General features: G+C 41.2%; 55 protein-coding genes (2 of these 55 only partly in view). 34 read left to right on the top strand and 21 right to left on the bottom strand.

Annotated elements, in window-relative coordinates; all coding sequences use genetic code 11:
- The 4 genes from ACS5PU_RS07145 to ACS5PU_RS07130 all read right to left on the bottom strand — a co-directional run.
- Window positions 1–1,792 carry the beginning of a chemotaxis protein CheB gene (locus tag ACS5PU_RS07145; RefSeq protein ID WP_439458594.1) on the bottom strand. It extends 3,041 nt beyond the left edge of the window, so only the first 1,792 of its 4,833 coding nucleotides appear in the window; the start codon lies at window positions 1,790–1,792; the stop codon falls past the left edge of the window.
- A 13-nt stretch (window positions 1,793–1,805) separates the two neighbouring features.
- Entirely contained in the window at window positions 1,806–3,332 is a 1,527-nt protein-coding gene (locus ACS5PU_RS07140) for a GAF domain-containing protein (protein WP_439458593.1), read from the bottom strand.
- 507 nt (window positions 3,333–3,839) lie between these two features.
- A complete protein-coding gene (locus ACS5PU_RS07135; RefSeq protein WP_439458592.1) occupies window positions 3,840–4,292 on the bottom strand; it encodes a hypothetical protein in 453 nt (150 codons plus the stop codon).
- 43 nt (window positions 4,293–4,335) lie between these two features.
- Window positions 4,336–4,575, bottom strand: a complete 240-nt coding sequence (locus ACS5PU_RS07130; RefSeq protein WP_439458591.1) for a hypothetical protein — start codon at window positions 4,573–4,575, stop codon at window positions 4,336–4,338.
- A gap of 174 nt (window positions 4,576–4,749) precedes the next feature.
- Here ACS5PU_RS07130 and ACS5PU_RS07125 point away from each other — a divergent pair, with 174 nt between their 5' ends.
- The 6 genes from ACS5PU_RS07125 to ACS5PU_RS07100 all read left to right on the top strand — a co-directional run bounded on the left by ACS5PU_RS07125 (window position 4,750) and on the right by ACS5PU_RS07100 (window position 8,448).
- Window positions 4,750–5,178, top strand: coding sequence for a LexA family protein (locus ACS5PU_RS07125; protein WP_439458590.1), 429 nt, complete (start codon window positions 4,750–4,752; stop codon window positions 5,176–5,178).
- Complete coding sequence (locus ACS5PU_RS07120; RefSeq protein WP_439458589.1) at window positions 5,162–6,406, top strand: Y-family DNA polymerase; 1,245 nt, start codon at window positions 5,162–5,164, stop codon at window positions 6,404–6,406. The genes ACS5PU_RS07125 and ACS5PU_RS07120 overlap by 17 nt, the downstream gene beginning before the upstream one ends.
- 22 nt (window positions 6,407–6,428) lie before the next feature.
- On the top strand, window positions 6,429–7,109 hold the full coding sequence (locus ACS5PU_RS07115; RefSeq protein ID WP_439458588.1) for an SOS response-associated peptidase: 681 nt from the start codon (window positions 6,429–6,431) through the stop codon (window positions 7,107–7,109).
- Between the two features lie 255 nt (window positions 7,110–7,364).
- Complete coding sequence (locus ACS5PU_RS07110) at window positions 7,365–7,580, top strand: hypothetical protein (protein ID WP_439458587.1); 216 nt, start codon at window positions 7,365–7,367, stop codon at window positions 7,578–7,580.
- A gap of 2 nt (window positions 7,581–7,582) precedes the next feature.
- Window positions 7,583–8,107 carry a DUF4385 domain-containing protein gene (locus ACS5PU_RS07105; RefSeq protein WP_439458586.1) on the top strand — a complete coding sequence of 175 codons (525 nt, stop codon included), beginning with the start codon at window positions 7,583–7,585 and terminating at the stop codon, window positions 8,105–8,107.
- A 50-nt stretch (window positions 8,108–8,157) separates the two neighbouring features.
- Window positions 8,158–8,448 (top strand): hypothetical protein, encoded by a 291-nt coding sequence (locus tag ACS5PU_RS07100; RefSeq protein ID WP_439458585.1) that lies wholly within the window; start codon window positions 8,158–8,160, stop codon window positions 8,446–8,448.
- 59 nt (window positions 8,449–8,507) lie between these two features.
- Here ACS5PU_RS07100 and ACS5PU_RS07095 read toward each other — a convergent pair whose 3' ends face one another.
- On the bottom strand, window positions 8,508–8,969 hold the full coding sequence (locus tag ACS5PU_RS07095) for a DUF1810 domain-containing protein (protein ID WP_439458584.1): 462 nt from the start codon (window positions 8,967–8,969) through the stop codon (window positions 8,508–8,510).
- A 293-nt stretch (window positions 8,970–9,262) separates the two neighbouring features.
- On the opposite strand from ACS5PU_RS07095, the gene ACS5PU_RS07090 reads away from it, so the two are divergent.
- The 7 genes from ACS5PU_RS07090 to ACS5PU_RS07060 all read left to right on the top strand — a co-directional run bounded on the left by ACS5PU_RS07090 (window position 9,263) and on the right by ACS5PU_RS07060 (window position 15,423).
- Window positions 9,263–10,132: an STAS domain-containing protein gene (locus ACS5PU_RS07090; protein WP_439458583.1), complete on the top strand. Its 870-nt coding sequence runs from the start codon at window positions 9,263–9,265 to the stop codon at window positions 10,130–10,132.
- A gap of 2 nt (window positions 10,133–10,134) precedes the next feature.
- On the top strand, window positions 10,135–10,545 hold the full coding sequence (locus ACS5PU_RS07085; RefSeq protein ID WP_439458582.1) for an STAS domain-containing protein: 411 nt from the start codon (window positions 10,135–10,137) through the stop codon (window positions 10,543–10,545).
- The gene (locus tag ACS5PU_RS07080; protein WP_439458581.1) at window positions 10,508–10,939 is read left to right on the top strand and encodes an anti-sigma regulatory factor; all 432 of its coding nucleotides are present in this window, start codon (window positions 10,508–10,510) and stop codon (window positions 10,937–10,939) included. Before ACS5PU_RS07085 ends, ACS5PU_RS07080 begins: the two co-directional genes overlap by 38 nt.
- Window positions 10,932–11,939: a serine/threonine protein kinase gene (locus tag ACS5PU_RS07075; protein WP_439458580.1), complete on the top strand. Its 1,008-nt coding sequence runs from the start codon at window positions 10,932–10,934 to the stop codon at window positions 11,937–11,939. Before ACS5PU_RS07080 ends, ACS5PU_RS07075 begins: the two co-directional genes overlap by 8 nt.
- Window position 11,940: 1 nt before the next feature.
- On the top strand, window positions 11,941–13,140 hold the full coding sequence (locus ACS5PU_RS07070) for an ATP-binding protein (protein WP_439458579.1): 1,200 nt from the start codon (window positions 11,941–11,943) through the stop codon (window positions 13,138–13,140).
- A 217-nt stretch (window positions 13,141–13,357) separates the two neighbouring features.
- Entirely contained in the window at window positions 13,358–14,887 is a 1,530-nt protein-coding gene (locus ACS5PU_RS07065; protein ID WP_439458578.1) for a DEAD/DEAH box helicase, read from the top strand.
- An 83-nt stretch (window positions 14,888–14,970) separates the two neighbouring features.
- On the top strand, window positions 14,971–15,423 hold the full coding sequence (locus ACS5PU_RS07060) for a GNAT family N-acetyltransferase (protein WP_439458577.1): 453 nt from the start codon (window positions 14,971–14,973) through the stop codon (window positions 15,421–15,423).
- A gap of 62 nt (window positions 15,424–15,485) precedes the next feature.
- Here ACS5PU_RS07060 and ACS5PU_RS07055 read toward each other — a convergent pair whose 3' ends face one another.
- The 4 genes from ACS5PU_RS07055 to ACS5PU_RS07040 form a co-directional block, all read right to left on the bottom strand.
- Complete coding sequence (locus tag ACS5PU_RS07055) at window positions 15,486–16,721, bottom strand: DUF2252 domain-containing protein (RefSeq protein WP_439458576.1); 1,236 nt, start codon at window positions 16,719–16,721, stop codon at window positions 15,486–15,488.
- A 25-nt stretch (window positions 16,722–16,746) separates the two neighbouring features.
- Window positions 16,747–17,211, bottom strand: a complete 465-nt coding sequence (locus ACS5PU_RS07050; protein WP_439458575.1) for a low affinity iron permease family protein — start codon at window positions 17,209–17,211, stop codon at window positions 16,747–16,749.
- A gap of 338 nt (window positions 17,212–17,549) precedes the next feature.
- On the bottom strand, window positions 17,550–19,076 hold the full coding sequence (locus tag ACS5PU_RS07045) for an FKBP-type peptidyl-prolyl cis-trans isomerase (RefSeq protein ID WP_439458574.1): 1,527 nt from the start codon (window positions 19,074–19,076) through the stop codon (window positions 17,550–17,552).
- A 107-nt stretch (window positions 19,077–19,183) separates the two neighbouring features.
- Window positions 19,184–19,324, bottom strand: a complete 141-nt coding sequence (locus tag ACS5PU_RS07040) for a hypothetical protein (RefSeq protein WP_439458573.1) — start codon at window positions 19,322–19,324, stop codon at window positions 19,184–19,186.
- Window positions 19,325–19,362: 38 nt separating this feature from the next.
- On the opposite strand from ACS5PU_RS07040, the gene ACS5PU_RS07035 reads away from it, so the two are divergent.
- Entirely contained in the window at window positions 19,363–19,644 is a 282-nt protein-coding gene (locus tag ACS5PU_RS07035) for a DUF6958 family protein (RefSeq protein ID WP_439458572.1), read from the top strand.
- A gap of 46 nt (window positions 19,645–19,690) precedes the next feature.
- On the opposite strand, the gene ACS5PU_RS07030 is transcribed toward ACS5PU_RS07035, so the two are convergent.
- The gene (locus tag ACS5PU_RS07030; protein ID WP_439458571.1) at window positions 19,691–20,389 is read right to left on the bottom strand and encodes a DUF1826 domain-containing protein; all 699 of its coding nucleotides are present in this window, start codon (window positions 20,387–20,389) and stop codon (window positions 19,691–19,693) included.
- Window positions 20,390–20,574: 185 nt separating this feature from the next.
- The gene (locus tag ACS5PU_RS07025; protein WP_439458570.1) at window positions 20,575–21,153 is read right to left on the bottom strand and encodes a hypothetical protein; all 579 of its coding nucleotides are present in this window, start codon (window positions 21,151–21,153) and stop codon (window positions 20,575–20,577) included.
- Between the two features lie 988 nt (window positions 21,154–22,141).
- Between ACS5PU_RS07025 and ACS5PU_RS07020 the strand changes: the two genes are divergently transcribed.
- The 6 genes from ACS5PU_RS07020 (at window position 22,142) to ACS5PU_RS06995 (ending at window position 30,686) form a co-directional block, all read left to right on the top strand.
- Window positions 22,142–25,000, top strand: a complete 2,859-nt coding sequence (locus tag ACS5PU_RS07020) for a hypothetical protein (RefSeq protein ID WP_439458569.1) — start codon at window positions 22,142–22,144, stop codon at window positions 24,998–25,000.
- Window positions 25,001–25,059: 59 nt separating this feature from the next.
- Window positions 25,060–26,550, top strand: a complete 1,491-nt coding sequence (locus ACS5PU_RS07015) for a hypothetical protein (RefSeq protein ID WP_439458568.1) — start codon at window positions 25,060–25,062, stop codon at window positions 26,548–26,550.
- Window positions 26,551–26,552: 2 nt separating this feature from the next.
- Complete coding sequence (locus ACS5PU_RS07010; protein WP_439458567.1) at window positions 26,553–27,584, top strand: caspase family protein; 1,032 nt, start codon at window positions 26,553–26,555, stop codon at window positions 27,582–27,584.
- Window positions 27,577–29,187, top strand: a complete 1,611-nt coding sequence (locus ACS5PU_RS07005; protein ID WP_439458566.1) for a hypothetical protein — start codon at window positions 27,577–27,579, stop codon at window positions 29,185–29,187. The genes ACS5PU_RS07010 and ACS5PU_RS07005 overlap by 8 nt, the downstream gene beginning before the upstream one ends.
- 97 nt (window positions 29,188–29,284) lie before the next feature.
- Window positions 29,285–30,031: a porin family protein gene (locus ACS5PU_RS07000; RefSeq protein ID WP_439458565.1), complete on the top strand. Its 747-nt coding sequence runs from the start codon at window positions 29,285–29,287 to the stop codon at window positions 30,029–30,031.
- 409 nt (window positions 30,032–30,440) lie between these two features.
- The gene (locus ACS5PU_RS06995) at window positions 30,441–30,686 is read left to right on the top strand and encodes a hypothetical protein (protein ID WP_439458564.1); all 246 of its coding nucleotides are present in this window, start codon (window positions 30,441–30,443) and stop codon (window positions 30,684–30,686) included.
- A 47-nt stretch (window positions 30,687–30,733) separates the two neighbouring features.
- On the opposite strand, the gene ACS5PU_RS06990 is transcribed toward ACS5PU_RS06995, so the two are convergent.
- Together ACS5PU_RS06990 and ACS5PU_RS06985 are read right to left on the bottom strand one after the other, a co-directional pair.
- The gene (locus tag ACS5PU_RS06990) at window positions 30,734–31,324 is read right to left on the bottom strand and encodes a GIN domain-containing protein (RefSeq protein ID WP_439458563.1); all 591 of its coding nucleotides are present in this window, start codon (window positions 31,322–31,324) and stop codon (window positions 30,734–30,736) included.
- A 310-nt stretch (window positions 31,325–31,634) separates the two neighbouring features.
- The gene (locus tag ACS5PU_RS06985; RefSeq protein ID WP_439458562.1) at window positions 31,635–32,264 is read right to left on the bottom strand and encodes a TetR/AcrR family transcriptional regulator; all 630 of its coding nucleotides are present in this window, start codon (window positions 32,262–32,264) and stop codon (window positions 31,635–31,637) included.
- Window positions 32,265–32,629: 365 nt separating this feature from the next.
- Between ACS5PU_RS06985 and ACS5PU_RS06980 the strand changes: the two genes are divergently transcribed.
- A complete protein-coding gene (locus ACS5PU_RS06980; RefSeq protein ID WP_439458561.1) occupies window positions 32,630–32,845 on the top strand; it encodes a hypothetical protein in 216 nt (71 codons plus the stop codon).
- Between the two features lie 18 nt (window positions 32,846–32,863).
- Here ACS5PU_RS06980 and ACS5PU_RS06975 read toward each other — a convergent pair whose 3' ends face one another.
- Entirely contained in the window at window positions 32,864–33,157 is a 294-nt protein-coding gene (locus ACS5PU_RS06975) for a hypothetical protein (protein ID WP_439458560.1), read from the bottom strand.
- A gap of 621 nt (window positions 33,158–33,778) precedes the next feature.
- Between ACS5PU_RS06975 and ACS5PU_RS06970 the strand changes: the two genes are divergently transcribed.
- From ACS5PU_RS06970 to ACS5PU_RS06950, 5 genes are all read left to right on the top strand, one after another.
- Entirely contained in the window at window positions 33,779–34,372 is a 594-nt protein-coding gene (locus ACS5PU_RS06970; RefSeq protein ID WP_439458559.1) for an RNA polymerase sigma factor, read from the top strand.
- A 99-nt stretch (window positions 34,373–34,471) separates the two neighbouring features.
- Entirely contained in the window at window positions 34,472–35,626 is a 1,155-nt protein-coding gene (locus ACS5PU_RS06965; protein WP_439458558.1) for a FecR domain-containing protein, read from the top strand.
- 288 nt (window positions 35,627–35,914) lie between these two features.
- Window positions 35,915–39,208, top strand: coding sequence for a SusC/RagA family TonB-linked outer membrane protein (locus tag ACS5PU_RS06960; protein ID WP_439458557.1), 3,294 nt, complete (start codon window positions 35,915–35,917; stop codon window positions 39,206–39,208).
- Between the two features lie 10 nt (window positions 39,209–39,218).
- A complete protein-coding gene (locus ACS5PU_RS06955; RefSeq protein WP_439458556.1) occupies window positions 39,219–40,607 on the top strand; it encodes a RagB/SusD family nutrient uptake outer membrane protein in 1,389 nt (462 codons plus the stop codon).
- A 76-nt stretch (window positions 40,608–40,683) separates the two neighbouring features.
- Window positions 40,684–42,174: a redoxin domain-containing protein gene (locus tag ACS5PU_RS06950; RefSeq protein ID WP_439458555.1), complete on the top strand. Its 1,491-nt coding sequence runs from the start codon at window positions 40,684–40,686 to the stop codon at window positions 42,172–42,174.
- 633 nt (window positions 42,175–42,807) lie between these two features.
- Here ACS5PU_RS06950 and ACS5PU_RS06945 read toward each other — a convergent pair.
- Window positions 42,808–43,791: an aldo/keto reductase gene (locus ACS5PU_RS06945; RefSeq protein ID WP_439458554.1), complete on the bottom strand. Its 984-nt coding sequence runs from the start codon at window positions 43,789–43,791 to the stop codon at window positions 42,808–42,810.
- Window positions 43,792–43,886: 95 nt separating this feature from the next.
- Here ACS5PU_RS06945 and ACS5PU_RS06940 point away from each other — a divergent pair, with 95 nt between their 5' ends.
- From ACS5PU_RS06940 to ACS5PU_RS06930, 3 genes are read left to right on the top strand one after another with little or no spacing between them, the layout of a single operon-like run.
- Complete coding sequence (locus tag ACS5PU_RS06940; RefSeq protein WP_439458553.1) at window positions 43,887–45,044, top strand: sensor histidine kinase; 1,158 nt, start codon at window positions 43,887–43,889, stop codon at window positions 45,042–45,044.
- Complete coding sequence (locus ACS5PU_RS06935; RefSeq protein WP_439458552.1) at window positions 45,041–45,739, top strand: LytR/AlgR family response regulator transcription factor; 699 nt, start codon at window positions 45,041–45,043, stop codon at window positions 45,737–45,739. Before ACS5PU_RS06940 ends, ACS5PU_RS06935 begins: the two co-directional genes overlap by 4 nt.
- A gap of 31 nt (window positions 45,740–45,770) precedes the next feature.
- Window positions 45,771–47,486 (top strand): CocE/NonD family hydrolase, encoded by a 1,716-nt coding sequence (locus tag ACS5PU_RS06930; RefSeq protein ID WP_439458551.1) that lies wholly within the window; start codon window positions 45,771–45,773, stop codon window positions 47,484–47,486.
- Window positions 47,487–47,613: 127 nt separating this feature from the next.
- Here ACS5PU_RS06930 and ACS5PU_RS06925 read toward each other — a convergent pair whose 3' ends face one another.
- A complete protein-coding gene (locus tag ACS5PU_RS06925) occupies window positions 47,614–48,084 on the bottom strand; it encodes a hypothetical protein (RefSeq protein ID WP_439458550.1) in 471 nt (156 codons plus the stop codon).
- Window positions 48,085–48,292: 208 nt separating this feature from the next.
- Here ACS5PU_RS06925 and ACS5PU_RS06920 point away from each other — a divergent pair, with 208 nt between their 5' ends.
- Both ACS5PU_RS06920 and ACS5PU_RS06915 read left to right on the top strand, forming a co-directional pair.
- Window positions 48,293–50,305 carry a sensor histidine kinase gene (locus tag ACS5PU_RS06920; RefSeq protein ID WP_439458549.1) on the top strand — a complete coding sequence of 671 codons (2,013 nt, stop codon included), beginning with the start codon at window positions 48,293–48,295 and terminating at the stop codon, window positions 50,303–50,305.
- Complete coding sequence (locus ACS5PU_RS06915) at window positions 50,298–50,939, top strand: response regulator (RefSeq protein ID WP_439458548.1); 642 nt, start codon at window positions 50,298–50,300, stop codon at window positions 50,937–50,939. Before ACS5PU_RS06920 ends, ACS5PU_RS06915 begins: the two co-directional genes overlap by 8 nt.
- A 430-nt stretch (window positions 50,940–51,369) precedes the next feature.
- On the opposite strand, the gene ACS5PU_RS06910 is transcribed toward ACS5PU_RS06915, so the two are convergent.
- Window positions 51,370–52,692, bottom strand: coding sequence for an amidohydrolase (locus tag ACS5PU_RS06910; RefSeq protein ID WP_439458547.1), 1,323 nt, complete (start codon window positions 52,690–52,692; stop codon window positions 51,370–51,372).
- Between the two features lie 144 nt (window positions 52,693–52,836).
- Window positions 52,837–53,682: an AraC family transcriptional regulator gene (locus ACS5PU_RS06905; protein ID WP_439458546.1), complete on the bottom strand. Its 846-nt coding sequence runs from the start codon at window positions 53,680–53,682 to the stop codon at window positions 52,837–52,839.
- Between the two features lie 165 nt (window positions 53,683–53,847).
- On the opposite strand from ACS5PU_RS06905, the gene ACS5PU_RS06900 reads away from it, so the two are divergent.
- Window positions 53,848–54,747: an NmrA family NAD(P)-binding protein gene (locus tag ACS5PU_RS06900; RefSeq protein ID WP_439458545.1), complete on the top strand. Its 900-nt coding sequence runs from the start codon at window positions 53,848–53,850 to the stop codon at window positions 54,745–54,747.
- Window positions 54,748–54,759: 12 nt separating this feature from the next.
- Window positions 54,760–55,680: a helix-turn-helix domain-containing protein gene (locus ACS5PU_RS06895; RefSeq protein WP_439458544.1), complete on the top strand. Its 921-nt coding sequence runs from the start codon at window positions 54,760–54,762 to the stop codon at window positions 55,678–55,680.
- A gap of 118 nt (window positions 55,681–55,798) precedes the next feature.
- On the opposite strand, the gene ACS5PU_RS06890 is transcribed toward ACS5PU_RS06895, so the two are convergent.
- A complete protein-coding gene (locus tag ACS5PU_RS06890; protein ID WP_439458543.1) occupies window positions 55,799–55,939 on the bottom strand; it encodes a hypothetical protein in 141 nt (46 codons plus the stop codon).
- 278 nt (window positions 55,940–56,217) lie between these two features.
- Complete coding sequence (locus ACS5PU_RS06885; protein ID WP_439458542.1) at window positions 56,218–57,357, bottom strand: histidine kinase; 1,140 nt, start codon at window positions 57,355–57,357, stop codon at window positions 56,218–56,220.
- Between the two features lie 77 nt (window positions 57,358–57,434).
- Between ACS5PU_RS06885 and ACS5PU_RS06880 the strand changes: the two genes are divergently transcribed.
- Window positions 57,435–57,581, top strand: a complete 147-nt coding sequence (locus tag ACS5PU_RS06880; RefSeq protein WP_439458541.1) for a hypothetical protein — start codon at window positions 57,435–57,437, stop codon at window positions 57,579–57,581.
- Between the two features lie 18 nt (window positions 57,582–57,599).
- On the opposite strand, the gene ACS5PU_RS06875 is transcribed toward ACS5PU_RS06880, so the two are convergent.
- A protein-coding gene (locus tag ACS5PU_RS06875) for a LytR/AlgR family response regulator transcription factor (RefSeq protein WP_439458540.1) crosses the window boundary here: on the bottom strand, window positions 57,600–57,671 show its 3' end. Its footprint extends 654 nt past the window's final position; the window shows 72 of its 726 coding nt (coding positions 655–726); its start codon lies beyond the right edge, outside the window; the stop codon is at window positions 57,600–57,602.

Genomic DNA, 57,671 nt, shown 5'->3' with positions numbered 1-57,671 from the left:
ATATATCCTGAGTGCCATGTTTTAGGTGGAGATGCTTGAGATGTGCTGCTTGATGCGATTTCCAGACTTTTCTCAGGGCACTGTTCAGTACCACTGAGACCTCACGGTTAACCATTTTCAAGACATTAAGTTCAATTTTCCCATCTGGTAGGGAGAGATAGCGCCTGTAGTCTCCAATTGCCTCCCTTAGGATATAAGATCGATCAATGTACACGGCTGCATAGCCCAGCTCACCAGCCATGAAATCAACAAAGTTCTTTTCAATCGGGGTTAATCCCTTATCAGCCTCATTCCCTCTTTTTTTCTCCCGGCCGGATGCAGGATCTGAGGTTGTGTTATAAGTATTGTAGCTGGCATAATTAATGGTGCCTGTTTTTTGATAGATTTTCCATTTTCCCGAAATTTCACTCAGACCGCTTTTTAGGGCCGAGGCGGTTTCGCTCGGGCCCAGAAAGAGAAATCCGCCCTGTACTAGTGAAAAATGGAAAACAGAAAGAATTTTCTCCTGTAATACACTGTTAACATAAATGAGCATGTTCCTACAGGTAACCGCATCGTTTTTGATGAAGGGTGGCGATTTTGTAACATCATGTTTCGCAAATACCACCTGCTTGCGTAAGCTGGGAATGAGTGAATAGAACTTACCGTCCTGATGGAAGTATTTTTTGAACAGTTTAGCCGGTACTTCCTGTTTTACTGAAATTGGATATTGGTTACGGGAGGCAATTTCGATGCTCTTTTCGTCGATATCGGTGGCAAAGATCTTTAGCTCGATATCTTTTCCCGAACGGAAAATACATTCATTCGCCAGTATAGCCACTGTATAGGCCTCCTGTCCGGTACTGCACGCACATACCCATATTTTCAGCGTATCTCCTGATTTTTTTTCTTCGATGATCAGGTCCAGTTGCGTCGAAAAAAGGCCGAATGCATCAATATCCCGGAAAAATCTGGTAACCCCAATCAGGAAATCCTGTCCAAGGATCCTCACTTCACCTTCATTTTGTTTTAAAAGCGTTACATATTCCTCCAGTGTCCTGATCTGGTTTTCATTCATTCTCCTCCCAATACGCCTGATGATGGTTGGTGTTTTATACAGGTGGAAATTGTTGCCGCTCTGTTCGTGTACCAGCTTGAAAATGCTGTCCAGTAAAGCCTCATTAATTTTTCCATTTTCCAGTACCTGTATGGGTGCTTCGTTAACGTAGTTAAAAAGTTCGGTACTCATTTTAGAAGGCTCCAGCACGTAATCGGCATTGCCTGATAATATGGCACTGTTTGGCATCCCATCAAATTTTGCGGAACCGGGTTCCTGGACAATCACCATACCGCCGCCCTCTTTAATTGCCTGTATACCCTTGGTGCCATCTGTGCCAGTGCCCGAAAGGATAATTGCAATAGCCTTTTCTTTTTTATCGCGGGCAAGCGTGTAAAGGAAATGATCTATTGCCGTGTTTGGTGCCTTGATCAATGATTTGTCGGCCAGTTTCAACCGTCCGCTGCTCACGGTCATCAATTTATTGTTGGGAATAATATAAACGCAATCCTGCTGGATGGCCATATCATGTGCCGCCTCAAAAACTTTCATGTGCGTATGCTTGGCAACCAGCTCTACCAGAAGGCTTTTATAATCTGATGAAAGATGTTGTATCACCACAAAAGAAAAGCTGGCACTGCCAGGCATGTGGTCAAAAAACTCATGTATAGCCTCAAGTCCCCCGGCAGATGCACCGATGGCTACAATATATTTGTCGTATCTTTTAGTTTTTTCTTCTTTTCTGTTTGCTGCCATTATAAACTGTTAACTATAGGGCAAAAGATGCACTGGATTCCATTAAAAAGTTTTTTAGGGATTCGGCCGCCTCAAGATCGGTCTCCGACCAAGCTTCTGACTGTCCGTAAACGGTTTGAAGCCAAAGCTTAAATGAAGTTCTTGGATGATACTTCGGGCTGTTTTTCTCGAAATTAACGGCCTGGTTGGGATTTCCGCCCCATTTAATGTCCTTAACCGCCTCTGGCCTAAAACATATCAGGTAATCTCCCTTTCTACTGTTAATAGGGATGCTGATTAAGCCACTTATGGTTTGTTGGTAAGATCGGGCTTCATCGTACGAACTGCTTAGCTCGCTGCTCGTGAATATTTTATTGAACCCCATGCCAGAGGCCCACAGCAACAGGTTATCCAGTTCTTCGGGTGGAGGGGTACTGCCTTTCGAATAGATTTTGCCGTTAAGGCTGATCATCATGCCCGTACATTTAAACAGCGAGCATAAACTTTCATAGCCATCTTCGGTAAGCCCAAGCACTATATCCGATCTGTGGTAAACGGCCCTGTGGATTTCGCCCTGCAGCAGTAATGTTTCACGCGAACGTCTGAGCTGCTGCTGTTTGAGTACTGAAGATATCCGATGCGATATTTCCATGCTGAGCCATTCAAAAATTGAGCGCAGTTCAAAGCTTGGATGCCTGGCGGTAACATGGTGACAGGAAATAAGCCCCCAAAGGTTTCCATCTACTATTACCCTGATGGACATTGAAGCGCTGACATTCATATTGGCCATATATTCGAGATGTACACCTGCCACACTGCGCAGGTTACAGTCTGATAGATCCGTAAAACCATTGGTTGCGGGATTGATTACCGGAAAAAGCCGCTGCGGTACATAGTTCCTATTGGAGATTAGTCTGAACGGATTTCTGATGTACAGAGCACGGGCCTGTTTTGGAACATCGGATGCAGGGAAAGTCTGTCCGAGGTAGCTTTCCAGGCCTCCCACAATGTCTTCTGCAATTACCTTTCCGTTCCATTGTTCATCAAAGCGGTACATTCTTGCCCCATCAAAGCCTGAAAGACGCCTGATTTCAGCGAGGCTGGTCTGACAGATTTCTTCGAGTTCTTCAATACCCTCTAGAGTAGAAATAAAAGATCTAACTTCTTGGAATACTTCTGAAAAAGTACGCGCTGGAGATGGGTCTGCCTCTTCCATTTCCATTATGATGATATCCCTATTAATGTGCAATATGATGTTGAGTGCTTTATCAAAACCATCACCGGTGATTACACAGTTGAAAGGTACCCGGTTACGTTCACCTCTGGCGGCCTCTTCTCCGAAACGTTTTTTATCATTAGTGCTCAAAAAATCAACAAAGGGTTTTCCAATAATTGCCCTGATATCTGAACCTGTCAGATCGGCGATATTCTCACTTCCCTGTATGATATTCAGGATTGAAGTTTCCAGCACAAGCAGATAGCCATAATCCTGTATAGAATTGGTCTGATGTATGGCAAGGTTGCCGCAGAATTCCCTGTCAAAATTGATATTTTCAGCCATTACGTGTTTGAGCTTGTTTAGGGGGTTGATGGTAAATCTATCTAATCCTGCAAAAATAATGATCCAAAGCACTTAATAAAGGATTGGAAAGGTAACTTTGTCGCATACAAATCACCTTCATTTCCTTTCCGGTGAGGCCAATAGGTCATCTTGGGTAATGATATCATGGGTTTTACAACTTGTAGTGATATTGTTTTTTTTTGGGTCATATGCAGGCTTAGGATTGATCTTCTGAACAAATGATCAGTGAAAAATGTTTGTAAACTGAGGTATAAAAATACCCTGTTCAGCACTAAACAGGTTTGCAGATTTCTGCTGAATGCGATCAATTTCCGTATTTCTACGGTAGGTAATCATTAACAGGTCTATAATCTATGGCTCTTCGCGAAAAGATGATGCCAGCCGGCTAAAAGAAAACGGGAACCCATCATTAAGATCGGTTCCCGTTTAATCTAAATTAACGCTCTCAATATATAAGCGTAATTTTATGGGCTTTATTGTACAGGTTTAAAAATATTTTCGCCTACCGGTTTTAAACAGTTTAAGGATCGCTGCAGTAGCTAGGGCACCAGTTAGATAATAGCCAATGGTTAACACTGTTGATTTCGCATTACGGGCTACCGGTGTCGCATCGAGGCCCATAGGTTTGGGGAGTGTTACCGCACCTATGCCTGCTGCTAACCCGAACATTACCGCCTTTGGCCAGATCAGACTGTTTTTGCCGCCAATCAGGCTGTAGTAAATGGCGTTTCCGGCAATATCGCCTGCAAGGGTAGATAGGTAAAGGGTATGCTCATCTTCAATGCTGGTGCCTAAGTAACCAATTGATTTCTGCAGGGCCTCTTCTCCCAAACGGTCAATGTGTGGCATATTGCTGCCTTTGTTCTTAAATGATTCATGCAGGATATTCAGCACCACCGAGCCTCCAAGGCCGGCAATCAGGTTTGTTATTTTTCCCATTGTTAATTTTTTAAACTGGTAATCACTTATATGCTGCCAAAGTTTAGCTATGCCCGGCTGCCGAAATGTATTCAGGGTCTACAGGAGAGATGCCATCATTCGGCGTATTTTCAAGATAGGAAATTTCAAGTTCATCAAGATAGCTTTTAAGGATGCCGATCTTTTTGATCACTTCTTCTTTTTGTGCAGGGGTATGTTCCGGAGCGCCGTCCATTGCATTTAATGTATCTACAGCGTAGTCCATAAAACGCTTGGCGTTTTCGGATAATGTTATGTTTTCCATAGCGGTGATCTGGCCCGCATTGTTGCAGGCACTGTGATAATACAAATTTCGCTGTGATTGGTTTTGTGTAGTCTCAAAATTGATTATTCCACCTGGTTGTGTTTTAACTCAACGTAAGATTTTAATTGCTAAAAATTTTAGTATAATTTTGTGAGGTATAAAGCAAAGGGGTTTATGATCAGGTCGTTTGAGAAAAGAGCAGAGCAACAGATTTCGGGATTCCAGTCCCCGGCGGCAGACTATCTGGAAGGTAGATTGGATATTTCGGAAAGGCTGGTTGTCGATCCCCATTCTACTTTTTATTTTCAGATGCAGGGCGGCGATATGGAATCTCATGGGCTACTGGAAGGAGATATCCTGGTAATCGACCGTTCCCTGAAACCTACGCACGGTACAATTGTTGTGGCTTTCTATGAAGGTGCATTCATTTGCAGGCTTTTCCTTTTGGAAAAAGGGGTGGTTTTGCTCAAGAGCGACTGCGGGCTGCTTGCGGAGACAGAAATGGGGCTATTGCAGATCTGGGGTGTAGTAACCTCGGTGTGTAGGAATATGCTGCCAAAAGCTTTAAGGATAGGGAGGTACAGCCATGTTTGCACTTTGTGATTGCAATAACTTTTATGCCTCTGCTGAAAGGCTTTTCCGGCCGGAACTGATTGGTAAACCTGTTGTTGTGCTGAGTAACAATGATGGCTGCGTGATTGCCAGGAGCGAGGAGGCCAAAGCCTGTGGCATCAAAATGGGAGACCCTGAATTTTTGGTGAGGGACCTGATCAAAAAGTTCGCAATCCAGGTTTTTTCCAGCAACTACGTGCTTTATGGCGATATGAGTGAAAGGGTAATGCATAACCTGGGCAGGTGGTTCCCAAGGCTTGATGTTTACAGTATAGATGAAGCTTTTGGCTGGCTTGGTGGGGTGAACGATCTGGAAAACTACGTGCCCAGGATCAGGGAATCGGTTGTGCGCAATACCGGTATACCTGTTTCAATCGGTGCTGCGCCAACCAAGACGTTGGCTAAACTGGCCAATAAGCTTTCCAAAAAAACTGGGGGTGCGCTTGTGCTGAACAGTGATGAAAAGATTACAAAGGCTGTTCAAGATTTTCCGGTACATGAGCTTTGGGGCGTAGGAAGGCAGCATTATAAAAAGTTTGAACAGCTGGGCATACGCACGGCGGCTGAGCTAAGGGATATGCCCGAAATGTGGTTTAAGAAGCATATGACCATTTTAGGGCAGCGCATGTGGAATGAACTTTGGGGAAGGCCTGCCATTCCACTAGATGCGGTAAGAGAAACCAAAAAGGGGATTACCGTTAGCCGATCTTTCAGGAACTATATTGAGCAGCCCGAGATCTTGGCCGAAGCACTGACGCTTTATGCCAGCCGACTGGCAGAGAAATTGCGCAGGGAAAAGCTCCGCTGTCTTTATCTGCAGGTTTTTCTGTATACCAATAAGAACAGGGAAGATCATCCCCAGCATTTTCCAAGCCATACCCATAAGCTGCTGATCGCAAGCAACAGTACCTCCGATCTGGTCAGTATTGCCGTAAAGGTATCGGCGAAACTTTTTAGGCCTGGCGTAAAATACCGCAAGGCCGGGGTAATTGCTACCGGTTTGGTGCCCGAAAGCGAACTGCAGCTCAATGCTTTTTTTGATCACGACGATGGTAAAAAAGATACGGTATCCGCTGTGCTCGATAAGCTTAACCTGGCTTATGGCCGGGGAACATTGCGGATGGCTACTGAAGGTTATGAGAAAAAGTGGCGGCTAAAACACGAATACCTCTCAAAAGGCTACACCACCAGGTGGAGTGACATTATAAAGGTTAAATAGAAATAGAACAAAGGAAAAAGATATGTGCGGAAGAACACTGATAGGCGAAAGCCTGGCAATGGCGGCAAAGGCCGGCCTGTTGCTTGGAGGAGATTCTAGGGAAAAAGATACCAACCGGCCACCGGGAACGGATATGCCAGTGATATTGGATGCAAGGCCCGGCAGATTGCATTACATAAAGTGGGGGCTTATCCCTTCAGGATCGACCGAAGTGCCCAAATTTTCAACCACCTATTGCAGGATTGAAACGATGTTCTCTCTACCCAGTTATAAAAACCTGATCGGGCGGAGGCACTGCGTATTTGTTGTGGAAGGGTTTTATGAGTGGGATAGGAGCGGAAGCAGTAAACAGCCTTATTATTTTGAGCGGGCAGATGGCGGTGTATTGCTGTTGGCTGGATACTGGGACAGCTGGAAAGACCCTAAGACCGGTATTGTCATCCCATCCTGTACCATGATCATGCAGCCGGCAAATAGCTATGTGGGCAAGATCCATGACCGGATGCCCTGCATATTATCGCAAAAGGAAAGCGCCATATGGCTTGGCCGTGAACTGCCCGTAGACGAAAGGCTTAAAGTTTTGCACCCGATAAACGATTCGCTGCTTAAGGGCTGGCAGGTAGACCCGAAGATCAACAACGCACGCAATAAGGATGAAAACAATAACAGGCCATCAGGGCCTAACCTTACGCTTTTTGATTAAGGATTTTGATGTAGCTTTTTTAACGCAACCAGGTTTATTGATTAGCGCTCCTTTGGTTTTTTTCTGGCCGCTCTGGTGTGTAATAAGCTTTTTGTTTCTTTTTGCTCGCTGAACCTTTTTATTCTGATAACCAGTTTGAAGGCTTAATGTTTGCAGGCCCTTTGTTTTCTAAACTTTTTCAGCTTTGCAGGTGTTCTGATTATAGTTCTGCTGTAAATAATATTAGGAAAGGTTCCTGTTGAATGTTAACCACAAATGGATAAAGAAATGAAAAAATGGTTTTTGATATGCTTTGCAGCTGGGGCGGTAAGCTTTACTGCATGTACAGGTAAAAGCGCCGACGGAAAAGATGGAACGAAAGATACCACTTATAAAATGAACGATACCACGGGGAAATCAGCTGCAGATTCGGTATCAGGTGATGTTACCCAGGATAGCACAACCAATGCGCCACGGATGCCGGGTGGATAGTAATGGCGAAAAGCAAAACAGACCGTGGAAGCCCTGAAGCTGAACATCCTGAACGTCCTTCTTATCTGGATTTTGATGCCAAAGAATATCCCTGGAAAAAAGAAATAGATTATAAACAGCATCCGGAACTTTACCGGGTAGGCAAAGGAGAACAGGGGGTGCTGATCTGCCAGCCCTATAAATCCATCATTGGTCCCTTATGGCGTTTTAAGGATCCCGGCATTGCCATGGAGAGTGCACAGGCAATTTACAAACTGTTCCTTGATTTTATCAGCATTGGAGATTTTGTAGGAGCAGACCTGGCCCGAAAATATCTACAGATGGGATACACCCGCGCAAGGCGTTATGCCAATTATAAAGGTGGTAAGAAATACGATAAACAGCACGATTATTTACCGCTGGAAAGAGGCACCGGTGAGGAACAGAAGGCCGAGGCAGCTAAAATTTTTTATACTTACTGGAAAAGGGCAGAAGATTATCCTGTTTATAAAAAAGCTAAGGCCGATTGGAAAAAATCATATGGTTGAGTATTAAGCTAAAATGTTCGGAATGTATATGATAACTAATTAGATAAGGTATGAACAATAATCAAAAACTCGGTAGCGTTAGCAGTGCCGATAGGGCAAAGTTTGAAGAAGGCGTAGTAGAAACATGTTATACGGAACAGGGTGAACCCTATTATGTGATCAGGAATGGACTTGATGTAAAAGCCTATGCGCTATTGGCAAAACAGGTGCTCGAAGCCGAAAAGGATATTGCCCATGATTTTAAGGGAAAGGTTATTAATGAATCTAGAGATAAAGAGGCCTTTTTTGAATATAAATCGGGATGGTTTCTCGAAGGTTTGGCCGATGGTGAGATAGAGTAGGCATAGGATATTTACACCAGGTTTAAAATGCCGTTTGGTTTTGGGTGCCTGTGCCAGTTTTACATCCCAAGTACGCGCAGGGTGGCTATATCTTTTTTCCCTTCAAAAAACTGATCAAGTACCTTTTGAAACACAGTAGGAGCATTGCGGAGAGAAGCAAATAAACTCATGCTCGAGCGCAGTTTAAGCTCATCCGTACTGCCGAAAATTTCATGGGCACCCAGGCTTTGGTGAATAAGCAGCCTATCGCTGATCTCTATCAGCCTACGGCCCAATACTGGGTGTTTAAGATAAGCAGAAGCCTGCTTTAAGTCGATTATGGCATAATGCTTCGCAGTGTCCGAAAAGCCAAGTCCCTGGATCTGAGGAAAAATATACCACATCCAGTGAGATAGCTTCTTTCCATTGCTGATTTCACTCAATGCAGTTGAATAGCTATGCTCCTGTGCAACTACAAACTTTTCGAGCTCTTCATCTCCATTGCTGGTTAATGAGTATTTATCATCATCTTTATTCTCCATAATGCTTAAAGTTTTAGAAACTGTAATAATAACCAAGGCTCAGTACAAATAGTTTGTAACATTGGTCAGGTTTGTATGGTACCATCATTAGGTTTTCGGGTGTTCAACTTTTAAGAGCGGTTTCGCAGAAAATAATAATATCGATATTGCCTTCAATTGATAAGCAGAAACGAACATTTTTTGGTTGTAGGCAGGCATAAAAATAATTTCCTATTATAAAAAGCATTGATTACCTTACCGAACTATAATCCCACATGGAGCGTCGAGCTTAAAACCTTAACATTCATTTTAAAATGTCATTTAATACACTGAAATTGCTACAGAAACAAAAAAAGAATATCCTTGAAACCTGGATGAAAAACCAGCTCTCGGACGATGGTCTTAGAGAAGACCTGATCAGTAATGAAGATCTAAGGGGCCAGTCAGAAGAATTGGTCTCTGCCTTGGTAGATAACCTATCGGGCAATGATCTTATGGATCTGGATGGCGACAACTGGAATTCGGTAATAGAGATATTAGGCGGAATAGCCATTACCCGGGCAAGACAGGGTTTTTCTCCAAGAGAAACCGGCCGTTTTGTGCACAGTTTAAAGGAAGCATTGCTCGAGGTTTTGCAAACGGAGATCAACGATCCTAAACAGCTTTTTGAAGAAAGCACCAAAATTAACAGGGTAATGGACAATCTGAGCATTGTAACCTTTGAAACCTTTATTAAAGGAAGAGAAGAGGTAATATTGCGCCAAACAGATGAAATTGCTGAGATTTCTACTCCGGTAATCCGTGTATGGGATGGAATCCTTGCACTTCCAATTATCGGTACACTTGACAGTTCGCGTACGCAAATTGTAATGGAAAACCTGTTACAGGAAATTGTGGAGACAGGTTCGAGTATTGCAATACTAGATATTTCTGGCGTTCCGGCAGTGGATTCGCTGGTTGCCCAGCATCTTATCAAAACCGTAAGTGCTACCCGTTTAATGGGCGCAGAGTGCATTATCAGTGGTATAAGGCCAGAAATAGCCCAAACCGTGGTGCATCTTGGTATAGATCTTTCTAATATCATTACAAAAGCCACGTTGGCCAGTGCATTATCTTATGCTTTTAAAGTATTAAGGCTTGAAGTACGCAAAAGCAGTTCAATAAGTAAAACTAATAACATATAGCAATGGATAAAATTCCTATTCTAAGGATGGGAAGCTTTCTGCTGGTTACCATTCAGGTTGACCTTTACGACAGGCTTGCGCTTGATCTTGAGGCCGATCTGGTTCAGATGGTAAACAAAACCAGCTCGAAAGGAGTACTAATAGATATTTCGGCCGTGTCGATAGTCGATTCATTTATGGGACGTATTATCGGTAATATAGCCAGTATGTCCAAAATCCTGGATGCCGAAACAGTTGTTGTGGGTATGCAGCCTGCAGTGGCCATCACACTCATTGAACTTGGACTTCCCCTAAAAGGTGTTCATACTGCACTGGATGTTGAAAAAGGCATGAACCTGCTCAAGTCTCTGATAGGGGTTGATTACGGGGATTTGGATGAAACCGATGACGACGATGATTCTTTCGTTGAGTAAGGATAACATACAGGTGCAGAAAGAACAGGACGTAGTCCTGCTGCGCAACCGCGTGCGTGAAGTGGCTGTAAAGATTAAGATGGGACTGGTTAACCAGACCAAACTGATCACCGCTGCAAGCGAACTGCTGAGAAATATGCTACGCTACGGCGGTGGAGGAAACTGCCTGATCGAGGTGGTTACCCGTGGCCGCGACAATGGTGTAAGGCTTACCTTTTCCGATAATGGACCTGGTATCCCCGACATTGCTGCAGCCATGCGCGACGGTTTTTCGACTGGCAAAAGCCTTGGGCTGGGACTTCCCGGTGCGAAGCGTTTATGCAATGAATTTGATTTAAAAAGTAAGCCCGGAGAGGGGACAATTGTGATGATACTAAAATGGGCAAATGGTTGATGCAACACATATAAGCTTACAGGCAAACGATAGAAGTTATTTTGCACTGCTCAAAAAAGAAATCCATCAGCGCCTAACCGATTCGGGAATGGAAGCGACAAGGATAGCAGAGGTTGATATTATTGTGGCAGAAATGACCAGCAACCTTTTCAAGTACGCCGATGGTGGAGAAATTCTTTTTGGCGCCTTTAAAGAGGATGGGATACCCTATGTAGAACTGATCAGCATAGATCATGGACCAGGCATGCAAAACCCGGCAAGGATGATGCAGGATGGGATGTCTACCAGTAATACACTTGGAGCAGGATTGGGAAGTATTAAAAGACTTTCTGATACTTTTGATATCTATTCTATTGCTGGCTGGGGCACCGTTCTGTTGAGCCGTGTATATATAGGGAAAAAACCCGCAGTAAAAAAAGGGCTTATAATTAGACCTTTGGTAATCAGTAAACCGGGCGAGCGCGTAAGCGGTGATGGTTTTATCTGTAGAACCAATGGGGAAAGCTTCAAACTGATGCTTGGCGATGGTCTTGGGCATGGTCCCGAAGCCAATCTGGCCGTAAATGAAGCGGCCAAGGTGTTTAAGGTTTTTCCCGACAATAGTCCTACCTCAACACTTAGGTTTATCCACTCCGCTATCCGCAAAACAAGGGGGATGGTTGGCAATGTAACGCATTACGACAGTGAAAAGGGAGAATGGTCTTCGGCAGGTATTGGTAATATTGCTGTAAAGTGGATAGGCCCAAACTCCTCTAAGAACCACATGTCTTACAATGGCATTATAGGGCACAATATACCTACCACCATGAATGATCAGTTATATAGCAGTGCCGAGTACAACCAATTGGTACTGTGTTCTGACGGCATTAAAACCCGATGGGAAGTTGCCAGATACCCTGGGATTTTAAAACATGACCCTTCGGTACTAGCCTCGGTAATTTATAAAGACCACGCAAGAAAAACAGATGATATGTCTGTTATCGTTATCAAAGTCCGTTAATATGAAAGAGATACTGGATATTTCACTTGAAAATGAAATGGACCTTGTGGTGGCCCACCGGCGGTCTATGCAGGTTGGTGAGCGCCTGGGACTAACTGTTGCCACACGAACTACCTTTGCAACGGCAGTTTCGGAAGTAGCAAGAACCGCAATAGAATATACCGATAATGGCCGGCTTTCCATATTGGTGGCCGGTAAATTTCCGCGCTACTCGCTTTTTGCCCACATTGTTTTTGATTCAGACCAGGTTTTTAGGGAAAGCGATGAAGGGTTTTTCTATGCAAAAAAACTCCTGCCCGACTTTACATTTAATGCTTCAGGCCATGCCTATGTTATTGAAATGGGACTCGGACTGCCGCGTTCGTTAAAAATAGACGATTCAAAACTGGCTTTATTGAAAGATTATTTCGACCATATTGCTCCGTTGAATGCCTATGAAGAAATTAAAAAGAAAAATAGTAAGCTAAACCAGTTGACCGGAGAACAGGAAGAGGAAATTAAGATGCGCCGCGAACTGGATGAAAAGAAAAGCGAATTTATTTCGGTGGCCAGCCACGAACTTAAAACGCCCATCACAGTGGTAAAGGCCTATACCCAGATGCTAAAACTTTTGAAGAACGAATATTCTGATAAAGTGGCTGCTGTACTCGAAAAACTGGATATGCAGACCACTAAACTATCTACACTTGCGCATCAGTTAATGGACGTTTCGAGGATTGAAAAAGGGAGTCTGCAGTACGATCTTGTTGAAATTGAACTCAATAGTTTCATGCAAGAAACCATTACCCTATTATCAAGCGTTCATGCGGGTAATCAGATTAACGTAAAACTAGGCGAAGGATGCCTGGTAAAGGCCGATCCGCTGCGCCTAGAGCAGGTGTTGACCAATCTTTTGGGCAATGCGGCCAAATATTCACCAAGAAACATGCCTATCAGAATAGAAACCAGTCTTTCTGAAAATAAAGACCGCGTAACTATTGCTGTAACCGATCGCGGAATGGGAATGTCGAGAGATGGCATTGAACGGATCTTCGACAAGTTTTACCGTTTAGAAGAAGTAACCTCTTCACATCCCGGTTTGGGAATGGGACTATACATCAGTTCAAAGATTATATCCGATCATGGAGGCAAAATATGGGTAGAAAGCGTTCCTGGGGAAGGATCATCCTTCTTTTTTACCATTCCCATTCATAAGGTTTAATAAGTATCAAGATAATTTCAAGTATTGTTAAGTTTGACGATCTTTCTTATAGTAGAAGAGACTTAAACACTTTTTTGTATTGTAGTTTTTTTACTGACCTGCGAGGTGGTCACTTTGGCCTTGTTCCACCTGTCAGTAAAATCAAGCTGTGGGTGCACTTTTTATAATCTCCTCCTCCTCGCCAAAACTTTCAGTCTGCTTCTGTGGTTGTAACACCATGCAGATTTTATCCCCTTCGGCTGCCCATGGTCCAGCAAAGAACTTATATCCCTATCAACAGCATGCTATCGAAACCCTCTTCGAAAAAATGCAGGGCACTACTGATGAGCTACGTTTACTTTACCAACTGCCAACAGGTGGGGGTAAAACGGTTATATTTTCACAAATTGCCGACCGTTTTATCAAAAAATACGGTAAGAAAGTGATTGTACTTACCCATAGGCAAGAGCTGTGCAAGCAAACCTCACTGGCGCTGAAAAATACGGGCGTAAACAATAAAGTAGTTAACAGCGCGGTTAAAAAAATATCCAAAAAGGATTATTATCACTGTTATGTGGCTATGGTAGAAACGCTTAAACATAGGATCGATGATGGGCTTATCGATACTGATGGGGTAGGGCTTGTCATCGTAGATGAAGCGCATCACAATTCCTTTCATAAACTGCTTAAAAAAATTCCCGGTGCTAGGGTTATCGGTGTAACGGCCACTCCATTTTCTGCTGATATAGCCAGGCCGATGAAAAACTTCTATGGCGAACTGGTGCTTGGAGAACCGGTAAGTTCGCTGATCGAGCAGGGTTTTCTGGCAAAGCCAAAGAGTTTTGGTTATGAGGTAGAGCTTAATACACTTAACAGGGGCATTCATGGCGATTTTACGGTAAGCAGCTCAGATGAGCTTTATTCGTCGAAAGCCATGCTCGATCTTTTGATTCATGCTTACAGAGAACATTCGCTGGGTAAAAAGACATTGATTTTCAATAATGGGATATTTACTTCCCGAAAGGTGCTTGAAATTTTTCAGGAGGCAGGTTATCCCATACGCCACCTGGATAACCAAACCGAAAGTGCAGAAAGAATAGAAATACTAAAATGGTTTAAAAAAACAAGGGGCGCCATACTTACATCAGTTTCCATTTTAACCACAGGTTTTGACGAACCGTCGGTGCAGTCGGTTATCTTGAACCGTGCTACTACTTCCCTTACATTGTACCACCAAATGGTTGGCCGGGGAGCAAGGCGCTTACCCGGTAAACGGACATTCAATATTATTGATCTGGGCAATAATGCCGAAAGGTTTGGTGAATGGGATGCGCCAATAGATTGGCAACATGTATTTGAAAACCCCGAAATCTACCACCAGATTTTGGCGAAGGCCACAGATGATATCCATCAGATGCCGGCAGAAATGCGAAACAGATTTCCCAACAGCACGGGTATATCTTTCGATGTACTTGCAGCCTACCAAACTGCTACGGAGAAAGGAGAAAAAGCCAGAAGCGTGCTCCGCAGCTCCATAAAACAGCATGCGCTGATGTGTGCAGATAATGCAGAAACCGTTGCAACGGCTCTAGGATTATCGCAGGAGCTTGATAAAGAAATTGACTGGAGGATAAAACAGTATGGTAAATGCCTGGGTACGGTAACCAAAAACTACATGAAATGGCTGGGCAGTGATTATCGGAGCCGATTGCAGAGCCTGATTGAAAAAATAATGTCTAGACGCGCGGCAATGCGTGCAGCCGTTTAAAATATTCATCCGGATTTCTATAAATAATGCTTAATTAATGCCGTTATAACCGATCTCTTTAACCCAATATTTATTCTTTAAAAATGACTGTCCCAGAAAAACTCCCTGCATACGATTACCAGATAAATCCGGATTTAGCTGGTATCAATTGGCAACGGGTGCTCGAACTGTTCCAGAAAATCAGCTGGAAACATCGCTTGGCTGAAGAGATCGAAAAAGCCTTTGGTATGAGTACAACTACGCTATTTATCTATCACGGAGAAACGATCATTGCTTTTGGTCGGGTAGTAGGAGATGGAAGGTATTATGCCATGCTGGCCGACGTTGTGGTAGATCCTGACCATCAAGGCCAGGGGCTGGGAAAATATCTGGTCAACACCTTAAACGGACAGTTAAGAAATTATCACTTTGTTAACCTGAGCGCTGCGCCCGGTGCGGACCGCTTTTATAAAAACCTTGGTTGGAAAAAGCAGACCACGGCCTTTATTTGGCCACAGGGGCCCAAGCAGCTCAGGCAGCATTGTGAAAAGGAATAAGAAAATAGTATTTTATTTTAGTGACTAAAAAGGGCATAGCCTATGTTATAAAAGTAGCCGATTTATAACACCGGCTGTTTTTTCTTTTCAGATTGCATTTTATACGCCCCATTCCTATAATCCTGTTGGAAAGCCCCGAAATCTGCGCATACCAGCGCGGCCTGTTCTATAGCAACTTCAAGAATCTGTTTTTGCCAGCCATCTTTTAGGGCAAAAGTCTTCAGCTCATCCTTGGTTGCTGTTCCATCCATTCCCGAACTCCTCAGCTGCGAGGCGGCGGTAAGCATGGCCATATCATCAATAACCTGGTAAAGCTTGCGGTATTCTTCCCTGATCAATTTGAATTTCAGGGTATCCTTTACAGGCTGTAGTTCCTGAACAACATAATCTTCCCCTTTAAAAGTACTGGTTGAGAGAAGGGAAGCAGATACGTGCTGCATGCGCTTCTGTATCGAAACGATTCTTTCGGCTTCATTTTCCCATTCGGGCTGAGCAATACTTAGAAATGGCGAAAGCGACGAAGGATAAGCCTGTTTCATATCGATCAATAAATAACGGTCTTTTTTCAGCGTGCTTTTCAGCAGAAAGAGATAACGTTTCTGTCCCAGGCTTCCGGTTCCCGCAAGGCGGTATACCACATCTTTTACCCGGTAGTGGTAAGGGCTGTCATTGTTCTGAGATAACCATTCTTCCATATGGGTGATCAGCTCCGATTTAAGTTCTTTTTCCAGTTTAAAATGCCGTTCGTCCCTTGTATCAAGCTGAAGCTTACGGCCTTTCCTTAATGTCCTTTTTTGTAAGAGTTCATCTGTTGAACTTCTTTCTGCCCGTTTTAAAAAATCGCCGATAATGCCCTTCGCAGTCCGTGGATCCAGATCTATGGCCTTTCCGCCGATCAGGGTACTTCCATAACTTTTTAGAAAAAGCCCAGCCAGGTTCATGGCCTGTTCGCCATCTATCTCTAAGGTTTGGAAGGCAATGAAGATACTGGTTACCAAACGCAGCACCTCCCAAAGCACTGGGGCCTTTACCGCCTCATCAAAATCGTTCAGATCGAAATACACCAGTTTGTTGTTGCCCTTGTAGCTACCAAAATTTTCCAGGTGTAAATCGCCACTGATCCAGCCGATGGGAGATTTGGGCATTGTTTTCAGTGCCGCTATTCTCTCGTAAAAAAGATGGCAGGTTCCCCGGTAAAAACGGAACGCGTTTTCCAGCATTGCATCATATTTTAATCTGACAATTGAAGGCAGGCGGGTTTTGTTAAATGATTTTATTTTGTCTGAACGTGCTGACATGTTTCTTTTGGATAATGTATGTTATTTATTTATAGCCTGGCCTGGTCTTTTCGAGTGCATGGTTTTTTTCTTCTGCCAGCTTTTCTGCCGAATCAATTGAATGGGATTTATGGATATCATCATCCTTTTCGGCAACATCAGAAAGTTTCTGGTAATATTTATGCAGGACATCCAGCTCAGCCTCAGTGAGGTCCTCAATATCCACCATGCGGTTGCTTGCATGCCTGCTGGCGGCCAATAGTTCATTTAGTTTGAGCTGTATAGCCTTCGAATCTTTATTCTGCGTTTTCTGGATCAGGAAGACCATCAGGAAAGTAACAATCGTGGTTCCGGTATTGATGACCAGTTGCCAGGTATCCGAAAAATGGAATATCGGGCCACTTACACCCCATATAATTACAATGGCAAATGCAGAGGTAAAAGCCCACGGGCTTCCCGTCCAACAGGTAATCTGATTGGAGACGCGTTCAAAAAGGTTCTTATTTTTCATGGTACTAGCTTAAAATTATAGATAGTACAAAATTTTGTGGTTAATGGTTTTAGAATGCGCGCAGATGGTTGATATACAGTTTGGTGCATTTTTTTTCTATGGATAGATTTCTGATTAGCAGAATAAAGTTGATGGATATTCTGGTATTTTTTTTAAAAAAATCTGCACGGTAACACCAATACCTTATTCTTGAGTTACCCATGTATGATAGCAAAATCTGCGCTTTCTGATATTGAAATTAAACAGGAGTTATTTTTAGCTACCAATTATTTAGCTCAAACAGAAAGAGGCTATTTTCGATAGTGAAAATAACCTCTTTCCATGTTTACTTGGTATTACTATTTGATGATTTCCAATAGTTCTACATCAAAAATAAGAATGGAGCCTGGTGGAGCGCTTGCTTTGTTCAGGCCAAAGCCTAAATTATAAGGGAAAGTAAGTTTGTATTTGCTGCCTACATTCATCATTAGCACACCCTCTGCAAGTCCTGGAAGTGCATCTTTAACCAACATCGTATTGGTTCTGGTGCTTTCGCTGGAGTCTTGGATTTGATTGCCAATAATGGTCGTTCTCCTAAAATTAAATTTGATCTGATCTGTCCTTTCCGGTTTAGGACCTGTACCTACTTTTTGTACTTCATATTGCAGGCCGCTTGCAGTGGTAACTACTCCAGGTTTTTTCTTATTATCGGCCAAAAACTTTTCAGCCTGTTCTTGTGGGGTGGGCGGAACGGGTGGAGGAGGTGGGGGATAAACAGTTTTTTCTACTGCAGGTGCAGCTGGTTTCGATGTTTTAGGTGTTTTCGATGCTGCCGTACCTTGTTTTACCAATACTACGCAGTTGGCTATTGTCCAGTTGTCCTGTCCTTTTGGAAGTTCAACTTTCTCACCGTTTTTCCAGAAGTCGTACCCGCCGGCTACATATACATCGCCATCTGACACCGCTATTGTACAGAAAGGAGAATCCTGGCGCACTTCTCCGAGTACAAAAGGTTGTCCATTTTTCCAGTATGTGGCCCGGCCACCCTCATTACCAGCAATGTAGATGTCGTTACCCTCCACAGCCACAGCAGTAGCCGCTGCATAATCGGTGTATGGGTCTTTAAAGTTGGTAAGGTCAAAATGCTGCCCATTTTTCCAATAGGTGGCCTGTTGTGTAGAAGATGTTCCCATGATATACACATCGGCACCAATTATGCTGATACCCAGTGCTCTATAAAATTTACTGTTGCGTGCTTCGGTTCTCTGTCCGTTTTTCCAGTAGGCGGCCTTAGGTCCGTTGTTGGTACTTATCATATCTCCAACGCCTACCACATAAACATCACCATAGGCTACTGCAATACCTATGGCTCCTCCGTGATAATTTCCGGTTGGCAGCTCAACCGGCTCCCCGTTTTTCCAGTACCTCGCAATATCATAGGTTTGCCTGCGGTAATCACGCTCATAGCCTGCAACATATACATCATTGCCCGATACCGTCATGCCCGAAGAACGGCCATAATTTCCGGGTGTTCTGGTAAGCGTCACCATTTCTCTGTTTTTCCAGTATACAGCCTGTCCATGAACCGTTCCTGCTGCATACACATCATTGCCAACTACGGCCATTGACCGAACTTCGGCATCTGTTTGACCATCTGTTAATTTTACGGCTACTCCATTTTTCCAATAAAGCGCTGTATGATTGTGTGTTTTCTCATTGTATGTAGCACCGCCCACATATACATCTAACTTTTTTGCTGGTGCTGCACTTACGGCCTGTTTTTTTTGAATACCTGTTTTGCCCTGTTGTTGAGCTTGAGTGCTGATAGGGAATAAGGACAATAGTAATGCCCATTTTCCTAAATACAGTAAATATGCTGTTTTCATCGCGTTTTAGATTTATGTTAGATTACCGGATAAAAGGCTTTCGATCCCTTTATCTGATTGTATCTGTTTGAGTATAGTAAAGGATAATCTAATCCTTGTTTTTAGTTTTATCTGATTTTAGCGAGGTAGATGAGCAGCTGTTTGGTATGAACAATATAAGTAATTTTAAGCGAAAAAATAAAACTGCCAAACACTAATGAAACAGATTTTATGCGGGTTAATGCATTGAACATTACGGTTCTTTTCATTTTAATGAGCTATTGTTATATTTACATCATTAGCTGCTATGAAAACAGAAACAATTCAGACCCTACATCCAGATCCATCGAAAACAAATAAAAAGATTGCTGTGGATAAATACGAGCAGATTAAAGCTGAGCTATTATCGATTTTAGCCGTTCATGCGCTTACACATTCCGAGCTAATGGAAGAACTTTATCAAAGGGTAAAAGATAATTTTATAGGTGGGGTACAGTGGTATGGAGAAACAGTAAAACTTGATTTGGAAGCTAGAAACCTTATCGTAAGAACCAACGATAAACCCCAAAAGTATAAATTGCTTTCCTAAAACGCTTAGTGAGCAAAGCCGTTCGTTAATTTTGGTAGGCGCTCATTTAACAGATCAGCAGTAGCCGGTATTCACCATCATTTTCAATGGGCGCTCTGTGTATGCAGGGCAAAACCTGCTGCGCTGGATGATCGACTGCCAAGCGCCAAAGATGGCCTTGTTTTAAATTGATCGGTACGGCATTGGGTTTAGGTTGATAATGCAGATCGAAGAAATTTTCATTCAAAAATGTTTCAAATTCTTCTTCTGGACCCTGGTGTAATGCTTTAAGCTTTTCGCGGATTTCAGGAACCAGAATTTTCTGTACCGCTTGTTCGTTCGGCAGGATGTCGCTCGCGGCACCATGATAAGTGCATAAAAAAGTATCGGTTGCAATGGGCGAACGATCTACGTGAAAGGAATATACATCTGTCGAAATGAAGTCGAGCTCTTCATCCCGCTCATAATTTTTAAGTAAATTGAGTGAGGGAGATGCGCCCAGGTCAGTTAATAACCGTAAATCGTTTAAAATAATCGCCCTGGCCATTTCACCCGCTTCTGATAATTGGAGCGATAAAAGATCATCATTGTTAACTTCTGTAATGTTCTCTTTTAATTTAAGCTTTGATACAATTTCTTTGAAATCGCCATCCAGATTTCTATACCAACAGCTTGCATTCGTAGTGCCTTGAAAATTGGTATGTATGAGGTCAGTGAAACTAGAAACCACCCGGATTTGATCGTTCTCAGAAAATGTATTGCTCATATCTTGCAGGAGGGTTTATATATTTAAGTCAAAACCAAAATGTATTGTTGTCCTTCGACAAGCTCAGGATTACAGTACATTTTGGTTTTCAATTTGTCAAAAAATATTCGACAAACCCAAACTAATAATCTCCACAGCATTGAGCACGCTCATGAGCAGAATATTATTTATAGCTATAGCTATTGTTATTTAAAGCTGGCATTTAATGCCTCTTGTACTTTTAGGCTGTCATTTTCTACCGTTTTTCTTACTGCTGCGTCAAATGATGCGGCAAATTCGGGTGTAACAAAAATCTGGTCCTTTTCATTCATCAGGGTAAGTACAAAGCTGTTGCTGCCAAATTTAAAGTGGCTTTTAACTGTTGTAATTTCTTTTTCAAGCGGCCTTACAAACTCATAGCTGTTGCTGATCTGATCAAATTCGTCTTTTGCATCTTCCAATATCAACAGGGTGTCTACATCAATACCATTTATAATTACGGTAGATTTTTGCAGGGCTGATTTTAAATTTCCTTCCGCTCCATCGGCTAAGTTCTTCATGGTAGGCAGTAAATCCTCACTGAAGATGATATCTCTTGGATCTTTGATCAAGATCCTTGCAAAATTGCCACTGCTATCAAACAGCTGCTCTAAATCTATCGTATCGTTACCATCTTTTAGCTTGGCAACACCTGTGGCAGTATATTCAATTTTGATATCGCTGATAACATTTTTGATGATATTGACAACATGTGCCAATACTGGATAAGGAGTAATCGTATTCATTTAAATAATTTTGTACAAAGGTAAGGGATGCTAACAATTCACAGCATACTAAATGAAAACAAGGATTATTTTTTTAGATAAATGGGTCACCATCAGGCTTTAAATTTTTAAGGCTAACGTAAAACCCTTAAATAAATTGATACCCATGCTGCATTATCCATTTGACGGAATAGCTTCATGGTTTATGATATAGGTAATTTGCTGCATACAAGATAACAGGTATTGATGCGCAATAAGTAGTATTCATCTTCTGGAAGAGATCCTTCGTACCTCAGGATGACACAGTAAAAAAACATCTGTGTTTATCCGCGTCTATCTTTGGTTTTTTGTCATTCTGAACGCAGTGAAGAATCTGTGAACGGTAAAACATCGCGCCCCTGTAAACAGCTCAAGATAACGAGGGTTATGCATGATAATAGCAGTAATCTTCTAGAAGAGATCCTTCGTACCTCAGGATGACACAGTAAAAAAAACATCTGTGTTTATCCGCGTCTATCTTTGGTTTTTTGTCATTCTGAACGCAGTGAAGAATCTGTGAACGGTAAAACATCGCGCCCCTGTAAACAGCTCAAGATAACGAGGGTTATGCATGATAATAGCAGTAATCTTCTGGAAGAGATCCTTCGTGCCTCAGGATGACAAAGTAAAAAAAATCCGTGTTTATCCGTGTGTATCTGTGGTTTAAAATACAAAATATTAACCCCGCAACTTCTTGTAAATTAAACACATTTGGCATTTTATGTATGTGTTATTTGTAAATATTCCATCCCATCAAAATTACCCACTACTAAGTATTTCATTTGGGATACAACTTATTTAAATTTAGCTAACCAAACGGCTTTCCCGTAAAAGCGCTTTCTAAAAACAGGGTTTATTTTTACATTCAGTATGAAATTACTTTATTCTGCCATGGGGTAGATAGGATAAAATAACATTTAATTTTTAATAATTAGCTCATCTAACCATTGTATGGTTTAATCTCTCCATTATGAAACTGAACAAGGTGCTATTCCTCGTGGCTATTGTGGGTTTATTGGTTACTGGCAGCATGACCAGCAAGAACCATCATCTTCTTTTCTCTGATTCTGCCCATTCAGGTATTATTTCGCTCGAACTTACCAATAATGACAGGCTACAGTACCAGATTTTTTCAGAATGGAACCGCCCGGGAAACTATGTTTTCGAACGCGATTGGAAAGATCCCGGAGAATCGGGTAAAAATATAACCGGTGTACAAACTGCAAAACGCCAAACCTATGCCGATTTCGGGTTTATTTTCTTTTACATATCCGTACTGATCCTACTTTTTAGATATTATTATAAGCTTGTATTGCCTACTGAAGACCGAATTAGCCGATCGCAGTTTAGACTTTTTTCTGGCGCCGTTATACTGGCCGGCTTGCTAGATGTGATCGAGAATTATCATATTCTTCAGTCTATTCAACTTTTTGAGCGGTTAAATCCACAGCTTCCCTCAATGGCGCACGCAGGCGAGTTTATCAGAAACGGAGTGGCCGCTTATGTATTTTATCCGGCGCTGTTTAAGTTTATCCTCCTCATTTTAACCCTCATTTTATTTGCTTGGAGCATTAGTTTGTTTAAACGGTTAACAGGTTGGTTATCCGGATTATCAGTTGATATGATGTTCGTTTTGCGCCTAAGCTGGACTTTCCGCATTGTACTGATAGTACTGTTTGTGCTTTTTGCCCTGCTAAACTTCTCCGATCAGGGGCAGGATCTGCTTATTACCATTAATACCTCTTTTTGGGGAACCATCATTTTTCTTCTTTCCATATCCGTTTTAGCTACTTTAAACTGGTACCTGCCTAAACTTTATGCTGGTGGTTTTACCGATCTGCTGTTAACAGTACCCAAAGGTTTTGCAATGCCCGAAAAAGATTCGGTAGATTATGCCCGTTTACTAGGTGTACTTACTTTTCTGATACCTGCAGTAGGCATATTAAACACCATGAAACAGTACCACATGCCCTATCTTTTAGATGATGTGCCTGTATTGATCGTGTTGCTGGTATCTTTAATTGCTTATAGGCAAATATTGCGCTACAATACACTCGATATTTTTTTTGAACCCAATAAAGTATTTTCTTTAAGCCGCTACCTCACCGTAATGCTGGTACTTTTTGTGCTGATGGTGGGTTTTTATTTTATCAGGGATACGGATGTTGAGCAATACGGCCGCTTATCTTACCTCGCTTTAGATCTGTTTCTGCTGAGTTTTGCTTTTTTAGTTTCAGTTACTTACCGTACAAAGATCAATCTGGTTAAAAACATTGAAGTAGCGCCTGTTGTACTGGTTTCGGGTTTGTTGCTGGCACTGGTTTTTATTCTTTTTAATATTCCAAGCATCCTCTTTGCACTTACTGCCGAATTTAGGTTTTTCACCCTGGCCATTGCCATAGCTGCACTCATCTGTTATGTGCTGTTGTTCTCTTATCTGCTCATACTCGGTAAACGCACCAAAATACAATGGATTACGCTATTGCTGTTGATCGGGTTTTTGGTCTCTTATGTTAAAATGAGCGATTTTCATAAGGTTTATACCATCGGGGCCGATAAGAGTGAGCAGCAGGTAGCGCTCTCTACACATATCCGCAACTGGCTTACTTTTAGGCAAGCAGAAATTGAAGGATATGCTGCAAAACACGGCAGCGCATATCCTGTATTTTTTGTCAATTCGTACGGTGGTGGCATCAGGGCTTCGGTATGGGCCACCATGATTGTGGGGGAGCTCGATTCGCGGATGCTTGATGCCCATGGCAGCAGGAGCATAGCTGATGATTTTCAGCACCATGTGTTTTCCTTTTCAGGTGCATCGGGCGGAACGGTTGGTTTTTCTCTGTTAACTGCCGATAGACTGGCTGTTAACAAGGGTAAGGCTTCTACCAGGTTCTATCCCAAAAACAGCGAACTGTATAAACATGATTATTTAACCGCCAACATTGTGGGTATTTTCGGCAGGGATGTATTGATGTCGGTTATTGGTGGCAATTGGTACGCCGACCGTTCACGCCTGCAGGAAATAGGTTTTGAGCAAATTCTACGGGATAAATACAATATGGATTATAGTGTGGCATTAAGAAAGGCGTGGAGCAAAGATAATATGGAACTGCCGCTTCTTTTTAGCAATACTTACGATATTAATACAGGTAAAAAAGGGATTGTTTCGCCCGTATTGTTGGATAAGCACGATTTTCCGAGCTGTATTTTTATCCAGGACCTGATGAGGGCAAAGCAGCTCGATCTCCCACTTTCGGCAGCAGCTTTTTTAAGTGCACGTTTCCCATACGTTTGTCCAACAGGTAAATTTGATGAGAAACACCATTTTACCGATGGAGGAACACTCGAAAATTCGGGTGCAGAAACTTCGCGGCAGGTAATTGAGGTGTTTAAACGGATATTGGCAGAGCCGGAGTTTCAAAAGCTTCAGGTTTCCATCAATATCCTGTCTATCAGCAACAGCATCCTGGCTACCGAGCACCCTGTGCGCGACAAAAATCTGTATGAAATACTCGCTCCGCTACAGGGCATTTTAAAAACAATAAACAGCAATGCACTTAAAGCCGATACGATAAACAACGTGCTTGCTTGGCGGAATAAGAATGACAATTGGAAATACAATAAAATTCAGCCCACATTGGAGCGTATTGAAGGGAACTGGCCGGTATTGCCTTTGGGCTGGCAGATTTCGGATAATGCACTTAAGGTAATGAGAAAGAGCATTAGTGATCAGCGTGCGAAGATAGATACAGTGTTATCGGTTTTTGGTAAACTAAAACCAACAGCCGATACGGTAATCACCGCGAGTAAAAGTCTAACAAAGAAATGAAAGCCCACATGGTTGATTAAAAAATAAATCGCCACGAACAAATATTTAAACCTTAAACTATGACCACTTTATCCAAACTCAATTATGTAAATGTAGGTAAGCACGGCACCTTTGCACCTTCCGGAAGTCCTCTTTTCGATACTACTGCCGCTGATGTAGATAAAATTTTCGAATCGTTAAAAGATGGCGACCGTTTGCTGTTGTACTTTCATGGCGGCCTGGTAAACACCCAAAGTGGGATGGAAACTGCCGAACGGATTACCCGTTACGTAACTACAGGCACACAATCGCACCCGGTAAGCTTTGTATGGGAAACCGGTTTAATTGATACCGTAAAACAGAACCTGGATGTAATATGGAGCTCCGATTTTTTTAAACGCCTGCTTGTAAAAGTGGTTAAAGTAGCCGGTAAAAATCTGGGTATTGATGTGCAGGGCTTAACCGGCAGTAAAGGAGTAGGGGGCATGAGCGATGAACAGATTTGGGAGCAGCTTAAATTTGCCGACCCTTTCGAAAATACGGTAGAAATTTTGGGCAAGCGATCAGTAAACCTCCAGGCTGCTGCCGCCGTTGATGAAAATTTAGATTTTTTGGATGATAGTATTGGCGATGAAATTAAGGCCGAAATGGAGGTGGAAATTGAAAACGATCAGGCCCTTATTGATGCAGCCGCAAATGAGAAGCCCCCATTAGAGGCCGAACTGATGCGTAACAGTATTGCCGAAAATAGTGCAGCCGGCGAAAAGGGGATTTTAAGTTTTGCCAAGCTTATCGCAGCGGCTGTAAAAATCGTAATTGCTGTAGTTAAGCGCTATATGAAAAAAAGGAACCACGATTTCTATCCTACCGTAGTAGAAGAAATATTGAGAGAAATTTACATTGCCGATATCGGTACCCTATTGTGGGGATTAATGCAGACCAAAGCTAAAGACATGTGGAAGGCAGACGATTTTACCGGAGACCCTATTGATTTTCATGCAGGGAGCTATTTCTTGAAAAAGATTGTCGATTTCCAGTCAACAGGAGCCAAGCTAACCATCGATCTGGTAGGGCACTCGGCCGGTTCAATAGCCATTTGCGAACTGGTAGATGCAGTGGTTAAAAGAGGGCTGAACATTAAGTTCAGGCATATAATTTTTATGGCGCCAGCCTGTAGGTGCGAGCTTTTTGCCGATACCATATTAAAGAACAGAACGATAATGGAGGATTTCAGGATCTTCACCATGTCTGATGAATTTGAGAAAAAAGATCATCTCGTTCCCGTAATCTATCCCCGGTCGTTACTTTACCTCATCTCTGGCATTCTGGAGAAAGATAATTTTGATGCTTACATCCTTGGTTTGCAAAGACACATTACCGGTGCAGCTCCTTATGATGAAGTAGAAGTACTGAATAATATTAAGGCTTTTGTAGAAGAAGAAGGCCACATTGTGTATGCCGTTACCAAAGAAGGTGCGCTTGCAGGGTTTATTTCTGGCTCCATGAAGCATGGTAATTTCGATAACGATAAGGAAACAACCTTGGATAGTATTGTGAATATAATCAAATAGTTATGGTAAACGATCTCGATTTTGCAGTGGTTATTGGAGTAGAACATTACCAGCAGAATACACCACTGGGTGGGCCGCATGGCGATACTGAGAAATTTATGGATTGGTTGCTCGATCCAAACGGTGGTGGGCTGCCCATAGATCCGGCCGATCCAAAAAGCAGTCCGAATGTATTAAAATTGCTTTCTGCGCCAACTTACACCCCCCGCAAAGACGATTTCGATCTGTGGCTCGACGGAAAGATGAATGATATTGTTAAAGATGGTTTAAAAGCTCGGCGGTTTTACTTTTATTTTTCCGGGCACGGCATTGGCGTAACACAAAAAAATTCGGCGCTGTTATTCCCTTTATGGACCAGGACGAACAGAAACTACGCCCTTTCATCCGAAAAATATCTTGATGAACTGTTAAAGAAAGGCATATTCAAGGAAATTTATTTCTTTATGGATTGCTGCCGTAACCGCATTGCAGGGGTAGAAGGGCTGGCACCAACCTGGAGTTCTCCCTTACCATCGAGCAATACAGCCGATTACCTGCTCTATTATGCCACTGAATTTGATACTGTAGCTTTCGAAAAACCTGTTCTTGGCCAGGATGATGATGGCTTGAACAATAACCTGCCGAGGGGCCTGTTTACCGAAGTATTGCTTAACGGATTAAGGGGGGCTGCGGCCGGAAGGGATGGCAAATTGAGTGTGTCCAATCTGCTGGCTTACGTTAAGCTCAAACTTCCAGAGCTGGCCGGCATCCATCAGGAAACGCAGATTCCAAAGGCCATGCTTTCTATTGATCTGGACCGCGAGCTTTGTGGGCCCTTTCAGAAAAAGATACCCATTAATATAGCTTTCCGCGTTCCCGGAAAAAAGGTAATACTGGAAGATGCTGATCTGGAAATAGAGAAAGAGGGCAGTACTGATGAGGGGACGTGGAACCTTAACCTGATCAGGGGACAGTATTTTTTAAGAACAGATGGCCAGTCGGATGGCATGCGGATTTTTGTTGACGGTACCAAAAACGACTATGTTTATGAGTAAAGATACATTAGCGGGAGCTGAACTAGCCCATTTTTCTTTTCAGATCCAGAACAGGGCATTAGCACCATTTACCCACCTTAAGCTTTTTAACGGCTATAACGAGGTAGTTGGGAAATGTTATGGCGATTTAGAAATAGATATACCCAAAGGCCTTTATCAGCTGCGGATAGAAATGAACGATTTTGTAGAAGACCGTAATTATAGGGTAGAGGCAGGTAGTCAGATAAGCGATTATATTGTCGATTTTAAGCTAAACTCTGCAATTCCAGTAAGTAGTTTCAGCTCAACCCACGAGTATTTTTCAGGTCCGGCAGATGAATGGAGCAGGAAATCAACCCTAAGCGGCAATGCAGTTTCGGGGAGTTCGCTATTTTTATTTCTCAGCTATTCAGAAAAAGATAAACCTTTTGATGAGCGCCTGCTGAAAGCCGAAAACCTCTCGCTTTTAGCTGCCAACCGTGAATTAATGTATACGTTCACTGCCGAGCGCATTCAGTACCATTCGGGCAAGAATTATGCTGAAGATGTATTTTTTGCCAGCATTTGCTTTAACGATGAATTAAGTCCCGGCCAATATTATCTGGTATATGATGGTGAAAGTGTAAAACGGGAGCTACCAGTATATATTTACCCCAATTGGCAAACACAGGTTTTTATCAGGTTTAGGGATTTACCTTTATTTTCGAGTCTTCGCATATCATTATCGCGGAATGGTTTTTTTAGGGATAACCCGGATATGGTGCAGTTAGATGCCATAATTTCAAAAATGCACAATGGCCTTTATGTGCTCCCTGATGAGCTCCGTACGGCCGCTGCATATGGTAAATGGGAGAACCCAATGTTGGGTATTTTGGCCTGTTACATGTATTTGCTGACCAACGATACCGATGAGGATGAACTTTTTGTAACCATGCTCAATAACCTGGAGAATATGATATTAAACACCCACGATTCGCCAGATATTGTTGCATTGAGATTATTGGGTGCAGTACATTTTAACACCACCATTCCACAAGAACCATTAACTGCCCCCTGTATGGTAGCTGCCGGACTTAATGCTTTCCTAAAGCAATCCATGGTACATCCGCACCTCATTCCGGCAGGAGGCTTGGTAGAAAAAATATTCCCGGTATTGGCCAAAGAATCAATTTTTACCATGTACGAGCCAATTGTTCAGCCATTGCCTAAACGAAAAGGTAAAATAGATATTAACCTAAAAACCATTGCCAAAGGCATTTCGATAATTGATAAGTTAACCAATTCTATACATGCAAAAATTTTGGAGAGCGCTGTTAATGAGGTAGCCAGTAAAAAAGATCAGTCTCCCGTTTCGAGCGGACTCGATTTAGCCAACGATTGGGTGAGTTCATCCATTATTACCCAGCTTTCGCAGGTTGCCGGCGATCCAGACCGGGTAGATATTGTAGCCTTGGCGCAACAGCTGCAGGTAACCACCAATACCGTTAAAGAAACCCTGGGCATGTTAAAAGGTAAAAATGTGCTCAAAGAAGTGGCAACGGCTGTATTGGATCAGGTGGATAAGAAAGAATTAAAACAGGCCATCGCCGGCATCAATTCAAAGATCGATAACATGCTCGAATAGAGAAACGGATTTACTTTCGGATAAATAAAAATGAATTTAGTGTAGCATTTTTGTTGAGCCTAGCGTTTTAGTTATATCTTTAACAAATTAGCGCAATATGAATCATTTATTTAAAGCAGGGGCTTCTGCTACAGCATTACAACTTAAAAAAAAACTTTGGCAGCAGTTTTCCATTGCAGCCTTTTTAATTGTTTTTTCGCATGCTGCATTCGCACAAACCAAAATTGGGATAAGGGCAGGGGCAAACTTCGCAAAAGTTTCGGTTCGGGATGAAGCCGGGAAAAAACAGGAGACAGACTATGTTCCTGGATTTCAGATCGGGCTAACGGTCGATGTTCCATTAGTTGAGGACGTGTATCTTCAGCCAGGATTTGCTTATGCCCTCAAAGGCTTCAAAAATAACAACGGAGGTTATTATGGCTACGGAGAAAACTTTAAAGCAAAGGCCGATTACATAGAGCTTCCTATTAATATATTGTATAAACCAACTGTTGGCAAGGGCAAATTATTGCTTGGGGCTGGTCCTTATCTTGCCTATGGTACAGGTGGAAGCTGGAATTCGGCAACCAGTGCGGTAATTGGTGATATTAACATTGGAAACACTGGAGAAATAATTTTTAGGAACGATGCTGCTGAAGGCCACAATTTAAACTCATATACTTACGGCCGGCCATTAGATTATGGGATCAACGTTCTTACAGGTTATGAATTTGCCGGTCGTTTTTCTATACAACTGGAGGGGCAATTGGGATTGGCCAATTTGGTGCCTGATTTTGGTGATTACAAACCAAGTGGGAAATTGAAAAATAATGCTTTTGGTATCTCTTTGGGTTATAAATTCTGATCAACTATTCAATCTGCCTTAAACCTAATCCACATTTCTTTTCAGCGGAAGCTGCAAAAGCTTCAGGAAACCGGCCAGAAATTTTCCGGATAATTAACCGGATAAAAAGCGTAGGTTGCGCAAATTTGACCCTAACGGCGCAGTTTCGAATTTATTTTACAACTCATTCAAAGTAAACTTACTTTTTATGTTTAGATAATTATGGGCTCAGATAGCATAAAGTTGTAAATACTGGTATAATTCTTGATTTTTTAATGATGTCTATTCCCGATTGTTACCTGTTGGCCAAAGTTTAACCATGGCCAATACTATGTTTGTTCTGTTTAGCTATTTGGGGCGCCCCAGATTTTTAACGCCCAAATTTTTTGGAATAGGCTGTATTTAAGAACCAAAAATTAATAGCGTTAAAATGATTAGAACAGGTAAAATAATCTACCTCGATGAAATTAAATCCACTGGGATAATTCAGGATGAAAATGAACAGGAAATCGGTTTCGATATTTCCGAATGGATAGATGGACTCTATCTAGGAGCCAGTGTTAATTTCAATATCGCACTCTGCTCTGAAGGACTTACAGCAGTAGATTTAAGCTTTACTTTTTTAGAAGCAGTAGACGAAAAAGGCTGCTGTAACGGATTAAAAAATAATGCTTAAATAAAAAGGCAGCCTTTTCGGGCTGCCTCAATAGCTTTGCTTATGTTTTATTTGCTTAAAAGAGCCACAGCATTTTCTGATAAAAGACTTGTGTTGGTGGTTGCAGCAATAAATTTATCCATGGTTAACTTTTGCTTTTTACCCATTACCAATACATGGTTGGCAGTATATCCGCTTAGGTTTAAATCGGCCTGATCTTCGATAACAGTGTAGAGACCCTCAGTGCGCGAGTTTAAGGTTAAGGCTGCATTACCGCTTAAAAAAACCTGTAAGTAACGCGAGCTGATTTCGCCTTCGGTTTTAACTTTAGCATTGTCTGTAGCGTGTATCCTGTAAATATCAGTTACAAAAACAGTAACCTTTGCAATGCTGTTATCGGTTGATACGATTTCAAGTCCATCGCCATTTTGGATTACCTTAACCTTACCAGTGTTATCATCTGCATAGCTGATACCGGTATGTTTCGACTGCACAATGGTCAGTTCTACGTTGCCTTTAACTTTAATGCGTTTAAAAGTCAATGCTTTTTCTGCGTGGATAGCTTTAGTATTTTCAGATGCGTTTGCAAATGATACTGCTGAAGTAGATAATACCAATGCTAAAGATGAGGCGAATAATGTTTTGAATAAAGTTTTCATATGCTTTTAGGTTTTAAATTTTTATAATGTTTTTATTGAATGTTCTGATATTAAGACGCAGCCAGGCTAAAAACGTTGCAGCATAAAATGAAGCATTATACCAGTATAGGACGATAATCGACCAACGCCCGAAATTCAAAGACAAAAAAGTGTTGGTATGAAGAGTTTTATAAAAAAAATAGAAAGTTAGGCCGTTTAATGGCATTTATCCGCATAGAGGCGAAGAAGTTGATTTAAAGGGTTTTAAGAGGTCAATCTACTGACTAAAAGCCAAATAGGGAATTCCGGTACAGGCAAAGGCTTGGCGATGTTATAGGTTTTTATAAGTTTCGCCGATAAGGAATGATAATGCCTGTTGTATCTTGGCATTCCCTTCGGCAGTTTTTAGGTCAATGCCGCAAAAAACACTTCCATTCACCTCCGCATATAAGTTAAGGTAATAAATGCCCGAAATCAGGATGGCCGTAATGGCGCGGAAATCAGTTGCTTTTTCTTTGAAGTGAGGATCTGTGATGCCTTTAAAAAGCATTTCTCCGTTAGCTTCCTGCGCATCTGTTAGTTTTTTTAAGGCCTCTTTTTCTTCCGAAAGCCGCCACAGTATAATCTTCTGCAGCTCTGTATTTTTTGATACGTATTCAAGCTGCTTCAATAACATTTTTTCAGTAAATTTTTTACCACCATCAAGCCTGGGGTCATCCTCCTCATCACTTTTAACATTGCTCCAAAAATCCTGCGAGCGGATATAAGCATTTAAAAGCCCTTCTGTGTTGCCAAAATATCTATAAATCAGCTTTTTGTCGAGGTTTGCTGTAGCAGCTATATTGTTAACCTTAAGCCCAGGATAGCCTTCTGTACGTAAAACACTGCCCACGGCATCAAGCAGTTTCTGCATGCTTTTATCCTTGTTCCTTTCTTTAGGTACTGCTTTTTCCTTGGCCATTACAACGGTTTTTATTACGGGGATTGGTAATAATATACAAAAATAAATAATTTTTATTCACCATTTGGTGACTTATTATATATTTGCACCTATCTATATTATTCCCAGTAGCTAACAACAGGTTGTGGGAACAGGTGTAAGGAACATTCTGGTTTCATTATCCTGCGCTCTACAAATATAAAATATGCGCTTTTGACGGTGTTGGCTTTGTAATGCAAGGCCGCCCGGTCAAAAAAAATCAATGCGTAATACGCTTGTCTAAACAGAAGTGTAATATAATTATGACCGGTAAATAACAGTAATTTAATGCTGGCTTTATTTGGAGCTGATGATGATTGCAGATATTTGGGTAATTCTAAAACCACATGGAAAAGCACTCAAATTCTGAAAAGGTTACTCAGCTGGTTGATCACAATTTGGAAACTGCGCGCTTTAAAGAGAAACATGCAACGGTAGATAGTGCAACACTGCAACCCTTCGCGGCAGATGCCGAACATTTAAATTACCTGGTGCGCTGCCGCAACAACTTCAGAAATGCCATTGGTATTTCGGGCCATATTGCACAGTATAAAAGGGGATAGGTTTTGACCATATAAAAATTACCTGCCGTCTTCCAGTTGAGAAATCCTAAAAATTTCTCTTGATATGAGGGCAACATTTTCTTTAAGGTTTTCGCTGCAGCAATGAAAAACAGCAATTGAAAAAGAAATGCCGCCAATTTCTTCGCAAAGCTCCATTTGTATGCAGCAACCTTGCATGGGCCCAGGTTTTCCTTTGAGCATGCCAAATATATTTTTAGCTTCCCGCCGGTTTGTTCCGAGTAAAAATGAACCATAAGTATGAAGCCCAGTAGGAACAAGTAAGCTTAGGGTAATTGCATGTTTGTTTTCCATTATTTATTTAACGCTTATGATCGGTTTAATCATATAAGAGCGAAAAAGATTAGTATTTAAATATAGCAAAAAGTGGTAGCTAATGCAATGATTAAGATTAGGTTAAAAAATAAGCTGATGCTTTTTTAAGAAAAAGAGAATGATTGTAATTAAATGTAAATTATACGTTTAAAAATTGTTAAAAGTAGAAGAAACTAGCTTTTTTGTAGTTTTAGTTCTATGTTATCAGCCAATTTAAGTTTAGGTTTGTACTGTCAAACGTCCCATAAATTTATGAACTTACCGTCAGTAGCCCCATCTGTGAAAACATGTCCAAAATGTCCTAAGTGTAAAAACCCGGAAACGGAAAGGGTACCCCGTGGATTTTTATTTAAATCCATATTACCGTTTATTGCGATTAAGCGGTATAAATGCTACAGATGTTTCAATAAATTTTATGTGATGTAGAAATTGTTAGATAATTAACGATTAAGTTTTAGTTTCAGCCCGGGTGATTTTTCATTCCGGGCTGGTTTGTTTAAAGAGAAAGCCAGATCAAGAATAGTTGCGTATAAATAAATTTTTCTCAGCTACTTATTAATCCAACTATTTATTTTCTTATATATTCGTTTTCTCAAACTTATGGTATCCCTAGGCCACGTATCGGATGTTGAACTGATCTTGCTGATTAATCAGGAGGATGAGCCTGCATTTACGGAAATTTATAACCGCTACTGGGAGAAAATGGTATCATACGCGGTAAGGTTAACCAAATCAGAAGAGGAAGCAGCAGATATTGTTCAGGAAATTTTTGTATCCATCTGGAACAGGAGAAGTGTTTTGGTCGTTAAAGGTAGCCTTGGCGCCTATCTTATCCGTAGCACCCGCAATTTATGCCTCAGGTATATCGAAAGGAATATCCATACCGAAAATTTTTTAGAAAAAATAGCCGATCAGGCTGTAGATAGCAGTCAGAACATCGAAGAAAATATTTCTTTAAAAGAACTGCAGGATAATATTGAACTTGGGATTGCAAAACTGCCCAAAAAAATGCGCGAAGTATATCTGTTGAGCCGTGATGAGCAGTTATCGTACAGGGAAATATCCGAAAAACTTGGAATTGCCGAAGGAACGGTCAAAAAACAGATCAGCAATGCGCTTAAAGTCATCTCCGAATCGCTTAATGGCAAACTTTCTGCTGCCATGATGACCTTATTTCTTCATCTTTTAAAATAAGTGAGCTAATTTTTTATTTTTTTTAAAATAAATCTACCACCAAAATGCTTTTTGTGGAATATACTAATATAAGGCGCGCTCCACGCTTTCAACACACCTATGAAAACTGAACAGGCAAAACAATTAATTAACCGATATTTAACTGGAACGGCAACTGCTAAAGAAGCACATACAGTTGATTCGTTTGTAGAAAAACAGCTTTTGGATAATACCTGGCCGGTTTCTGAAGAACAGAAAACTGCCTTTGGTTTAAAATTGAAACAACGTATAGATGAGCAGCGGTTGGCTGATGCTACAACCAATATACAGGAGCCTTTAAAACGGAAACCTATTGTAAGGCGGCTTTGGGTAATTGTAGCTTCGGCTGCGGTTATTGCCCTATGTGTTATTGGCGGCTTGTTCGCACTGAAAGGAAGAAACGAAGACCGGGCGGAGCGTTATGCAAATGATGTAGCGCCAGGTGGAAGCAAAGCGATTTTAACCCTTACCGATGGAAGAAAGATTGACCTATCGGATGGTAAAACAGGCGAACTGGCCAGTGCAAATGGCATCAGTGTGAAAAAAATGGCCAACGGCTTACTGGTTTTTTCTGTTACCAACAGTGAAACGCTAACCGATAATGGAAAAAATAACCGGATTGAAACCCCTTCGGGTGGCCAGTATCAGGTAAATCTGCCAGATGGAACACAGGTGTGGTTAAATGCCGAAACCAAACTCGATTTTCCGAGCCATTTTAGCGGAAAGAACAGGCAGGTTGTGTTGGACGGAGAAGCTTATTTTGAAGTGAGCAAAGATAAGGACCGTCCTTTTATTGTTAAAAGCGAAAAGCAGGAGGTAGAGGTTTTGGGAACGCATTTCAATATTAACTGTTACGCAAATAATCCGGGTGCTAAAACCACACTTTTAGAAGGATCGGTAAAAGTAAAAGGAGCAGGAGGCGAAAAAGTGATCGCCCCCGGTGAGCAGGCCGAACTTTACAATAATGAAATGAATGTAAATACGGTAGACCCTGCATTGTCCATCGATTGGAAAAACGGCGAGTTTAGGTTTAAGGATGAAAACCTGATCAGTATTACCAGAAAACTATCGAGGTGGTATGGCGTAAACTTTGTTATGGAAAGCCGTTACGAAAAAATGCCTTCTTTTTCGGGATCAGTATCGAGGTTCGATAACATTTCTGAAGTGCTTAAAATGCTCGAAGAAACGGGCAATATTAAATTTTATATCAACGGTAAAGTTGTTACCGTAAAGTAATACAGCTACAGGCTTAACCAACCTGTTTAATAAGAAAATCAATATCAACTTAAAACCAAAAAAAATGAAGAAACTACTACTCAAGCAGCGTTAAAAGCAAAACAGGTTTAGAAGAAAAAAGCCAAGGATGTGTTGGAAGCACACCCATGGCCAAAAGCTGAGTTAACCCTTTAAAAACGAATTCTGAGGTCCATTTACGCATTAACCCAAACAAACGAAAGTATGAATATTAATCCTTTTTATCAAGGGAGGCATTTGCCGTGCATCCCTAAAAAAATCCTATTTATTATGAAGCTCACCATCATCATCATGACCACCTTACTCATGCATGTTAGTGCCAGCAGTTTCTCTCAAAAACTTACCTTTTCGGCAAAAAATATAACCGTTGACCAGGTTTTTAAAGAAATAGAAAAACAGACCAACTATAGGGTTTTATATGCCACAAGCACCCTTAACGATGCTGCAAAAGTGAGCGTGAATTTCAAGAACACCCCTTTGAAAGAGGTAATCGATTATCTTTTAAAAGGAAAGGAACTTACTTATAACATAGAGCAGCATACGGTGCTTATCAAAAAAGAAGAGAAATCTTTTATCGATAAGATTGGAGCTATTTTTAGTGCATCAAGATTTAACGGAAGGGTAGTTGATGAAAAGAACAACCCCTTGGTAGGTGCTACCGTTACCGTAAAGGGCAGCAAAAAATATGCGTTAACCAGCTCAACAGGTGCTTTTGTACTTGAGCTGAACGAAAATGATGTTCTGGTTATCTCTTACATCGGGTACGAAACCAAAGAGCTTAAAATAACACAGGGCATTTTGCAGAGCGGAACAGCAAGCCTGTTGGATATTAAATTAAATCCATCGGCATCCGCATTAGATCAGGTACAGGTAATCGGTTATGGCAGTACAACCAAGCGTAACAACACGGGGTCGGTAAGCTCGATTACTGCCGAAGAAATAGGCAAGCAAACGGTAGAAAACCCACTGCTGGCTTTGCAGGGCAGAATTGCCGGTGTGCAGATTACGCAGGATAACGGTTTGCCTGGTGCAGGGGCAAGAATGAACATCCGCGGGGCTTATTCGGGCGTATCGGGTGCGGGTTACATTCCATTATATGTTATTGATGGCGTTCCTTTTACACTTTTTAACGGTGCACAGCCTGCTACTGATAACTTAAATGCGAATGGGGTAAGTGCCGCAAATGGGGGAGTTAGTCCGTTCAGCATGATTGCGCCAGAAGATATTGAACGCATAGATATTTTAAAAGATGCTGATGCAACAGCCATTTATGGTTCGCGTGGATCGAACGGTGTGGTATTGATTACCACCAAAAAAGGAATTAAAGGCAAAACCACTTATAATTTTAACGTAAATACGGGGGTAAATAATGTGGCCAACTATATTCCGATGATGAATACGCAGGAATATTTAGCTACCCGTAAGGCAGCGTTTGCCAGATCGGGTGTTACGCCAACGGCTGCAAATGCTTTGGATTTAACGGTTTGGGATCAGAATGCTTATACCGATTGGCAGAAATATTTTATTGGCAATACCGGCCATACCACCAACGCAACCGGATCGGTTACCGGGGGCGATGCACAAAACTCTTTTCTGTTCTCATCAACTTACCGTAAACAAAGTACTGTTTTTGGCGGCGATTTCGGCGCAACTACTTTTTCGAGCAGGCTAAACGCTGGCCATAAAAGTGCCGATGGAAGGTTTAATATCGATGGTTCGGTAAATTATACCTACATGAAAAATCTCTTGCCATCAACCGATTTAAGTACCATTTATAACCTGGCACCAAACTATCCGCTTTACAATGCAAATGGATCGGTAAACTGGACCGCTACAAGCCCTTTATCCTATAATCCTAAAACAACCAATGCACAAACTACCAATTTATTTACCAACGTAAATCTTTCTTACCGGATTATCAATGGTTTGGTGGTTAAAGCCAATTTAGGATATACCTCTACCAGGTTAAGGCAACAGCAGATTAATCCTGCGAGTTCTCAAAACCCGGCAACTGCACAGGTAAGTTCTTTAAGGTATACCGATAACGATAACAACAATTACATTATTGAGCCGCAGGCGGTGTACAACACCAAAATTGGCGAGGGTAATTTAGAAGCCTTGGTAGGTACAACCTTTCAGCGCACCAAAGCAACAGGTATTTATTTAACCGGTACGGGTTATAACAACGAAAACCTGATTAATTCATTAGCAGGTGCTTCGGCGGTGGTTACCAGTTACAATGCCGATGCGGTTTACAGTTATTCTGCTTTTTTTAGCCGTTTAAACTATAACTGGAAAGGCAAATACATTGTGGATGGAACCTACAGAAGAGACGGTTCATCACGTTTTGGTGGTAACAACAAATTCGGGAATTTTGGTGCAGTAGGGGCTTCGTGGATTTTTACCCAGGAAGATTTTATGAAAGACCTTAGCTTTTTAAGCTTTGGTAAACTTAGGGCCAGTTACGGTATTACCGGTAACGATCAGATACCGAATTATGGCTACCTTTCGCTTTATTCATCAACCGGTTCGAGTTACAACTATGATGGAACCAGTACCTACATTCCTTCAAGTATCCAAAACCCCGATTTAAAATGGGAAACCAACAAGAAACTGGATGTAGCAGTAGAATTGGGTTTCTTTAACGACAGGATTTTACTAAAAGCAGATTATTACCGCAACCGCGTTTCCAACCTGTTAAACTTCATTACCATTCCATCTCAAACAGGTTCAACCGGGTATACGGCCAATTTAAATGCTACGGTGCAAACCAAAGGTTTCGAGTTTGAACTGAATACCATCAACGTAATTGCCGGCGATTTCAGGTGGACCACCAATCTTAATTTAACAATTAGCCGCAATAAACTATTGGCTTTTGATAACTTGGAAAATACATTTTATGCCAGCTCTTATATCATCGGCCAACCAACTGATATCAGAAAGTTTTATAAATACACAGGTGTTAACCCTGCTACAGGCTTGCCAACCTATCAGGATCTGAACGGCGACGGCAGCATCAGCTTTGCTGGCGATAGGTATGTTGGCTATTACGGTCATCCTTATTTTGCGGGTATGAACAATAGCTTGAGCTACAAAGGTTTTGCACTCGATTTTATGTTCCAGTACAACCACCGCTACGGGATATTAAATTCAACGTTAAGTTCAAGTCCCGCTGGTATTAACTACACGAATATGAGTACCGCTCTGCTTGATCGTTGGGCTGCTGTAGGCGATGTAGCCCTTTTCCCTGCTGCTTCTACCGTTAACGATCCATCATACGGAAACTTAACTTCATCTGATGTTAACTGGGGAGATGCTTCTTACTTAAAATTGAAAACAGTAAGCCTAAATTATACTTTCCCTAAAGCGATAGCGAGCAAATTAAAACTGGCCAACCTGAGTATTTATGCACAGGGACAGAATATTTACACCTGGGCCAAGCAGAAATACACCTACGATCCTGACACTACCTTACCAGGCACAGGACCTGGTTTGGGTACAGGCCAGTATATTGCTTTTCCGCAGGTGCGCACCATTGTATTCGGTTTAAACTGTTCATTTTAATTACGGAATCATGAAAATTAACTATATGTTTTTCAAAAAAATAATGGCATTGTGCTTGGTCTTAACAGCACTGTCATCTTGCAAAAAGTTTGTTGAAGCAGATTTGGCCAATAACCTCATTGCTAAAGAAGATGCTTTTACCACAGATAATTCGGCAACCAGTGCCACCTTATCACTTTATTCTTACTTTTCAACTGTAGATCATTTACGTTATACTACCTGGTTTGGCGGTTTAATGGCAGATGAGCTGCAGAATACCACATCCAATGCCGATCTGATCCAGTTTTCGCAGAATGTGGTTGCCCCAACAAACGGCAATCCCACCAGCTACATCTGGAACTATTCTTATCAGGTAATCAGGTACAGCAACCTGATTTTGGATGGCATTGGCCGCTCTACCGGAATGACTGCACCGGTGAAAAACCAGTTAAGTGGTGAAGCCAAATTTTTCAGGGCCTTAATGTATTTTAACTTGGTTAATTTTTATGGTGGAGTACCCATTACTTCAGAAGTAACCGAGTTGGATAATGCATTTAAACCAAGGGCAACAGTTGCCGAAGTTTATGCGCAGATTTTCAGTGATTTAAAAGATGCTCAGAACCTTTTGCCTACCACGTATGTTGGAAGCGCGGCTTTAAAAGTTAGGGTAAATAAATGGGCGGCTACTGCATTACTGGCCAAAGTTTATCTGTACAATAAAGATTATGCAAATGCAGAGGCCGAAGCCACAAAGGTAATCAGTTCAGGTACTTATAGCATGTCTACATTGGCCAATGCCTTTGTTAACACCAGTAACGAAACCATTTTGCAGTTGTCTACACTCTTCGGTGCATCGGCTTTCAGTACTTACCGTACTGCCAGTTCGGCCGCTAACGTAGCGCCTCCTGCCTATGTACTGTATAACAACTTTACCAAAGATTTCGAATTAAACGATAACCGTAAAACTTCGTGGATAGATTCGACAACCTTTAATGCCATTAAATACTACAGGATCAACAAGTATAAGGTACAATCGGCCACGGCAGCTACATTGGGTAACGAATACACGGTGTTATTGCGTTTAAGCGAACAATACCTGATCAGGGCAGAGGCCAGGGCGCAACTGGCCAATATTGGTGGTGCACAAGATGATATTAATGTGGTGCGCAACCGTGCAGGCCTGGGCAATACGAACGCTGCTGCACAGAGCACACTTTTGGCAGCTATTGCCAAGGAAAGAAAATTGGAACTCTTTGGTGAATTTGCAAACAGATGGTTCGATTTAAAACGTACCGGTACTGCCGATGCAGTTTTAGGGGCATTAAAACCAACCTGGAAAACAACTGCACAATTGTTGCCTATTGGTGCCGATCAGATTTTGCTGAACAACAAGCTTACCCAAAATCCAGGCTATAACTAACGCATTTAAATTTAGGCTACCTGAAACTTCAATTTCCGGTAGCCATTTTCCATAAAAAATAAAAAAAAAAAGCCATATGAAAGTATTAAAAACCGCCTGCTCGCTACTGTTATCGGTAGTTGCCCTCAGCGCAGCACAGGCACAGGATAGCAAACCTGCCGATACGCTGATTCAGTACCTGAACAAACTGGTCGTATCTAAAGATTCGGCCGATAAACAGATATTAAGGGCCAAATTGGCCGATTTATCGGGTGCTAAAACTGAAAAGGATGTAATAACGGCTGCCAATTATTATTACCGCATTGGCGATGCTAAAAAATCGGAAGCAATTTACGGTGATCTGGCTACCCGTTTCCCATTGGGTACGCAGGCCAGAAGCGCAGCTTCGAAAGATTTTTACTTGCTTAAAACTGCTGCAGAAGCTGAAACAGCTTATAAAGGTTGGATTAAAAAGTTTCCACCAAGCCTGTACGAAAACACCAAGGTTGATGACCGTTTGGCTTATGATTACGTTAGGGCTAATGTAGCCAGTAAGTTTGCTGCCGAAAAAAATGTAGCAAAAGCAAATGAATATGCCAATATGCTTGAAGTTGATTTTTGGAAAGGCAATGCGTATTCAGGTATCACAAATGCATTTTACAAAAATGGTGATTTGGCCAACGCCGAAATTTATGCAAAAAAAGGGATGGACAATGCTTTTTCTTATATAGATGGGAAAAAAGGAAACGAGAACTGGGCCAAATTTTCGGCTTCGGGCTACCCGGGCTTAACCAGTACTTATGCCAATATTCTGTTCGAAAGGAAAAAATATGCCGAGGCACTGAAATATTCGGAAATTGCCTACAAAAAATCAACAAGCTTAAGTCCAAGCTTAAACTACCGTTATGCGCAGATTTTAATGGGACTGAACAAAAACCAGGAGGCATACGATAAGTTGGAAGAAGTGGTTAAAGCAGGTAAGGCCACGCCAGAAATGGCTGCCGATTTTAAAAAGCTATATATAAAGTTAAAAGGCAGTGAAACTGGTTTCGATGCTTATGCTGCAGCCATTAGAAAAGCCTATTTAGAAAACCTGAGCAAACAGTTAACCAAAGATATGGTAAAAGAACCTGCGGCAGGCTTCACGCTTACCGATTTAAATGGCAAACAGGTTTCTTTGGCCGATTATAAAGGTAAAATTGTAATCCTCGATTTCTGGGCTACCTGGTGCGGCCCATGTAAAGCATCTTTCCCGGCAATGCAAATGGCTGTAAACAAATACAAAGACGATGAAAACGTGAAATTCCTTTTTATCCATACCTGGGAGAAAGTAGCCGATCCGGTTAAGGATGCAACTGATTACATCAAAAGCATGAAATACTCGTTCGAAGTATTGATGGATGTTAAAGATGCCGAAACCAAGGTAAACAAAGTGGTAAGCAGTTACAAGGTAAATGGTATCCCCGCTAAATTTGTAATTGATGCCGCTGGTAATGTAAGGTTTAAACTAACCGGCTTTGATGGCAGCAATGAAGCTGCGGTTGATGAGCTGAGCATGATGATTGATATGGCCAAAGCCAAATCTTAAACTTTAACAAAGTCAGGCCTTTAAAGCCTGACTTTGTTGTATATAAGCCTTTAGGTTGTGATCCTTTGGGGGGAGTTTATTTTTTACCACAAAGGCACAAAGCACACCAAGTCTATTTTTCCGTGCTTTCTGTGTCTCCATGGCTGTCAATTGTTTGCCACGGATGCACGGAGTTCACGGAGGAGGAATTTCTTTGTGTTTTTGTGTCTTTGTGGTTATTTTCTAATATACTGCGTGGTAAATGTGCAGCAAATTCCCATTAAGACTTTGTTATCCTACACCCGTTTGGAAACGAGCGTGAGCTAAATTCAATGAAAGCTTCCCACCATAGGTGACAGTAAATCATTGTAACGATGAAAGCCCCCCTCCATGGGTGGCACTAAATCATTGTAACGATGAAAGCTTCCTACCATAGGTGACACTAAATCATTGTTGCTATGAAAGCTTCCCACTATAGGTGGCAAGAAATCATTGTTAATTTTGAACGCCTCCTGCCATGAGGAGCACCAAATCAAAGTAATAATGATGTTCTCTTTACTCATAAGCCCTTAACTTATCATCCTGTAATGATCGCCCAGCCAGTATCGTCATTGCGAGGTACGAAGCAATCTTACTACTTTTGGTTGGTAAAAATTAAAAATTTTCAAGCTCAGTTGCAATAAATCCCAATTCATCTGCGGTAAGATCGAACTGCATGGCCTGTGCATTTGCAATAGCCTGTTCTGCATTTCTGACACCGGCCAATACGGTAGTAATTCCTTTTTGTAAGGTAGTCCAGCGCAATACCAGCTGTGCTAAAGTGGCGCTTTTTGCTTCAGCAATAGAGCGGATTTTTGCTAAAAAGCTTTCTACTTTTTTAAAGTCGAACTGACTGAAATACCCATTTCTATGGTCGTCGGCTTTTAACTGGTTATTTTCAAAATATTTTCCTGATAAAAGGCCGCGTTCCATTGGGCTATAAGCCAACAAACCAATGTGGTTTTCTACAGCATATGGTACAATATCGTTTTCTATAGCTCTGTGGAGCATGCTGTAATAAACCTGGTTAGATGCCGGCACATAACTTTTGCCTGCTTCCTGCATCAAATCAATCCCAGCGTTCGATAAGCCGGCCGCCCTGATTTTTCCGTTTTTGATCAGCGTTTCCATCGCTTCCATAGTTTCATCAATCGGAGTGCTTGCATCAGGCCAATGTTGCTGTAAAAGATCTATATATTCGGTTTTAAGGCGCTTTAACGATTCTTCAACTTCTTTAATAATGTTTGCTTTTGAAGAAAATTTGTAAATAGGAAGGGTTTTACCATCTTCCTGCATATCAAAAAAGTGTTCGCCTTTTCCGTTGTTGCTGCCATCCCAAACCAATCCGAATTTAGTTAGCAGTTGTATTTTACTCCGGTCTTTTCCTTTTAAGGCTTCTCCAATCAGTTCTTCGCTAAGGCCATAACCATAAAAAGGGGCGGTATCTAATGTGGTAATGCCATTATCTATTGCCGCATGTATAGCTTCAATCGAATCTTTTTTCTCGTTGCCACCCCACATGGTGCCACCAATGGCAAATGCGCCATATGTTATTGTAGATAGCTCGACGCCGGTATTTCCTAATTTTCTATATTCCATTTTGATGTTATTTAAATTTGATGCTGCAAAATTTGGGATAAATAGGCTATCATCAAAATAATATGAGTTATAGGAAACTATCATAATTTTAATGATTGGATTGCTTGATCCTCATCCAAACCGCACTCATCACCTTAAACCTGCGTTCCTGTACTTTTTATGGTTATATCCTGAAGATTTTGTTGCTTTGGAGTATGGAGAGAAGCAACAAACTATCATTATATTGGAAATGCCAGTTAATTGGTTGGTGCGTGGCCTCCTTGTATTGGGGATACATTGGCTTTAGTGGCGCCCATTTTAGTTGGTTTATTGGTGTGCTGCAATTTATTACCGATGTAGTGCTTTACATTGCCATTACGCATCTTTACCGCCAATTTGTGCTGCACTATGGCTGGCAGCATTTACAGTTGGGGCCATTGCTTAAAAGGATTATCCCCGCTATTCTTTTTATGGCGGTATTTTACACCGTGGTTACCTGCTTAAAAATATGGGCTTTTAAGAAACTGTTCCATGTTGGCGCACCAGAAGGCTTTTCGCTTTTTTTGAGCCATAATCTGTTAAATGTATTTATGGCAGGCATCAGGCTCATGTCTATCTGGATTTTGGCTTATCACCTGTACCAGTACGCGCAAAGGGAAATTAGGGCGGTAAAAGAAAATTCGCGGCTGGCACTCATTAACCGCGATGCAAGTTTGGCTCATCTCTCTTCGCAGATCCATCCACATTTTCTTTTTAATGCCTTAAATACCATAAAATCATTGGTGGAAGAAGATCCTCGGGCAGCACGGCACGGTATCGATCTGCTCAGTAGCTTATTAAGGTCGGGATTAGAAGATGGAGCAGATCTGGTACCGCTCTCGAAAGAAATGGAACTGGTAAGGGATTATCTGGACCTAGAGAAACTGCGCTTTGAAGAACGTCTTCAATCCAATTTTAATATCGATTTATCGCTTATGCGCGTGGAGATACCCAAGCTTGCTGTTCAAACCTTAATTGAAAATGCCATTAAACACGGAATTGCTACACTCAAAAATGGTGGAACAGTAACTGTAGATATCGAACGGCGTGAAAAATGGATGAATATTACCATCAGCAACCTGGGGAGTTTACATGTTGATTACCGTACCAAGGGTTTAGGCTTTAAAAACCTGGTAGAAAGGCTAAAACTAACTTATGGTGCAGAGGCTTCTTTACAGTTGGATGAAGCTAAAAGTGGACAGGTTACCGCCACATTAAACATTCCGCTGATATGAAGAAAATAAGGATTTTGATAGTAGACGACGAACGTCATGCACGGGTGGAGTTAAAAAGGTTAATAGCTACCTCAACAATACTCGAGCTGGTAGGAGAGGCCAGCAACGCCGATGAAGCAGAAAAGCTGATTGGTATATTGCAGCCCGAATTACTTTTTCTGGATATCCAGATGCCGGGCCGTTCGGGTTTTCAACTGCTCGAGGCTTTGCAAATGGCACCTGAAGTAATTTTTACTACTGCTTACGATCAGTATGCGATTAAGGCATTTGAAGTGGGCGTACTCGATTACCTGCTTAAACCCATTCGGGATGAGCGCTTTGTACAGGCTATCGAAAAAATAAAGGTCAAGTTTAATACAGCTAAGCTTAATAAAAAGATATTCGTTAAAAACAACGATGGCTACTTTCTGGTGAGCTGGGAAACCGTTGCCTTAATTGAGTCGGTAGAAAACTACGCCCGAATATTTTTTGAAGGCAAGCGCGCCTGGATTAAAAGCTCACTCAATCAGCTGGAGAAATTATTGGATGAAGAGCTGTTTTTCAGGTGCAACCGCACACAGCTTATCAACTTAAATTATGTAACAGAAATTAAGACTTTGGAAAGTGGGAAACTCAGCATCACTTTGAGCACCGGCGAGCTGATTGAGGTATCCGGACGTAGATCGATCCTATTGAAAAGAACAGGAAAAATTTAAAAGTTTAAATTATTAATTAAAGATTAAGGAAATGAAAAAAGTACTCCTTATGGCATTGCTATGCCTTATTTTTAGGCAAACCTGCTTGGCGCAGGATTATATTATTCAGGATAGTGTGATGATTAAAACCAAAGATGGTCACTTATTATCGGCAGTTGTAGTTAGAAAAAACAACCAAAAAGAGCCATTGCCTACCGCACTGATGTTTTTCATCTATTCGGATACGGAACGCAGCATTGCGATTGCCAAAATAGCTGCAGATCACGGTTACATAGGCATAGTAGCCGATACCAGAGGCAAACGCTTAAGCCCCGAAACTATAGAGCCCTACGAACATGAGGCGAGAGATGTGAACAGTGTAATCGATTGGATTGTAGCACAGCCCTGGAGCAATGGCAAAGTAGGCATGTATGGAGGAAGCTACTCGGGTTTTGCACAGTGGGCGGCTACAAAATACCTGCATCCGGCGCTGAAAACCATTGTACCTTATGTTGCGGCCATTCCGGGGCAAGGTGTACCCATGGAAAACAACATTTTTATCAATGCCAATTACCAGTGGGCATTTTATGTAACCAATTCCAAATACCTGGACAATAAAGTCAATAACGATAACGAACGCTGGCGGAAGATGCGCCAGAATTGGTACAGTTCGGGCGCTGCCTATAACCGGATTGATAGCGTAGATGGTACGCCAAACCCCTGGTTGCAAAAATGGTTAAAGCACCCCGATTACGATAGCTATTGGCAGAACATGGTGCCATATCAAGAAGAATTTAGTAAAATTAATATCCCTGTGCTGAGCATTACCGGTTACTATGATGATGGACAGATTTCGGCCATGCAATACCTTAAAGATCATTATCAGTATAATCCGAAAGCCCAGCACTATTTGATTATTGGCCCGTACGATCATTTTGGTGCGCAGCAAGGCGGCAAGCCCGTGTTGAAAGGCTATCAGGTAGATCCTGTAGCGCTGATCAATACACGCGAAATTACCTTTCAGTGGCTCGATTATATTCTGAAAAACGGCAAGAAGCCTGAAATACTTAAAAACAGGATCAATTATGAGGTAATGGGTACAAATAGATGGCAGCATGCTCCATCGATAGAAAAAATGGCCGATAAACACTTAAAGTTTTACCTAACGGATGCTCAATCAGATTCATCATATCTGCTTAGCACCGTTAAACCTCAAAAGAGCGGCAGTTTAGAACAGGTTATCGATCTGGCCGATACCAAAAGCTGGTATAACGATTATTATCCTTCATCAATTATAAAAAAGGAACTCGATCGCAGTAACGGACTTTTCTTTATGAGCGAGCCCTTAACACAGGATATACAGATTAATGGGATGTTTTCGGGGTTATTGGCCGCAACACTGAATAAACGTGATATTGATATTGGTGTGGTGCTTTATGAGGTAAGCCCAGAAAATGAATACTTTGAACTTTCTTACTTCTTTGGACGGGCAAGCTACTTAAACGACCATAGCAAACGCAACCTGTTACAGCCGGGGGTTAAAGAAACAATGGCCTTTTTTAAAACACGGCTGGTAAGCAAACAGATTAATAAGGGAAACAGGTTATTGGTGGTGCTGAATATTAATAAGAACGAATTTGCCCAGGTAAATTATGGCACAGGCAAGGATGTGAGCCTAGAAACCATAAAAGATGCAGGAGAACCTCTAAAAATCAATTGGTTTAATGAGAGTTATGTAGAGATACCGGTGAAGGAGTTCATTGAATGAGGGATTGATTGATTGATTGATTGATTGATTGATTGAATGGTTGAGGGATTGAATGATTGAGTGGATGTAGATTGGCCTGAATATAAAAACAGCTGCCCGTTTTTAACGGCAGCTGTTGGTTTAATGTTTAAAGCTGGTATTGTTTGATAAACAGCGGATCCCTGTCTTTTACAATCCGTTCTGAGCCTTGATCGATGATCTTACCGTTTACTTCAATTTTGTAGGTTACGGTAAATGGGGTAGCTCCGAATTCAAATCCACCAAAACTTAAATTGCCGGCATAAAAACTACTGGCCGATTCAATTACAATGGTTTTTCCACCATTAAAATCATCGGTACCTACCGTTATGGCCGATCCTTTTTTCGTAACACCATCTACCAACCAATCGATAGTTGTACCGGTAGCATTTGCTCCCACAACAGTTACATCAAACTTATCGCTTTCTGCTTTTTTGAATTCGCTGGAAAGGCTGATGGTAATTTTAGCTTTTTTACCCTCCGTTCCACCAGTTGGGTCGTCGCTCTTTTTTTTACATGAGAATAGAACAGTTAAGGCCAGCATTCCGGCCATCAACAAGGATTTTTTTTGAATTTTCATAGGTTTTATTATATATTAATTTAAATGAGATGCGTTAATCTGCTTAAGTATTTTATTGTGTTAATGTTGAGTTGAAGCATTGTTCACAGCAAAATACGTGAATAGGATAAAGCTGGTCAATCGGGCAAAAGCAGTAATTTTTTCTACTGGTATTCCAGTATTTTTTGATGAAATTTTAGTTTGCGGCATAAACAATGCATTTTAGGGCATGAGAAAAATCAGCTGGCTTCTTGCTTTCCTGCTCCTGAGTTTAAATTTGCCTGCGCAGATAACGGGGTCGGATAAAAAGTATCTCGATAGCCTTAACCAGTTGGCTGCTCGAACTATATCTGATAGCATAAAGGCACATCTCTATTTTAAAATTTCCGATTTTTGGGTAGATAGGGATACTGTAAAAACCAAAGCATATTTAGAAAAGGGAAAGGGCTATGCCCATAAATATCCATTTTTAAGGGGACGCTATCACTACCTTTTGGGCGATTATTACGCCAGTACCGATGCCGCCAAAAGCGAGGCCAGTTATTTAAGGGCCGATAAAGAATTAGCTGCATTAACATCTAAAGCGGCCTACCGGCAAAGAACCATGCTGTGGCATAACTACGCACTGCTTTACCAGCATAAAGATGAAATAAAAACTACGCTGAATGTGCTGATCAACCGCGTGCTGCCTCTTGCTAAAAAAGCTGGAGATGAGATTTTGGTGGGTACCGAATACATTTCTATTGCTACTCTTTTTATTAATTTAAAGCAATACGATAAGGCAGCTTTATATTCGGGCCAGGGTATTGCCTACTTCGAACATACACCTCCTGATCAAAATTATTTAAAGATCAATGCTTACTTAACCACTGCCGAAAGCTATTACCATTTAGAAAAATACCCTGCCGCCAAAAAGTATTTCGATCTGGCCAAAAAGCTGTTGAATGGATCGGTAAATGTAGTTTCGCATGCCAATTTGGATATATTCTGGCTCAATTACCATCAGATTTTTGCCTGGTACCTTAAGGCAACCAAACAACAGCAGGAGGCCTTGCTGAATATAGAAAAAGGAACAATATTGGCCAAAAAACTGGGTAACGATTATATTTTGCAGGCACTTGGCTTTGATAAATATGAAATACTGTTTGAACAGAAAAAGTATGCTGCAGCCGAAAAATTGTTGCTTGAACTGGTAAAAAAGGAAGAAATAAACAAGCTGGCCAGTAACCGGTTAATCAATGCCGATAAATTGGCCAACTTTTATGCTACTACAGGTAACATGGCCGAGGCATACCGATGGCTAAAACGCAGTAAACATTTGGGCGATAGTTTAAGCGAAAGCCGGATAAAGGCAGATATGAACACCCTCGAAATTAAATACCGCACTGCCGAAAATAAAAAGAAGATTGCAGCACTAAATGCCGCACAGAAACAGCATTTGTTAAGCTTAAAAAACCAGCGCTTAACAAACTGGTTGCTTGTGGCCGCCACCATATTTCTTTTGGCCCTTGCTGGGTTTATATTCTTTTATTACCGCAATTATAAAAGGTTAGCCACAGAAAGGGAAATCAACCTTAAACAAAAATCGGAAGCACTTGAGCAGAAACAGCAGATTGAGGTGACAAAAGCCATGCTCGATGCTGAAGAAAAAGAGCGTAACCGGGTGGCTCGGGATTTACACGATGGGCTTGGCGGTATGTTGGCCGGTGTAAAAATAAACCTTTCTAGCTGGGCAAAGCACAACGATAATATGGAAACACATGATTTTGAACTACAGCGCATTATTAACCAGTTGGATGGTTCGGTAAACGAATTGAGGAACATTGCCCGGAACATGATGCCGCAAACTCTGCTGGAATATGGTTTGGAAGCAGCCCTGAAAGAGCTTTGCGAAAGTGTAATGGCCAAAGATATTGATGTAGATTTCCAACCGATAAACATTGGTAGAAACATAGGCTTGTCGCAACAGATTGGTATTTACCGGATTGTGCAGGAGGTTATTGCCAATGTATTAAAACACGCCGGAGCAACCGAAATTTTGCTGCAGTGCAGTCAGAATCAAAATAGGTTTTATATTACCGCCGAAGATAACGGCAAGGGTCTTGATGTTAAAAGCCTCAATAAGAAAAGTGGTATGGGAATAGGAAATATCAGAAACAGGGTTGAGTATTTAAACGGCACATTTGATATTTCATCGAGCCTAGATGAGGGTACAATAATAAATATAGAACTTGATGTTTAGCGGTAAGGAACAAATTAAAATTGTGGTTATAGATGATCATCCAGTGGTTGCAGCAGGACTTGAAAGTTTGCTGGCCAAAGAAAAAGGCTTTGATGTGATAGCTATTTTTGCCTGCGGCCTGGATAGCTTGCCTTTTATCGAAGAAAATGAAGTGGATATTGTTATTCTGGATATTTCGCTGCCCGATGTTAATGGAGTGGATCTATGCCGGAGGATAAAATCGATTTCTCCTAAAATCAGTGTTTTAGCCTTGAGCAATCACACCGAACGTATTTTAATTATGCAGATGCTGCAAAACGGGGCTTCGGGTTATATGCTAAAAAATTCGCCCATTAGTGAAATTGTATCCTGCATTCACGAATGTTTGCTGGGTGGAATAGCTTACAGCAAAGAGGTAAAAGATATTATCTTAAAACCGGCTATTAATGAGCTTAATGAAAGACCTAAAATTACCAAACGTGAAAAACAGGTGCTAAAACTGATTGAGGAGGGCAAGACCACAATAGCCATGGCCGAAATGCTTTTTGTAAGTCCATTAACCATTGAAACCCACCGCAGAAATCTGATGCAGAAGTTTGGGGTTAAAAATGCGTTGGAACTGATTAAAATTTCGCGTGAGCAATTGCTGCTTTGATGAGCTCTCATTTTTATCATTACGAAATAAGGTAGTTAAGCGTATGGTTCCAGCCTAATGTTCTTAACTTCTTAATGTTTAATTATTTTGAGCCTTTCAGTTATTACCATTACGAAATTAAGGTAGTTAAGCGTATGGTTCCAGCTTAATGTTCTTAACTTCTTAATGTTTAATTATTCCGAACCTTTAGTATTTACCATTAAGAAATTAAGGTTGTTAAGGGTTTGATTGCAGCTTATTGTTCTTAACTTCTTAATGTTTAATTATTCTGTGCTTTTCACTTTTACCATTAAGGAATTAAGGTAGTTAAGCGTATGGTTCCAGCTTAATGTTCTTAACTTCTTAATGTTTAGTATTCTGAACCTTTAGTTTTTACGATTAAGAAATTAAGGTAGTTAAGGGGATAATTCTTAATTATCATACTGATCCCTTAAAAAACTACTTTTCCTTCGTGAATTAATGATTTCACAGGAGATATCCTCGATACAGCTTCGGCTGAGCAGCTGGCATCTATCAACACCACATTAGCCTTATCGCCAGCTTTTGGCCATTGCCTTTCTCCCTTATCTGTTAATGGTACAACGTTGCCAGTGGCTAGTTTTAAGATACGTGAAAGATCAAACTCGGTACGGTATCCATAAACCTGCGCAGCTAAATTAGCCTTCTGTAAAATGCTGCCTATACCAAAGGTGCTCCAATGATCGACAATACAATCGTTACCCGCTACCACATCTACCCCATATTTATATAGCGTTGGAATAGGCATAGGCGTGCCTGTAAATGGAATGGTAGATGCAATACCCATTTTTGCTGCACCGAGTTTTTCTGCTATTTCTTCTGTTTTACTTTTATCCAGATAGCGGAGTGCAAATGCGTGACTTACATATGTTTTGCCTTTTAATACTGGGTTTTCCATCACTTTTGCAATCAGATATTCGATGGTTTTAAGTCCAGGTTCTCCCGATTCGTGCAGGTGAATGTCGATGCCTTTACCATGATCCAAAGCCAACTGTACCACAAAATCCATATGTTTTTCAATGCCGCCATCAATACTGGTTGGATCAAGGCCTCCGATAAAATCAATATCCATTTTAGCTGCTTCTTTCATCAACTCTTCCGATTTGGTGTAATAAATACCGTGTTGCGGAAAAGCCACCAGTTCGGCCTGAAACGATTTTTTTTTGTGCAATAAGGCCGTTTCAAGGTTCTTCAACGAATTCAGACCAGATGTTGGTTCGATGTTTACGTGCGAACGGGCATAGCTGGTACCATACGACTGCAGGAGCCCGATAAGTTTTTCCGTACGCGGAACCGATGTTTTTAATAGCTCTGGAATAACCTGTTGCTCATAGGCAATCATATCCTTTACGCTTCTGTTTTTTTTGAGGTGCGCCTGCCAAGGTAATCCATAATAGGTTTTATCCAAATGGATGTGCATATCCCTAAATGCCGGAAGCATTAAACAACCTTTTGCATCCGTTGCATTAGCTGCTGAATTGTTCGGTAAGATGTCTTTTATCTTTCCCTCTTCAAAAGAAACGGTAAAGAGTGCTGTTTTGGTGCCAATCACTTCATCACCATCATAGGTAAAACCAGTTTCGAGCCGCACATTTTTTAACGTAAAGGTTTGCCCTGCAGGGATGCTTACCTTTTCTTCGGCTGCGGTTGTTTCAGCGGTAGGCAAACAGGTTGCAGCAAGTAAAATGGAAGAGCTTTTGATAAAGTTTTTTCTGGTGATGGGCTGTGGTATCATAATGGCTAAAATCGTTTATACAAACTTAATGGCTTGCAGCCTTTTTACACAGTAAGATTTATGCTAAAAATTGTATAATTTATAACATGTTAAGATCAAATCACTGTATTTTTGGTTAAATGGTAATCTTTAAGGTGCTATTTATTATTGCGCCCTAAACTGGTTGGGGGTTAAGTGCGTATGTTTTTTGAAAAATTTAGAGAAATAGGCGATGTCGTAAAAACCGAGCTCAAAAGCAATTGATTTGATCGGATGTTCGGTAGTGAGCAGCATGCGTTTCGTTTCTAATATCAAACGCTCATGTATAAGTGCAGTTGCCGAACTGTTGAAATGCCTTTTACACAATATATTAAGGTAATTGGCAGAAATGTTGAGCTGATTGGCATAGTATGAAACGAGTTTTTCGTGCCTGTAATGTGCATCAATAAGCGCTAGGTACTTTAGCAGTATGGGTTTGCTTTGATAAACCGTTTGGTTATTGAACAGAATTTCGGCCTCTTTACTGATGAGCAATGCAATGAGCTTTATGCGGTTGTTCACAATTTCGGTAAGCCCTGTTGGCGCTGCCAATTCAGTACTGATCTGTTCAAATTCGTATAAAACCAGTTTAAATATTCCGGCACTTAAATTAATGACCGGGTAATTTTGGTAGAGCATCAGCGAAAAACGCAATGAGCTGGCCAGGGTCTCGAAAACCTGCCTATTGATCATGATCTGATGTGCCTGCGTATCGGCTCCAAGCTGCCACTGGTGTATCTGTCCGGGAAACAGCATATGCAGTTGCATCGCTGCAACCGGATGAGCCGTAAAATCGATGGTATGGCTTCCGCTGCCCCGTTCAAAAAGCATAAACAGAAAGAAATCGTGCTTGTGCGGCTTTTCAATATGCCTTTCGCCAGTTAAGCTGTGGTACAATAAACTGTTTCCGGAGCGCTGCTGATCAGAAAATTCGTTGATGTTAAGCGTAGGGAAATGCGGAATGGCAGCCATGAGCGAAAGTTACGGAATTGTATTGAATTGGTTAAATCAAGTAAAAATCTACCGCCCGACAAGTATTTACCATACTGAGCAGGATATCTGGATACAATAAACAGAGATTTGGTTATGTTGAAAATGGCTCCTTTACCGAATTTTGGAATATAAAATAAACACATTATGAAAATCATTTTAACAGGTTCGTTGGGGCATATAGGCAAGCCATTGGCCGAGCAATTGGTACGCGATGGACATCACATTACGGTTATTAGCACTAAACAAAGTAAACAGGAAGAAATTGAGGCACTTGGTGCTGCAGCAGCTATCGGATCGTTAACAGATCTTGTTTTCTTAGCAAACACATTTACCGGAGCCGATGCCGTTTATACAATGGTGCCGCCAAACAACTACTTCGACCCAAGCCTCGATTTAATTGCATATTACCATCATTTGGGCCGAAATTATGCCCAGGCTATTGAACAATCGGGCGTAAAACGGGTAGTAAATCTCAGTACTATTGGCGGGCATTTAGCTGCAGGGAATGGTATTTTACGCGGAGCCCACGGGGTAGAACAGTTATTAAACCAACTGCCAGAAACAGTTGCCATAACCCACATGCGGCCAACATCATTTTATTATAATTTGTACGGTTATGTAGAAATGATTAAAAAAGAAGGATTAATTGCTGCAAATTATGGTGCCGATAAAGAAGTACCCTGGGTTGCACCGGTTGATATTGCGGCAGCCATTGCAGAAGAGCTGGTTTCAGCACAAAACGGCAGAAAAATACGCTATGTTGCCAGCGATGATAAAACGGGGAACGAAGTAGCCGCGATTTTGGGTGCTGCCATTGGCCAACCCGATTTAAAATGGGTACTGGTTAGCGATGAAGAAGTATTGAAAAGTTTAGTATCGATTGGCATGAACCCTTCAATTGCTGCTGGATTGGTAGAAATGTACGGCGCTTTATATAGTGGCTTATTGGCCGAAGATTATTTGCTGCACAAGCCTGCTATAATGGGCAAGGTGAAAGTGAGCGATTTTGCCAAAGAATTTGCCTTGGCTTTTGCACAAAAATAATGATATTGTAGCATGGCAAACGCAGCACCTTTAAGGTTTAAATCGATTATTGAATTTCATAATTTCCGCAAACTGCCCAAACCCGAACATCCTTTGGTAAGTGTAATTAATGTGGGTATGATTAAGCGTTTGCAGGCAAATGAGCCAATTAGTCTGGTGCTCGATTTTTATTGTATTGCGCTGAAAAAAAACTTTAACGCCACAATGAAATATGGTCAGCAACAATACGATTTTAACGAAGGGATGATGTCGTTCGTGGCCCCAGGGCAGGTATTCAGCATCAGTGTAGAAAATAGTAACAACCTTGATCATTCTGGATGGATTCTTTACTTCCATCCAGATTTTCTATGGAATACCCCATTGGCCAAAAAAATCAAGCAATATAAATTTTTTGATTACGCCGTGCACGAAGCGCTGTTTCTTTCACCAAAAGAAGAAGAAAGCATTGCCAATATCATCCTCAATATCGAAAAAGAATATCACGCCAATATTGATGCCTTTACCCAGGACCTGATTATTGCACAATTGGAAGTATTGCTTACCTATGCCGAAAGGTTTTACCACCGTCAGTTCATTACCCGCAAAATCAGTAACCACACGGTACTTTCAAAACTGGAAAATCTGCTCAGTAATTATTTTGACCAAGAAGATCTGATCAAAAAAGGATTACCGACCGTGAAATATGTATCAGAAGCCTTAAATGTTTCGCCAAATTACCTGAGTGGACTATTAAAAGTGCTCACCGGAAAGAGTACACAACAACATATACAGGATAAAATGATTGAAAAAGCCAAAGAGAAATTATCTACCACCCATGATTCGGTAAGTGAAATTGCTTACGCACTGGGCTTTGAGTACCCGCAATCGTTTAGTAAACTGTTTAAAACCAAAACCAATTTATCGCCGCTCGAATTTAGGCACTCGTTTAATTAGGGGATAGAAGGTTGAAGTTAGAAGCTGAGAGATTCAAGTTGAAAGGCCGACCGGAAAGTTAAAAACGGAAAGCGGACAGGAGCCAAAACCTGAATTAAATAAAGAGAACGACATTAACCTACCTAAATAATAACAATCCGATAAGCACAGCAGAGATAATGAGGATGAAAACAACCATCTGGCCAAAATCATTGCCTTTTTCGGTATTATTTGCTACTTCATTACGTTTCTTTTTCTGAAAATTTAACATGTAATCCATATCAAGCACTTTGTGGTTTCAGTTCGACTGTAGAAGTGCAATATGGTTTAACCTAGTATGGTTAAATTTTTAAATAACGCTTTTCAATTTATTTAGAACTCCTTATGAAGAAAATTAAGCCCTTAAAAATGTAAAAACTATAGTTATTTTTAAGTGTTATTCTTAAAAGTTGTCTAATGGAGTTTTATCGGTTTATACTTACTGTAATCGTTATGGCTATCGTCATTGTAATCGTAATTTCATCGCGCGATTAGACTTGTTTATCCTGCTATTTTCCATTATGTTGCCTCGTTAACCTTCAGCACCTGCATCGGAAAAGCCTCTTGAAGCGCATTAAGTGCAATGGATATCGATAAAGTATAAAAACTATCTTCATCAATATGAGCGGTTATCTGGGCATCATCCCCGTAGCTGTAATCCAACCGGCTTTTAATATTATCCAATCCCGAACCAAAACCAACAGTGCTTTTTACTAAACTAGGAAGGTTTCTGCTCTCCATCTTTAGCTCCCCATCCATAATGTAAACATCAATCGTTGCCTTATTGTATGCATCGAAGAGGTTGCCGTGTTTAAACATGTTTTCTAAAAGGGTAAGCAGCACCAATGGGATGAGCTTAATTTCCAAAACATCGGGAGAGTAGGCCAGTTCGATAAATACCTTGCCCTGTGTTATTTGGTGCAGTTGAATCAGGTTTTGGCATTGTGTTACCTCATCGCTTAGTTTCACAAAACCTTCATTGTGCTCGGTTGCTGCAGCAAAGCGCATCATATCCGATAGGTAAATCATAACCTGGGCATCCTCTGGCGAATACTGCCTTATTTTTTGATGGATAAATTCAAAAGTATTAAAGAGTAGGTGTGGGTTGATCTGAGCCTTGAGAAAAGCATTCTTAGACATGATTAACTCTTTGTCCATCCTTTCTTTATCGATCAGCATCTGAAAGCGCTGCTTTTCAATGCGTTGCTTTTCTGTTCTTTCGCTTGCAAAACGTTTTAAGAAAAAATAACCGGTCGAGAAAAGCAAAAAGAATGATGATCTCCAGAGTAACCTTAAAATCCGCTCGGTTATAGAAATAACACCTGGAGGTATTAAATTGGTGTATTTGACTAATAACAGGTCCATCCCCAGTACCCCAAAAGTATAAATAGCCAGTTCCAGAATTACAAATACCGGAACTTTCCATAAAGCCTGCCTCGGAAAAACTGTTGTTTTTTCTAAAAGCCAAACATGAATGTAAAACAGAGAAATATTGATAATGTAATGGATAACATAATTGCCCAGTTTTCCAAAAGCACCAAAAATAAGCCCTGTTAAAATGCTTTCCCAAAATATAAAACAGGTCCATACAATAATGTGGACCCGGTACCGGATAAGCCAGTTTTTAATTAATGTGTTATGCTGTTTAAAACTATCCATAAAGCTAATTATGCTATGTGTGTAACCTTTAGTGTTACAGGGTAAAACCACTTCTAGTTTTCATAAAAAAACAAGTTATGAAAACTAAAAAACTAAGTAAAAGAACCCTTTTTTTATTTAAAAAAAATGAAAGAAAACTGACCAATCCATTAGAAACTTCGACCTCTGATCCAACCTGCACCACATCCACAGGCACTGCAACTTCAGGCCTGATCCTATTTTAATCCAGCCATCAGCAGCTGTTATTTTTTGCGGCTGCTGATGATTAGTTTATCTGCAAAAAAATCTTTAAAATCATTATAATAAATATCCCC

It is taken from the genome of Pedobacter sp. GSP4 (assembly GCF_051857575.1).
GTDB lineage: Bacteria > Bacteroidota > Bacteroidia > Sphingobacteriales > Sphingobacteriaceae > Pedobacter.
The sequence above is the reverse complement of the archived record's forward strand: the minus strand, read 5'-3'. Positions and strand labels throughout refer to the sequence as shown.

Coding starts and splice junctions, on each gene's coding strand:
- ACS5PU_RS06885 (WP_439458542.1), bottom strand. CDS start 57,357: ATGGATAGTTTTAAACAGCATAACACATTAATTAAAAACTGGCTTATC.
- ACS5PU_RS06990 (WP_439458563.1), bottom strand. CDS start 31,324: ATGAAAACTTTATTCAAAACATTATTCGCCTCATCTTTAGCATTGGTA.
- ACS5PU_RS06965 (WP_439458558.1), top strand. CDS start 34,472: ATGAAAACTGAACAGGCAAAACAATTAATTAACCGATATTTAACTGGA.
- ACS5PU_RS07050 (WP_439458575.1), bottom strand. CDS start 17,211: ATGAAAAATAAGAACCTTTTTGAACGCGTCTCCAATCAGATTACCTGT.
- ACS5PU_RS06935 (WP_439458552.1), top strand. CDS start 45,041: ATGAAGAAAATAAGGATTTTGATAGTAGACGACGAACGTCATGCACGG.
- ACS5PU_RS07130 (WP_439458591.1), bottom strand. CDS start 4,575: ATGGAAAACATAACATTATCCGAAAACGCCAAGCGTTTTATGGACTAC.
- ACS5PU_RS06930 (WP_439458551.1), top strand. CDS start 45,771: ATGAAAAAAGTACTCCTTATGGCATTGCTATGCCTTATTTTTAGGCAA.
- ACS5PU_RS07045 (WP_439458574.1), bottom strand. CDS start 19,076: ATGAAAACAGCATATTTACTGTATTTAGGAAAATGGGCATTACTATTG.
- ACS5PU_RS07000 (WP_439458565.1), top strand. CDS start 29,285: ATGAATCATTTATTTAAAGCAGGGGCTTCTGCTACAGCATTACAACTT.
- ACS5PU_RS06895 (WP_439458544.1), top strand. CDS start 54,760: ATGGCAAACGCAGCACCTTTAAGGTTTAAATCGATTATTGAATTTCAT.
- ACS5PU_RS07035 (WP_439458572.1), top strand. CDS start 19,363: ATGAAAACAGAAACAATTCAGACCCTACATCCAGATCCATCGAAAACA.
- ACS5PU_RS07070 (WP_439458579.1), top strand. CDS start 11,941: ATGAAAGAGATACTGGATATTTCACTTGAAAATGAAATGGACCTTGTG.
- ACS5PU_RS07055 (WP_439458576.1), bottom strand. CDS start 16,721: ATGTCAGCACGTTCAGACAAAATAAAATCATTTAACAAAACCCGCCTG.
- ACS5PU_RS07095 (WP_439458584.1), bottom strand. CDS start 8,969: ATGGAGAATAAAGATGATGATAAATACTCATTAACCAGCAATGGAGAT.
- ACS5PU_RS07125 (WP_439458590.1), top strand. CDS start 4,750: ATGATCAGGTCGTTTGAGAAAAGAGCAGAGCAACAGATTTCGGGATTC.
- ACS5PU_RS07015 (WP_439458568.1), top strand. CDS start 25,060: ATGACCACTTTATCCAAACTCAATTATGTAAATGTAGGTAAGCACGGC.
- ACS5PU_RS06900 (WP_439458545.1), top strand. CDS start 53,848: ATGAAAATCATTTTAACAGGTTCGTTGGGGCATATAGGCAAGCCATTG.
- ACS5PU_RS06880 (WP_439458541.1), top strand. CDS start 57,435: ATGAAAACTAAAAAACTAAGTAAAAGAACCCTTTTTTTATTTAAAAAA.
- ACS5PU_RS06890 (WP_439458543.1), bottom strand. CDS start 55,939: ATGGATTACATGTTAAATTTTCAGAAAAAGAAACGTAATGAAGTAGCA.
- ACS5PU_RS06995 (WP_439458564.1), top strand. CDS start 30,441: ATGATTAGAACAGGTAAAATAATCTACCTCGATGAAATTAAATCCACT.
- ACS5PU_RS06925 (WP_439458550.1), bottom strand. CDS start 48,084: ATGAAAATTCAAAAAAAATCCTTGTTGATGGCCGGAATGCTGGCCTTA.
- ACS5PU_RS07085 (WP_439458582.1), top strand. CDS start 10,135: ATGGATAAAATTCCTATTCTAAGGATGGGAAGCTTTCTGCTGGTTACC.
- ACS5PU_RS06915 (WP_439458548.1), top strand. CDS start 50,298: ATGTTTAGCGGTAAGGAACAAATTAAAATTGTGGTTATAGATGATCAT.
- ACS5PU_RS06905 (WP_439458546.1), bottom strand. CDS start 53,682: ATGGCTGCCATTCCGCATTTCCCTACGCTTAACATCAACGAATTTTCT.
- ACS5PU_RS07115 (WP_439458588.1), top strand. CDS start 6,429: ATGTGCGGAAGAACACTGATAGGCGAAAGCCTGGCAATGGCGGCAAAG.
- ACS5PU_RS07010 (WP_439458567.1), top strand. CDS start 26,553: ATGGTAAACGATCTCGATTTTGCAGTGGTTATTGGAGTAGAACATTAC.
- ACS5PU_RS06975 (WP_439458560.1), bottom strand. CDS start 33,157: ATGGAAAACAAACATGCAATTACCCTAAGCTTACTTGTTCCTACTGGG.
- ACS5PU_RS07090 (WP_439458583.1), top strand. CDS start 9,263: ATGTCATTTAATACACTGAAATTGCTACAGAAACAAAAAAAGAATATC.
- ACS5PU_RS07135 (WP_439458592.1), bottom strand. CDS start 4,292: ATGGGAAAAATAACAAACCTGATTGCCGGCCTTGGAGGCTCGGTGGTG.
- ACS5PU_RS07120 (WP_439458589.1), top strand. CDS start 5,162: ATGTTTGCACTTTGTGATTGCAATAACTTTTATGCCTCTGCTGAAAGG.
- ACS5PU_RS06945 (WP_439458554.1), bottom strand. CDS start 43,791: ATGGAATATAGAAAATTAGGAAATACCGGCGTCGAGCTATCTACAATA.
- ACS5PU_RS06980 (WP_439458561.1), top strand. CDS start 32,630: ATGGAAAAGCACTCAAATTCTGAAAAGGTTACTCAGCTGGTTGATCAC.
- ACS5PU_RS06950 (WP_439458555.1), top strand. CDS start 40,684: ATGAAAGTATTAAAAACCGCCTGCTCGCTACTGTTATCGGTAGTTGCC.
- ACS5PU_RS07040 (WP_439458573.1), bottom strand. CDS start 19,324: ATGAAAAGAACCGTAATGTTCAATGCATTAACCCGCATAAAATCTGTT.
- ACS5PU_RS06970 (WP_439458559.1), top strand. CDS start 33,779: ATGGTATCCCTAGGCCACGTATCGGATGTTGAACTGATCTTGCTGATT.
- ACS5PU_RS07110 (WP_439458587.1), top strand. CDS start 7,365: ATGGATAAAGAAATGAAAAAATGGTTTTTGATATGCTTTGCAGCTGGG.
- ACS5PU_RS06920 (WP_439458549.1), top strand. CDS start 48,293: ATGAGAAAAATCAGCTGGCTTCTTGCTTTCCTGCTCCTGAGTTTAAAT.
- ACS5PU_RS07060 (WP_439458577.1), top strand. CDS start 14,971: ATGACTGTCCCAGAAAAACTCCCTGCATACGATTACCAGATAAATCCG.
- ACS5PU_RS06910 (WP_439458547.1), bottom strand. CDS start 52,692: ATGATACCACAGCCCATCACCAGAAAAAACTTTATCAAAAGCTCTTCC.
- ACS5PU_RS06960 (WP_439458557.1), top strand. CDS start 35,915: ATGAAGCTCACCATCATCATCATGACCACCTTACTCATGCATGTTAGT.
- ACS5PU_RS06955 (WP_439458556.1), top strand. CDS start 39,219: ATGAAAATTAACTATATGTTTTTCAAAAAAATAATGGCATTGTGCTTG.
- ACS5PU_RS07020 (WP_439458569.1), top strand. CDS start 22,142: ATGAAACTGAACAAGGTGCTATTCCTCGTGGCTATTGTGGGTTTATTG.
- ACS5PU_RS07025 (WP_439458570.1), bottom strand. CDS start 21,153: ATGAATACGATTACTCCTTATCCAGTATTGGCACATGTTGTCAATATC.
- ACS5PU_RS07080 (WP_439458581.1), top strand. CDS start 10,508: ATGAAACCGATGACGACGATGATTCTTTCGTTGAGTAAGGATAACATA.
- ACS5PU_RS07105 (WP_439458586.1), top strand. CDS start 7,583: ATGGCGAAAAGCAAAACAGACCGTGGAAGCCCTGAAGCTGAACATCCT.
- ACS5PU_RS07100 (WP_439458585.1), top strand. CDS start 8,158: ATGAACAATAATCAAAAACTCGGTAGCGTTAGCAGTGCCGATAGGGCA.
- ACS5PU_RS07065 (WP_439458578.1), top strand. CDS start 13,358: ATGCAGATTTTATCCCCTTCGGCTGCCCATGGTCCAGCAAAGAACTTA.
- ACS5PU_RS06985 (WP_439458562.1), bottom strand. CDS start 32,264: ATGGCCAAGGAAAAAGCAGTACCTAAAGAAAGGAACAAGGATAAAAGC.
- ACS5PU_RS07005 (WP_439458566.1), top strand. CDS start 27,577: ATGAGTAAAGATACATTAGCGGGAGCTGAACTAGCCCATTTTTCTTTT.
- ACS5PU_RS07030 (WP_439458571.1), bottom strand. CDS start 20,389: ATGAGCAATACATTTTCTGAGAACGATCAAATCCGGGTGGTTTCTAGT.
- ACS5PU_RS07075 (WP_439458580.1), top strand. CDS start 10,932: ATGGTTGATGCAACACATATAAGCTTACAGGCAAACGATAGAAGTTAT.
- ACS5PU_RS07140 (WP_439458593.1), bottom strand. CDS start 3,332: ATGGCTGAAAATATCAATTTTGACAGGGAATTCTGCGGCAACCTTGCC.